Origin of the sequence: Pseudorhodoferax sp. LjRoot39, from assembly GCF_964253035.1 — a bacterium.
Lineage (GTDB): Bacteria > Pseudomonadota > Gammaproteobacteria > Burkholderiales > Burkholderiaceae_C > Pseudorhodoferax.
Genome location: NZ_CAXUQL020000001.1, coordinates 4,340,630 through 4,396,539 on the forward strand (window position 1 = coordinate 4,340,630; position 55,910 = coordinate 4,396,539).

General features: G+C 68.4%; 52 protein-coding genes and 1 other annotated feature (2 of these 53 running past the window's edge). Of the genes, 27 read left to right on the forward strand and 25 right to left on the reverse strand.

Annotation, left to right across the window (positions count from 1 at the left end; all coding sequences use genetic code 11):
• The 10 genes from ACSQ4M_RS20170 to ACSQ4M_RS20215 form a co-directional block, all read right to left on the reverse strand.
• Positions 1–326, reverse strand: partial view of a flagellar hook-length control protein FliK gene (locus ACSQ4M_RS20170; protein WP_436191204.1) — the beginning only. Its footprint begins 721 nt before the window's first position; the window shows 326 of its 1,047 coding nt (coding positions 1–326); the start codon lies at positions 324–326; its stop codon lies beyond the left edge, outside the window.
• A complete protein-coding gene (locus tag ACSQ4M_RS20175) occupies positions 323–640 on the reverse strand; it encodes a hypothetical protein (RefSeq protein WP_436191205.1) in 318 nt (105 codons plus the stop codon). The genes ACSQ4M_RS20170 and ACSQ4M_RS20175 overlap by 4 nt, the downstream gene beginning before the upstream one ends.
• Positions 633–1,049, reverse strand: coding sequence for a flagellar export chaperone FliS (gene fliS / locus ACSQ4M_RS20180; protein ID WP_436191206.1), 417 nt, complete (start codon positions 1,047–1,049; stop codon positions 633–635). Before fliS ends, ACSQ4M_RS20175 begins: the two co-directional genes overlap by 8 nt.
• Before the next feature lie 19 nt (positions 1,050–1,068).
• Positions 1,069–2,436 carry a flagellar filament capping protein FliD gene (gene fliD / locus ACSQ4M_RS20185; protein ID WP_436191207.1) on the reverse strand — a complete coding sequence of 456 codons (1,368 nt, stop codon included), beginning with the start codon at positions 2,434–2,436 and terminating at the stop codon, positions 1,069–1,071.
• A 75-nt stretch (positions 2,437–2,511) separates the two neighbouring features.
• Positions 2,512–2,946 (reverse strand): flagellar FliJ family protein, encoded by a 435-nt coding sequence (locus ACSQ4M_RS20190; protein ID WP_056668703.1) that lies wholly within the window; start codon positions 2,944–2,946, stop codon positions 2,512–2,514.
• Entirely contained in the window at positions 2,943–4,256 is a 1,314-nt protein-coding gene (gene fliI, locus ACSQ4M_RS20195) for a flagellar protein export ATPase FliI (RefSeq protein WP_436191208.1), read from the reverse strand. Before fliI ends, ACSQ4M_RS20190 begins: the two co-directional genes overlap by 4 nt.
• On the reverse strand, positions 4,253–4,987 hold the full coding sequence (gene fliH, locus ACSQ4M_RS20200; protein WP_436191209.1) for a flagellar assembly protein FliH: 735 nt from the start codon (positions 4,985–4,987) through the stop codon (positions 4,253–4,255). Before fliH ends, fliI begins: the two co-directional genes overlap by 4 nt.
• Before the next feature lie 5 nt (positions 4,988–4,992).
• Positions 4,993–6,030 (reverse strand): FliG C-terminal domain-containing protein, encoded by a 1,038-nt coding sequence (locus ACSQ4M_RS20205; RefSeq protein WP_436191210.1) that lies wholly within the window; start codon positions 6,028–6,030, stop codon positions 4,993–4,995.
• On the reverse strand, positions 6,014–7,702 hold the full coding sequence (fliF, locus tag ACSQ4M_RS20210) for a flagellar basal-body MS-ring/collar protein FliF (RefSeq protein WP_436191211.1): 1,689 nt from the start codon (positions 7,700–7,702) through the stop codon (positions 6,014–6,016). The genes ACSQ4M_RS20205 and fliF overlap by 17 nt, the downstream gene beginning before the upstream one ends.
• Before the next feature lie 16 nt (positions 7,703–7,718).
• A complete protein-coding gene (locus ACSQ4M_RS20215) occupies positions 7,719–8,045 on the reverse strand; it encodes a flagellar hook-basal body complex protein FliE (protein ID WP_235581011.1) in 327 nt (108 codons plus the stop codon).
• Positions 8,046–8,299: 254 nt separating this feature from the next.
• Between ACSQ4M_RS20215 and ACSQ4M_RS20220 the strand changes: the two genes are divergently transcribed.
• Entirely contained in the window at positions 8,300–9,574 is a 1,275-nt protein-coding gene (locus ACSQ4M_RS20220) for a hybrid sensor histidine kinase/response regulator (RefSeq protein WP_436191212.1), read from the forward strand.
• Here ACSQ4M_RS20220 and ACSQ4M_RS20225 read toward each other — a convergent pair.
• Complete coding sequence (locus ACSQ4M_RS20225) at positions 9,495–10,379, reverse strand: helix-turn-helix domain-containing protein (RefSeq protein ID WP_436191213.1); 885 nt, start codon at positions 10,377–10,379, stop codon at positions 9,495–9,497. The genes ACSQ4M_RS20220 and ACSQ4M_RS20225 overlap by 80 nt on opposite strands.
• Positions 10,380–10,640: 261 nt before the next feature.
• Between ACSQ4M_RS20225 and ACSQ4M_RS20230 the strand changes: the two genes are divergently transcribed.
• The 14 genes from ACSQ4M_RS20230 (at position 10,641) to ACSQ4M_RS20295 (ending at position 25,210) form a co-directional block, all read left to right on the forward strand.
• Positions 10,641–11,510, forward strand: coding sequence for a FliM/FliN family flagellar motor switch protein (locus ACSQ4M_RS20230; RefSeq protein WP_436191214.1), 870 nt, complete (start codon positions 10,641–10,643; stop codon positions 11,508–11,510).
• Positions 11,511–11,525: 15 nt separating this feature from the next.
• Positions 11,526–11,879 (forward strand): FliM/FliN family flagellar motor switch protein, encoded by a 354-nt coding sequence (locus ACSQ4M_RS20235; protein ID WP_436191215.1) that lies wholly within the window; start codon positions 11,526–11,528, stop codon positions 11,877–11,879.
• A 17-nt stretch (positions 11,880–11,896) separates the two neighbouring features.
• A complete protein-coding gene (fliP, locus tag ACSQ4M_RS20240) occupies positions 11,897–12,658 on the forward strand; it encodes a flagellar type III secretion system pore protein FliP (protein WP_436191216.1) in 762 nt (253 codons plus the stop codon).
• 472 nt (positions 12,659–13,130) lie between these two features.
• Positions 13,131–13,403: a flagellar biosynthesis protein FliQ gene (gene fliQ, locus ACSQ4M_RS20245; protein WP_056668732.1), complete on the forward strand. Its 273-nt coding sequence runs from the start codon at positions 13,131–13,133 to the stop codon at positions 13,401–13,403.
• Between the two features lie 2 nt (positions 13,404–13,405).
• Positions 13,406–14,179 (forward strand): flagellar biosynthetic protein FliR, encoded by a 774-nt coding sequence (fliR, locus tag ACSQ4M_RS20250; protein WP_436191217.1) that lies wholly within the window; start codon positions 13,406–13,408, stop codon positions 14,177–14,179.
• Positions 14,179–15,312 carry a flagellar type III secretion system protein FlhB gene (flhB, locus tag ACSQ4M_RS20255; protein WP_436191218.1) on the forward strand — a complete coding sequence of 378 codons (1,134 nt, stop codon included), beginning with the start codon at positions 14,179–14,181 and terminating at the stop codon, positions 15,310–15,312. Before fliR ends, flhB begins: the two co-directional genes overlap by 1 nt.
• The gene (locus tag ACSQ4M_RS20260) at positions 15,309–17,408 is read left to right on the forward strand and encodes a flagellar biosynthesis protein FlhA (protein ID WP_436191219.1); all 2,100 of its coding nucleotides are present in this window, start codon (positions 15,309–15,311) and stop codon (positions 17,406–17,408) included. Before flhB ends, ACSQ4M_RS20260 begins: the two co-directional genes overlap by 4 nt.
• Positions 17,409–18,237: 829 nt before the next feature.
• Entirely contained in the window at positions 18,238–18,873 is a 636-nt protein-coding gene (locus ACSQ4M_RS20265; RefSeq protein WP_436191220.1) for a hypothetical protein, read from the forward strand.
• A 134-nt stretch (positions 18,874–19,007) separates the two neighbouring features.
• A complete protein-coding gene (locus ACSQ4M_RS20270; protein ID WP_436191221.1) occupies positions 19,008–20,321 on the forward strand; it encodes an ATP-dependent nuclease in 1,314 nt (437 codons plus the stop codon).
• A gap of 112 nt (positions 20,322–20,433) precedes the next feature.
• Entirely contained in the window at positions 20,434–21,372 is a 939-nt protein-coding gene (locus ACSQ4M_RS20275) for a hypothetical protein (protein ID WP_436191222.1), read from the forward strand.
• Between the two features lie 153 nt (positions 21,373–21,525).
• Positions 21,526–22,751, forward strand: a protein-coding gene (locus tag ACSQ4M_RS20280) for an IS3 family transposase (protein ID WP_157086564.1) whose coding sequence is annotated in 2 segments (ribosomal slippage) — positions 21,526–21,814 and positions 21,814–22,751 — 1,227 coding nt in all. Because the reading frame shifts where the segments join, the coding sequence is not laid out codon by codon here.
• Positions 21,804–21,920, forward strand: a sequence feature (AL1L pseudoknot). Its footprint overlaps the gene before it by 117 nt.
• 217 nt (positions 22,752–22,968) lie before the next feature.
• Positions 22,969–23,355 (forward strand): VOC family protein, encoded by a 387-nt coding sequence (locus ACSQ4M_RS20285; RefSeq protein WP_436191223.1) that lies wholly within the window; start codon positions 22,969–22,971, stop codon positions 23,353–23,355.
• A 426-nt stretch (positions 23,356–23,781) separates the two neighbouring features.
• A complete protein-coding gene (locus ACSQ4M_RS20290) occupies positions 23,782–24,471 on the forward strand; it encodes a VIT1/CCC1 transporter family protein (RefSeq protein ID WP_436191224.1) in 690 nt (229 codons plus the stop codon).
• Positions 24,472–24,499: 28 nt separating this feature from the next.
• Positions 24,500–25,210: an Asp/Glu/hydantoin racemase gene (locus tag ACSQ4M_RS20295; protein WP_436191225.1), complete on the forward strand. Its 711-nt coding sequence runs from the start codon at positions 24,500–24,502 to the stop codon at positions 25,208–25,210.
• A gap of 15 nt (positions 25,211–25,225) precedes the next feature.
• On the opposite strand, the gene ACSQ4M_RS20300 is transcribed toward ACSQ4M_RS20295, so the two are convergent.
• The 6 genes from ACSQ4M_RS20300 to ACSQ4M_RS20325 all read right to left on the reverse strand — a co-directional run bounded on the left by ACSQ4M_RS20300 (position 25,226) and on the right by ACSQ4M_RS20325 (position 32,938).
• Positions 25,226–27,808, reverse strand: coding sequence for a sensor domain-containing protein (locus ACSQ4M_RS20300; RefSeq protein WP_436191226.1), 2,583 nt, complete (start codon positions 27,806–27,808; stop codon positions 25,226–25,228).
• Between the two features lie 134 nt (positions 27,809–27,942).
• On the reverse strand, positions 27,943–28,899 hold the full coding sequence (locus ACSQ4M_RS20305) for a hypothetical protein (protein WP_436191227.1): 957 nt from the start codon (positions 28,897–28,899) through the stop codon (positions 27,943–27,945).
• 77 nt (positions 28,900–28,976) lie between these two features.
• Entirely contained in the window at positions 28,977–29,798 is an 822-nt protein-coding gene (locus ACSQ4M_RS20310) for a flagellin (RefSeq protein ID WP_056666928.1), read from the reverse strand.
• A 126-nt stretch (positions 29,799–29,924) separates the two neighbouring features.
• Positions 29,925–30,773 (reverse strand): tRNA glutamyl-Q(34) synthetase GluQRS, encoded by an 849-nt coding sequence (gluQRS, locus tag ACSQ4M_RS20315; RefSeq protein WP_436191228.1) that lies wholly within the window; start codon positions 30,771–30,773, stop codon positions 29,925–29,927.
• A gap of 73 nt (positions 30,774–30,846) precedes the next feature.
• Positions 30,847–31,932 (reverse strand): NAD(P)/FAD-dependent oxidoreductase, encoded by a 1,086-nt coding sequence (locus tag ACSQ4M_RS20320; protein ID WP_436191229.1) that lies wholly within the window; start codon positions 31,930–31,932, stop codon positions 30,847–30,849.
• Between the two features lie 52 nt (positions 31,933–31,984).
• Positions 31,985–32,938 carry a LysR substrate-binding domain-containing protein gene (locus tag ACSQ4M_RS20325; protein WP_436191230.1) on the reverse strand — a complete coding sequence of 318 codons (954 nt, stop codon included), beginning with the start codon at positions 32,936–32,938 and terminating at the stop codon, positions 31,985–31,987.
• A 122-nt stretch (positions 32,939–33,060) separates the two neighbouring features.
• Between ACSQ4M_RS20325 and ACSQ4M_RS20330 the strand changes: the two genes are divergently transcribed.
• From ACSQ4M_RS20330 to ACSQ4M_RS20340, 3 genes are all read left to right on the forward strand, one after another.
• Complete coding sequence (locus ACSQ4M_RS20330; RefSeq protein WP_436191231.1) at positions 33,061–33,762, forward strand: pirin family protein; 702 nt, start codon at positions 33,061–33,063, stop codon at positions 33,760–33,762.
• A 69-nt stretch (positions 33,763–33,831) separates the two neighbouring features.
• Positions 33,832–34,251: a DoxX family protein gene (locus ACSQ4M_RS20335; protein ID WP_436191232.1), complete on the forward strand. Its 420-nt coding sequence runs from the start codon at positions 33,832–33,834 to the stop codon at positions 34,249–34,251.
• A 37-nt stretch (positions 34,252–34,288) separates the two neighbouring features.
• Positions 34,289–35,167: a pirin family protein gene (locus tag ACSQ4M_RS20340; RefSeq protein WP_436191233.1), complete on the forward strand. Its 879-nt coding sequence runs from the start codon at positions 34,289–34,291 to the stop codon at positions 35,165–35,167.
• 28 nt (positions 35,168–35,195) lie between these two features.
• On the opposite strand, the gene ACSQ4M_RS20345 is transcribed toward ACSQ4M_RS20340, so the two are convergent.
• Both ACSQ4M_RS20345 and ACSQ4M_RS20350 read right to left on the reverse strand, forming a co-directional pair.
• On the reverse strand, positions 35,196–36,038 hold the full coding sequence (locus ACSQ4M_RS20345; RefSeq protein ID WP_436191234.1) for a PhzF family phenazine biosynthesis protein: 843 nt from the start codon (positions 36,036–36,038) through the stop codon (positions 35,196–35,198).
• A 51-nt stretch (positions 36,039–36,089) separates the two neighbouring features.
• A complete protein-coding gene (locus ACSQ4M_RS20350) occupies positions 36,090–36,719 on the reverse strand; it encodes a LysE family translocator (protein ID WP_436191235.1) in 630 nt (209 codons plus the stop codon).
• A gap of 122 nt (positions 36,720–36,841) precedes the next feature.
• On the opposite strand from ACSQ4M_RS20350, the gene ACSQ4M_RS20355 reads away from it, so the two are divergent.
• Positions 36,842–38,188: a PLP-dependent aminotransferase family protein gene (locus ACSQ4M_RS20355; protein WP_436191236.1), complete on the forward strand. Its 1,347-nt coding sequence runs from the start codon at positions 36,842–36,844 to the stop codon at positions 38,186–38,188.
• Positions 38,189–38,251: 63 nt separating this feature from the next.
• On the opposite strand, the gene ACSQ4M_RS20360 is transcribed toward ACSQ4M_RS20355, so the two are convergent.
• Together ACSQ4M_RS20360 and ACSQ4M_RS20365 are read right to left on the reverse strand one after the other, a co-directional pair.
• The gene (locus ACSQ4M_RS20360) at positions 38,252–39,763 is read right to left on the reverse strand and encodes a tripartite tricarboxylate transporter permease (protein WP_436191237.1); all 1,512 of its coding nucleotides are present in this window, start codon (positions 39,761–39,763) and stop codon (positions 38,252–38,254) included.
• A 25-nt stretch (positions 39,764–39,788) separates the two neighbouring features.
• The gene (locus ACSQ4M_RS20365; protein ID WP_436191238.1) at positions 39,789–40,274 is read right to left on the reverse strand and encodes a tripartite tricarboxylate transporter TctB family protein; all 486 of its coding nucleotides are present in this window, start codon (positions 40,272–40,274) and stop codon (positions 39,789–39,791) included.
• A gap of 245 nt (positions 40,275–40,519) precedes the next feature.
• Here ACSQ4M_RS20365 and ACSQ4M_RS20370 point away from each other — a divergent pair, with 245 nt between their 5' ends.
• From ACSQ4M_RS20370 to ACSQ4M_RS20385, 4 genes are all read left to right on the forward strand, one after another.
• Positions 40,520–41,023, forward strand: a complete 504-nt coding sequence (locus ACSQ4M_RS20370) for a sigma-70 family RNA polymerase sigma factor (protein ID WP_436191239.1) — start codon at positions 40,520–40,522, stop codon at positions 41,021–41,023.
• Positions 41,020–42,018, forward strand: a complete 999-nt coding sequence (locus tag ACSQ4M_RS20375) for a FecR family protein (RefSeq protein WP_436191240.1) — start codon at positions 41,020–41,022, stop codon at positions 42,016–42,018. Before ACSQ4M_RS20370 ends, ACSQ4M_RS20375 begins: the two co-directional genes overlap by 4 nt.
• A 92-nt stretch (positions 42,019–42,110) precedes the next feature.
• On the forward strand, positions 42,111–44,525 hold the full coding sequence (locus tag ACSQ4M_RS20380; protein ID WP_436191241.1) for a TonB-dependent siderophore receptor: 2,415 nt from the start codon (positions 42,111–42,113) through the stop codon (positions 44,523–44,525).
• A 2-nt stretch (positions 44,526–44,527) separates the two neighbouring features.
• Positions 44,528–45,412: an alpha/beta hydrolase gene (locus ACSQ4M_RS20385; RefSeq protein WP_436191242.1), complete on the forward strand. Its 885-nt coding sequence runs from the start codon at positions 44,528–44,530 to the stop codon at positions 45,410–45,412.
• A 4-nt stretch (positions 45,413–45,416) separates the two neighbouring features.
• Here ACSQ4M_RS20385 and ACSQ4M_RS20390 read toward each other — a convergent pair whose 3' ends face one another.
• The 3 genes from ACSQ4M_RS20390 to ACSQ4M_RS20400 are packed head-to-tail and all read right to left on the reverse strand — an operon-like array spanning position 45,417 to position 48,228.
• Positions 45,417–46,784, reverse strand: coding sequence for an ATP-binding protein (locus tag ACSQ4M_RS20390; protein ID WP_436191243.1), 1,368 nt, complete (start codon positions 46,782–46,784; stop codon positions 45,417–45,419).
• Positions 46,781–47,470 carry a response regulator transcription factor gene (locus tag ACSQ4M_RS20395; protein ID WP_436191244.1) on the reverse strand — a complete coding sequence of 230 codons (690 nt, stop codon included), beginning with the start codon at positions 47,468–47,470 and terminating at the stop codon, positions 46,781–46,783. The genes ACSQ4M_RS20390 and ACSQ4M_RS20395 overlap by 4 nt, the downstream gene beginning before the upstream one ends.
• The gene (locus tag ACSQ4M_RS20400) at positions 47,470–48,228 is read right to left on the reverse strand and encodes a sulfurtransferase (protein WP_436191245.1); all 759 of its coding nucleotides are present in this window, start codon (positions 48,226–48,228) and stop codon (positions 47,470–47,472) included. Before ACSQ4M_RS20400 ends, ACSQ4M_RS20395 begins: the two co-directional genes overlap by 1 nt.
• Before the next feature lie 33 nt (positions 48,229–48,261).
• On the opposite strand from ACSQ4M_RS20400, the gene ACSQ4M_RS20405 reads away from it, so the two are divergent.
• Positions 48,262–48,939 (forward strand): DUF599 domain-containing protein, encoded by a 678-nt coding sequence (locus ACSQ4M_RS20405; RefSeq protein WP_436191246.1) that lies wholly within the window; start codon positions 48,262–48,264, stop codon positions 48,937–48,939.
• Here the strand turns inward: ACSQ4M_RS20405 and ACSQ4M_RS20410 are convergent, their stop codons facing one another.
• Positions 48,940–49,326, reverse strand: coding sequence for a MarR family winged helix-turn-helix transcriptional regulator (locus ACSQ4M_RS20410; RefSeq protein WP_436191247.1), 387 nt, complete (start codon positions 49,324–49,326; stop codon positions 48,940–48,942).
• 119 nt (positions 49,327–49,445) lie between these two features.
• Between ACSQ4M_RS20410 and ACSQ4M_RS20415 the strand changes: the two genes are divergently transcribed.
• The 3 genes from ACSQ4M_RS20415 to ppk1 form a co-directional block, all read left to right on the forward strand.
• A complete protein-coding gene (locus tag ACSQ4M_RS20415; RefSeq protein WP_436191248.1) occupies positions 49,446–50,189 on the forward strand; it encodes a siderophore-interacting protein in 744 nt (247 codons plus the stop codon).
• 10 nt (positions 50,190–50,199) lie between these two features.
• Positions 50,200–53,721, forward strand: coding sequence for a DNA polymerase III subunit alpha (gene dnaE / locus ACSQ4M_RS20420; protein ID WP_436191249.1), 3,522 nt, complete (start codon positions 50,200–50,202; stop codon positions 53,719–53,721).
• Between the two features lie 97 nt (positions 53,722–53,818).
• Positions 53,819–55,910 carry the 5' portion of a polyphosphate kinase 1 gene (gene ppk1 / locus ACSQ4M_RS20425; protein ID WP_436191250.1) on the forward strand. 8 nt of this gene lie beyond the right edge of the window, so the window shows 2,092 of its 2,100 coding nt (coding positions 1–2,092); its start codon is at positions 53,819–53,821; its stop codon lies off the right edge, out of view.

Genomic DNA, 55,910 nt, shown 5'->3' on the forward strand with positions numbered 1-55,910 from the left:
ACGGCGATGGCGGGCGGCGGCTGCAGGCTGGCCAGCGCCGGATCGAACTGCAGGGCGGTGCCGGCGTCGGCAGCGCTGGTGTCGGTGTCGTCCTGCGCCGGCGCGGCCAGGGCAGGGGCGGCGGAGCCGGGCGTCGGCAGCGCGGCGGCGGCGTTCAGCAGCAGCTGCAGCGTGCGGTCGAAGCTGCCGGGCTGGGCTGGCGCAGGGGCGGCGGCTGCCGCGCCCAGGGCGGTGATGGGAACGCTGGGCGCGAGCACGGCCAGCAGCGCCGCAGCGGGCTGTGCGGCTTGCTGCGGCAGCAGGGCTGGCAGGGGCAGGGTGTTCATGGGCGGGCCTCGAGCGGGGATGCACTGTCCTGCAGTGCGTAGGCGAGCCAGCCGTCGCGGCCCTCGCGCCACTGGGCGATCTGCTGCTCCAGTGCTTCGCTGGCTTCGCGGCACAGGCCGCGCGCCATGGCGTGGGCCGTGCCGAGCCGCTCCAGCGCCTCGAGTTCGGCGCCGCTCCAGGGGCCGAGCGCCGCCAGCTGCGGCAACTCGCGCGCGAGTGCGCGGTCGGCCAGCTGCACGGCCTGCCAGTCCTGCGCGCGGGCCGCGCCCAGCACCTGGGCGGCCAGCTGGGTCAGCTGCTGCTGTCTAGACATGGGCGGCCCCCGCGGTGCTGCGGCGCAGGTCCTGCGCCTGCACGTCCTGCCAGCCGGCGCGCAGCGTGCGCAGCAGGCCGGCGACCTCGTCGACCATGGCCGGCTCCAGGTCGCTGCCGGCACGGTACAGCCGCCAGCTGCAGTAGTCGTACAGCCGGGCCAGGTTGTCGACGACCTCGCCGCCGCGGTCGGTGTCCAGCGCGCTGGACAGGCCGTTCAGGATGTCCACGCACTTGTCCAGGCTCTGGGCCTTCTCGGTGAAGCGGCGCGCGGCGATGTGGGCGCGGGTGCGCGCCAACTCCTCGAGCAGCCCGTCCAGCAGGATCAGCACCAGCTGGACCGGCGAGGCATTGGCCGTCTGCGCGTGCAGGTTCACGGCGTGGTAGTGGTGGTAGGCGTCGTGGTCCAAGGTCGGTCTCGGCGGTGGTTCAGGTGGTGGTCGACAGCGAGCTGAACAGGTTGGAGGTCTCGCTCATCTGCGACTGCAGGTTCTGCAACTGGGTGAACTGCGCCAGGTAGCGCTGGTAGGCGTTCTCGTACTGCAGTTCCAGGCGGTCCTGGCGCTGCGTGATGCGCTTTTGCGTGACCTGCACGCTGTCCTGGCGGCGCTTGATCTGGCCCTGGCTGGTGTCGGTCCAGCTGTCGCTCACGGACTGCAGCGCGCCCAGCACGCCCGAGGCGGTGGTCAGGCCGGTGTTGCCGAACAGCGCGTCGAGCTTGTCGGGGTTGGCGGCCAGCGCCTTGTCGAGCTTGGCGCTGTCCAGCGAGATGCTGCCGTCGCGGCTGGTCTTGATGCCGAAATCCATGAGCCGCACGCCGTCCACGTCCATGCGCAGCGCATTCGCCAGGCGCGAACGCAGGTTGCGCACGCCGGTGTCGGAAGCGAACGCGGCCGAAGCGGTGCCGTCCTTGCCGTAGGCGGTGAGCTCGTCCAGCGCCTTCTCCAGCGCGTTGTAGGCGGTCACGAAGCTCTGCAGCTTCTCGGTCGTGGCACTGTTGTCATTGGCCACCGTCACCGTGGCGGGAGCGCTGCCGCTGGCCATGGGCTGGGCCAGCGTCAGCGTCACGCCCTCGATGGCCGTGAAGGTGTTGGAGGCCTGCTGCAGCCGGATGCCGGTGCCCTGGGCACCCAGCCAGACCACCGCATCCTGGGCTGCCACCAGCTGGCGGCCGCCGGACAGTGCGGTCTTCAGCGCGCCGTCGGGCAGGCCGCTGGCGTCCAGCGTGAACGCACCGGCGGCGCCGCTGCTGCCGGCGCCCAGCACCAGGTGGGTCTGGCTGCCGCTGGTGACGGTGCTCGCCACCACCTTGCCGCCATTGTCCTCGGCCATGTTGATGGCGCGGGCGATCTCGGCATGCGAGATGGTGCCGTCGCTGTTCTGGTCGGCCATGGTCAGGTCGACCGAAAAGCTGGTGCCGTCGCCCAACTGCACCACGAGCGGGCCGCCGAGCGCCACCGGCACGGCCGGCAGGTCCTCGAACGCGACCTGGTGCACGGTGGCGACCTGCTCGACGAAGAGCTGGTAGCTGCCCGGTGCGGCCTGGGCCGTGGCCTTGGCTGCGGTGATGGCGGTGCCGGCGCCGCTCAACGTGGCGCTGCGCTGCACCACGCCGGTGCTGCGGCTGGCCAGGCCGCCGAGCGCGGTCTCGAATGCGCTCAGCGCCGACTGCAGCTTGGTCAGCGCGGTCGATGTGCTCTGCGCAGCCTGGCTCTGGGTGGTCAGCTGCTTCTGGGCGCTGGCCACGTACAGGTTGGCCAGTTGCGAGGCCATGGATGTGGGATCGATTTCGGCCATTTCAGACTCCTTGACGGGGGTTACCCGTGGAGAAGGCGACCGTTGCCCGGCGGCCATGAAGTGCAGATGCAGGGCTCATGGCGTCCTCCGCAGCCAGCTCTGGCGGGCGATCTCGTCCTGGCCCTTCTGCTCGGCGCTGCGCAGCGCGCGGCCATGCTCCTGCAGGCGCTGCGCCAGCACCTGGTCGATGGCGCCCTGGCGGCGCGCGGCGGCCAGCAGCGCCAGCCGGGCCCGGTCCACGGCCTGCTCCTGGCGCGACAGGTCGCCGCGGTGGCGCTCGGCCAGCTCCATCACGTTCTGCTTGTAGTTGGCGCAGTTCAGCGAGGCCAGCGGCGACAGGGTGCCGCTGGTGGTGCTGGTGCGCCACAGGCTGTCCAGCCGCTCCTGGTTGCGGCGGCGCCGCTCGGCGTCGGCCAGCTGCTGCGCCAGCTCGGTCTGGCGGCGCTCGACCTCGCGTTCGCGCAGGTCGGCCAGGCGGCTCAGGGACGGGGCAGGGTGGTTCGCGTTCATTGGACCAGGCTTTCCAGTTGCGCCACCGTGGCGGCCATGGGCGCGGCGTCGTGCGTACCCTGTTGCAGGAAGGCTTCCATGCGCGGGAAGGCGGCCACGGCGCGGTCGGTGGCCGGGTCGGCGCCGGCCACGTAGGCGCCCAGCGGCAGCAGTTCGCGCACCTGGGCGTAGCGGCCCAGCAGCTCCTTGACCTGCAGCGCGGCGCGCTGCTGGGCGGGACTGGCCACCAGGTTCATGCAGCGGCTGATGGAGGCGCCGATGTCGATGGCCGGGTAGTGGCCGCGCTCGGCCAGCGCGCGCGACAGCACGATGTGGCCGTCCAGCACGGCGCGCGCGGTGTCCACCACCGGGTCCTGCTGGTCGTCGCCCTCGGCCAGCACGGTGTAGATGGCGCTCATGCTGCCTTCGGCGCGCTCGCCGTTGCCGGCGCTTTCCACGAGCTGCGGCAGCTGGCTGAACACCGAGGGCGGGTAGCCGCGCGTGGCCGGCGGCTCGCCCAGGGCCAGCGCCACCTCGCGCTTGGCCATCGCATAGCGCGTGAGCGAGTCGACCAGCAGCAGCACATGCTGGCCCTGGTCGCGGTAATGGGCGGCGACGGCGTGCGCCAGTTCGGTGGCGCGCAGGCGCATCAGCGGCGATTCGTCGGCCGGCGCCACGACCAGCACGGCGCGCGCCAGGCCCTCGGGGCCGAGCGAGCGCTCGATGAACTCGCGCACCTCGCGGCCGCGCTCGCCGATCAGGCCCACGACCACCACGTCGGCCACGGTCTGGCGCGTGATCAGCCCCAGCAGCACGCTCTTGCCCACGCCGCTGCCGGCCATGAGGCCCACGCGCTGGCCCTTGCCGAGCGTGAGCAGGCCGTTGATGGCGCGCACGCCCACGTCCAGCGGCTCGTGCACGGGTTGCTTGCGCAGCGGGTGCACGCGCGGCGGCTGGGCCGCCAGCGGGTGCTCGCCGCCGAGCGGGCCGCGGCCGTCCATGGGCTCGCCCAGACCGTCGACGATGCGGCCCAGCCAGCTCGGGCCGATCAGCGGCTGGCGGCGTTCGGCCAGCGGCATCACACGCGCGCCGGTGGCCAGGCCCTCGATGGCGCGGAACGGCATCAGGTACGCGATCTCCTCGCGGAACCCGACGACCTGGGCTTCGACCCAGTCGCCGGCCGCGGTCTCGACACGGCAGCGCTGGCCGGTGTGCAGCGTGCAGCCCGCGCTTTCCAGCAGCAGCCCGGAGGCGCCGACCAGCCGGCCGGTCGGCCGCGCCACGGGCACCTGGCCGAGCTCCACATCGCGCAGGGCGGCACGCAGGGTCATCGCACCACCTGCAGGGCCGGCGCCGCCGGCAGGTCTTCGTCATCGTCCAGCGCGTGCTGGGCCTCGGGCCGGCCCTTGCCCTTGAGCTGGGCGCGCACCTGGTCCATCACGGCGGCCTGGCGCTGGCGGCAGCCGGCGTCGGCCTCGTGGCGGCCGGCGCGCACATGGCATTCGCCGGGCTCCAGCCGCGTGTCGGGCAGGAGCTTCCACTTCTTGGCGCGCTCGGGGTCCAGGTCGGTGATGCGCTGCAGGTCTTCCGGGTGCAGGAAGACCTCGACCTCGCGGGCACGCACGCGCGGCAGCGTGGCCAGCGTCTCGTCCACCATGGTCAGCAGCTGCAGCGGCTGCAGCGCCAGTTCGCAGCGGATCACCTGGCGCGCAACCTTGCCGACCAGCTCGACGACCTCGTCGCGCAGCGCCTCCTGGTACTCGGCCTGCAGCTTGTTGAGGGCTTCCAGGATGGCGTCGACCGGGCCAGCCTTCTCGTCGAAGCTCTCCATGATCTCGCGGCGCGCCTGCTCGGAGCCTTGGCGCAGGCCTTCGGCATGGCCGCTCTTGTGGCCCAGCGCCTCGCCGGCTTCCTTGCCGCTGCGCAGGCCTTCGGCGTAGCCCTGGTCCATGGCCTGCTGGAAGGCCTGGCTGGCGTCGCCGCCGTCGGGCCCGCTCACACGGGCCTGCACCTGGGCCAGGGGCGGGAAGCGGTGGGGGCGGGCGTTGCGCAGTTGCTGCATGGCGGTCACTCGACGGTCGCCTCGGCGAACAGCTGGATCTCGATCTCGCCGGCATCGGCGAGCGCCTTGACCTGGGCCATGATCTCCTTGCGGGTCTGCTCCACGCGCGACATCGGCACCGGGCCGGCGCGGCGCAGGATGTCCTGGAAGCTCTGCGCCTGGCGCTTGGGCATGGTCTGCAGGATGGCGTCGCGGATGCTGGGCTCGGCACCCTTGAGCGCGATGGCCCATTGCTCCAGCGGCACTTCCTCCAGCAGCCGCGTGAGCACCACCTCGGTCTGGTTGGAGAGGATGAAGAAGTCGTACATGCTGGCCTCGATCCTGGAGACCAGTTCGGCGTCGTGCACGCGCAGCGCCTCGATCATCTGGCGCTTGTCGCCCGGCAGGCGGTTCAGGATCTCGGCCACCTGGCGCGTGCCCTCGACGGCGGCGCTCTGCGTGCCCATCTCGTCCAGGCAGCGGCTGACGATCTCGTCCAGTTCGGTCAGCAGCTCGCTGTCGATCTCCTGCAGCCGGGCCATGGCGATCAGCAGGTGGTCGCGGTCCTGTGCGGGCAGGTTCTCGATCACGCTGCCGGCCTGCGGCGGCGGCAGGAAGGACAGGAACACGGCCTGCATGCGCACATGCTCGTGCGCGATGCGCTCGGCCAGCCACTTGGGCGCGGCCCATTGCAGGCGCTGCATCTTGGGCCGGATGGCGTCGCCGTAGATGCTGTTGAGCACGCTGCCGGCGATCTGGCTGCCCAGGGCCAGGTCGAGCGATCGCTTGAGGTAGCTGCGCGAGGCGCCGTGCACGCCGCTCTGCTCGCGGTAGTTGTCGAAGAAGCGCGTCATGGCGTGCTTGACTGCCTCGACCTTGATGCCCGACAGGCGCGACATCACCTGCGTGACCTCCAGCAGCTCCTCGCGCGAGAGGTGGCGCAGCACGGCCGCGGCCGGCTCCTCGCCCATGCACAGCAGCACGATGGCGGCCTGCTCGATCGGGCTGGAAGGGGCGGGCGCCGGCACTTCGGCCAGCGCAGTGGACTCATTCGGCTCGGCCATGCTTTTGCACCCACTGTTTGACGACTTCGGCGACGCGTTCGGGCTCCTTGGCGGCCAGCACGCGCAGGTGGTTGACCATCACGTCCACCGGCGAGCCGGGCGGCGGCAGGTCGTAGTCCTCCAGCAGCGGGACCACTGGGATCTGGGTGCCGGCCGCAGGCGGCAGCGCCGCCATGGCGGAGGGCGCGGCCTGCGGGCCGGCCAGCGCGGCCAGCGGCGGCACGTCGGCGTCTTCGCTGCGCCGGCGTGGCGTGGCCGGCTTCGGTGCCAGGTGCTGTTGCACGCTGCGCAGCAGCGGGCGCGCCAGCAGGAAGTAGGCGAGCAGGCCACCCAGCAGCCACGCCACGGGCGTGGCGTACTCGTAGACGCGGTCGGGCTGCTTCCACCACGGCGCCATCTCGGGCGGTGCGGTGAAGGCCAGGGCCGACACGGCGAGCTTGTCGCCACGCTCGGCATTGATGCCCAGGCCATTGCGCAGCACGCCCTCGATGCGCGTGAGGTCTTCTGCGGTCCAGCCATTGCCGCCGGGCGCCGCGGCGTTGTTCAGCACCACCGCCACGTTCAGGCGGGCCAACTGGCCGCGGGCGTGGCGGATCTGGCGGATCTGGCGGTCGTAGGCGTATTGGCGCGTGGTGGCGTTGCGGCGCGCGGTGGCGTCGTTGCCGGCGTTCTGGGCGTTGCCCTGGGCCTGCGCGTTCGGGTTGGCCGGCGGGGGCGGGCGGTTGGACAGTGAACCCGGCACGCCCAGCGCGGACTGGCTGCGGTCCTGCTCGTCGCGCACGGCTTCGGAGGTGATGCGCGGGTTGTCGCCCAGCTTCTCCACGGTCTCGTCGATGCGGTCCTCGCTGACCTCGGCGGTCACGCTGGCCTTGAAGTTGTCCAGCCCGACCACGGGGCCCAGCAGCTCGCGCACATTGGCCAGCGTGGCGTCCTGGTGGCGGCGCGCGGCGTCGCCACCGCCCACGGCGTCGAAGCCCTGGCTCAGGTCCACGCGCGAGGACAGCAGGTTGCCGGCCTGGTCGACCAGGCTCACGCGCTGCACGTCCAGGCTGGAGACGCTGCCGGCCACCATGTTGACGATGGCGGCGATCTGCTCGGGCGCCAGCTTGCGGCCGGGCTTGAGCGCCAGCACCACCGAGGCCGAGGCTTTCTCGCCGTCGCCCAGCACGAAGGAGGTCGAGCGCGGCATCGACAGGTGCACGCGCGCCGATTCCACGGCGTCCAGCGTGCGGATGCTCTGCGCCAGCTCGCCCTCCAGCCCGCGGCGGAAACGTACGTCCTGCACGAACTGGCTCACGCCCAGCGGGTCGCTCTTGTCCATGAGCTCCAGGCCGGCGGGCAGCTGGGCCGTGACGCCTCTGGCCGCCAGCAGCATGCGCACGCGGCCCAGCTGGCTGCCCGGCACCAGCACCTGGCCGCTGTCGGGGTGCAGGCGGTAGGGCACGCCCTCGGCGTCGAGCACGGCCATCATGTCGGAGGCCGCGATGCGCTCGCGCGCGCCGAACACGGGCTTGTAGCCGGCCTCGTCGCGCCACAGCAGCATCATCACCACGGCCGTCAGGCCGACGGCCAGCAGCAGGATGGGCAAGAGCGAACGGGACAGCCCAACCGGCAAGGCCGGCATGCCGACGTTGCGCAGGTTCTGGACTCCGGCCTTCAGGGTGGCGATCACGTGGCGGTCCCGGACATCAGATCGGCAGCTTGACCAGGTCTTCGACCGCGGTCACGACCTTGTTGCGCACCTGCATGAGCATGGAGAAGGACAGGCTGGCCTGCTGGCTGGAGAGCATGGCGCCGACCAGGTCGTCGCTCTGGCCGCTGTCCACGGCCGCCATCTGCTGGCCGGCCGCATGGTCCTGCGTGTTCACGCTGTTCACCGCGTCGCGCATGCGCTGCGCGAAACCGCCCGCGGCGGCGGGTTCGGGGCCATCGTCGGGCGCCTGGGGCAGAACATTTTGGAGGTCTGCGGCCTGCGCTTTGATGTGTGCCAGATTCGCAGCAATTGCGTTGTTCATGTTGTTTGTCATGACGCATTCCCTCAGCGTTGCGTTGAACTCAATCCCTGAGTGTTGAGTATTTCGCACCATCATAAATCCATTTTTTGCACTTTCGTGATTTTTACGCACCTCGCGTCTCAAAGTGCTACGAAACGCTGCCCCCGCGTTAGTAAATTCAAACACTTGCTGCCGTTTCTTGAAGCGGCGCTAGGATGGTGGCCTCGTCGTGTTTCATGAGCTTCTGTGGAACAGCGCGCAACAGGGAGTGATGCTTGGACTGGAGCAAGTGGATGGGCGGGGCGCTGCTGGTGCTGGCGGCCGGGGTGCTGCTGGTGATCGCGGTGCTGCGCGTGCGCGAAGCGCGCAAGGCGCTGCAGGAGGCCCGCTCGGCGCTGACGGCGCGCAACCAGTTCCTGGGCATGATGGCCCACGAGATGCTGACGCCGTTGCAGACCATCGTGAGCTCGGTGGAGCTGATCGAGCTGGGCGGCAAGGTGCCCCACGGCGACGAAACCTTCCGCCGCCTGCGCCGCAGCGCGCAGCAGCTGGAGGCGCAGATGAACGACACGGTGGAGTTCGCGCGGCTGTCTGGCGGGCGGTTGAAGGTCTCGCCCACCTTGTTCCAGCCCGACCTCATGATGGAGCTGATCGCCGCCGAGTTCGACGAGGCGGCGCGCGAGCGTGGCGTGGTGCTCAGGGTGCAGATCGATCCGCAGCCCTGCCCACGGGTGGTGACCGACCCCGCGCGGCTGCGTCAGATCGTGGCCAACCTGGTGTCCAACGCCGTCAAGTACGCCAGCCCGGGCGAGGTGGTGTGCTCGATCCAGGTGCGCGAGGCGCAGCGCGAGGTGACGGTGGCCGTGATCGACCAGGGCCCGGGTTTCGACACCTCGGTCAACATCTGGGAGCCGTTCACGCGCGGGCGCGACCATGTGCAGATGGGCAGCGGCCTGGGCCTGGCGGTGGTCAAGCTGATGGCCGAGCTGCTGGGCGGGCGTGCCTTCGCGGTGAGCCGGCCGGGCGAGGGCTCGGCCTTCACGGTGCGGGTGCCGGCCGAGGTGGAGGCGCGCACGCGCAGCGCCGTGGCGCAGGGCGGCGGCCGGCATCTGCGCGTGCTGGTGGTGGAAGACGATCCCGACGTGCGGGCCAGCCTGCATGCCATGCTGCTGGCCCTGGGCGCGCAGGCCGACCTGGCCGACTCGGTGCGCGAGGCCCGGCTGCTGCTGGACACCGACCGCTACGACGGCGTGCTGCTGGACCTGCGCCTGCCCGATGGCTCGGGCTACACCGTGGCCGAGCACGCGCGCCGGCACGGTGCACTGAATGCGGAGACGCCGCTGGTGGCCTTGTCGGCCTACCACGAGGCCGATGCCACCGGCGATGCGCTGTTCGCGGCCAAGTTCGACAAGCCGATCAGCGCGGGCCGCCTGCGCTCGGCGCTGGCCCTGTTCGGCGGCGGCCCCGGTACTAGCGGCTGGCCTGTGCTTGCTCCAGCAGCTGACGCAGCTGGGAAATCACCAGCGCCAGGCGGAACGGCTTCTCGATGACGGGAATGCGCAGCGTGGTGGCGACCTGCACGATGTCGGCCTCGCCGGCATGGCCGGCGGCGATGGCGCCGGTGGTCAGCAGCATGGGCACCGAGGGTTGGGCACGGCGGATGGCCTGCAGCACCTGGTTGGCGGTCTGGCCGTTGAGCCACCAGTCCATGAGGTAGCCGTCGAACGGCGCCTCGTCCGCGCGGCGGGCGAGCTCGGCGGCCGAGCCGAACAGCTCGACGCGGTAGCCCGACGCCTCGAAGGCGTCCTTCATGTTGGCGGCCAGGTCGCGCGAATCCTCCAGCACCGCGATGCGGGGCAGCGCCCGCTGCGAAGGCGTGACCACCAGCTGCAGCACGCGCCGGCGTTCGGCGTTGTGGCTGGCGCCGCCGTAGGGCTGGATCAGCCATTCCGCACCCTGCTGGGTGGCCACCAGTTCGCAATGCTCGCCAGGCTGCAACGGGGCGCCCAGGATGACCTTGCAGTTCAGCGCCAGCGTGCCGATCAGTACGCGCGCATCCTGCACGTCGCCCTCGACACGCGGCGCCGCCAGCGCGGGCTCGGCGCTCAGCAGGGCGCTGATGTCGACCTGGAAATGCTGGGCCAGCGTCTGCAGATCGCTCGCGGAGAACGATGCGTCCTGGAACTTGCGGAAGGCCCCGGAGCGCGAGAGCCCCAGGATCAGCGCCAGCTGCGACGCGTGCTTGTGCCGCGGCAGCCCCTGTTCCGAGAAGAAGTCGTGCAGCCGGCGCGCGACCACGCTGTCCTCGCCCTCGTCGGTGCTGTCGTCTTCGGACGCGAGGGGGACGCCGGGCAAAGGTTTGCTCACATGCATGGTGGGGCGACGAAAGGGCTTGTCTCTGGATTAGGCGGCAAAAGCGCGCGTTAAATTAATGTGCCACGAAAAGTGATTAGAAATAGTGGACAATTTCCCAGTCGGTGGTAAAAAATGTGAGAAAAGCGCATCTAACTTGTCTCGCCTGCAGCAACAGCAGCGCGACCGCGGGCCATGCGCAGTTGATTCAGGCAATGCCGATTGTGCACATGGTTGCATCCGATCTAAGTGGGAACCCGAGCCATGTCCGTGTCAGACGCTAGTCCTTCCGTGCCGCACCGCGTACTGGATCCGCGCACGCTGGGGCGTCCGATGCACCTGCTGGGCGCGTTTGCCGAGCGCTTCGGCGCCGACGTGTCGGAACTGTTGCGCCAGGGGCTCAACCGGCGCTATGCCATTGGCCTGCAGGTGGACGGCACCGCCATGGGCCAGCGCCAGCACAACGAGGAGCCGGTGCGCTGGAACGTCTACGCCTGTCCGTCCGGCCGCATCGGCATGGCGGTGCCGCGTGCGCTGGTGCTCAAGCTGCTGCTGTACCGCTATGGCGGCGGCGAGGCGGCGCCGGTCGAGCCCGGCGCGGTGGCGGTGACGGCCAGCGAGGAGCGCCTGGCCACCCGGCTCGGCCAGCAGCTCGCCCTGGCGCTGGCGCGCCGCATCGATGCCGGGCTGCCGCCCGTGGGCGTCGCGGCGGAGCCGGCCCTGGCCGATCCGGCCGTGCCCTTCCATTCCGAATCCGCGCTGCCCACCGGCCTGTGGCAGCTGAACCTGACGCTGGTCGAAGCCGACAGCGGGCAGCGCCACGAATTGCGCTTCAGCCTGGACGATGGCTGCATGCACCGGCTGCTGGACCGGCTGGGCCGCGGCCGCACGCTGGTACGCGAGGGCGCCGCCACGCCGGGGCTGCCGCTGTCGTCGCGGCTCAAGCTGCGCCTGACGGCGCGCCTGGTGCAGCAGCGGCTGCCGCTGGGCGCGATCCTGGACCTGCAGCCGGGCAGCGTGCTGCCGATTCCGCAACCCACCGCCGTGGTGCTGGTCAAGGACTCGCCCTTGTTCAGCGCCAGCGTGGCCGAACACAAGGGGCGCCTTTGGCTGACCGCGTTCCAGGACCTTTGAAGTGAAAGACAGACCATGACCGACAAGCCAGACACCAACGACGTGGACGCGCTGCTGGGCGACCTGACCGTGGATGCCGGCGCCGCCGATGTACCCGCCAAACCGCGCCGCGACCTCTCGCTGATGCTGCGCAAGATCCCCGTCACGCTGACGCTGGAGGTCGGCTCGGCCGATGTCTCGCTGGACCAGCTCATGGGGCTGGAGCACGGCAGCGTGGTCGAGCTCGACGCACTGGCCGGCTCGCCGCTGGTGATCAAGGTCAACGGCACGGCCATCGGCCGCGCCGAGGTGGTGGTCTCGGGCGAGAACTACGGCCTGAAGGTGCTGGAGCTGTCGGACCTGGACCTGCTCTCGCTGGACACGCCCTGAAGCGCAGGGCACACCCCATGACGATGCCGAGCGCGTGGCGCCTGTGGCGGAACCGGGCGCTGGCGCCGATGCTGCTGGCCCTGGCCGGCGCCGCGCATGCGGCCGAGATCCCGCTGCTGTCCGCCGTGACGGGCAGCGCGCAGACCGACTACACGGTCAAGATGCAGGTGCTGGTCATCATGACCCTGCTCGGGCTGCTGCCCGTGCTGGTGCTCATGTGCACGAGCTTCGTGCGCTTCGTGATCGTGCTGTCGCTGCTGCGCCAGGCCCTGGGCCTGCAGCAGGGCCTGCCCAACCGCATCGTGACCGGCGTGGCGCTGATCCTGACCATCCTCGTGATGCGCCCGGTCGGCGAGCAGCTCTGGGAGCGCGCCTTCGTGCCCTACGACGAGGACCGCATCGGCCTGCAGCAGGCGCTGGTGGAGGCCAAGGAGCCGCTGTCGCGCTTCATGCTCGCGCAGACCAGCAAGGCCGCGCTGCAGCAGGTCAGCCAGCTGGCGCGCGAGCCGGCCGTGGCCGAGCCGTCGCAGCACGCCTTCGCGGTGCAGCTGGCGGCCTTCGTTCTGTCCGAGCTCAAGACCGCGTTCCAGATCGGCTGCATGCTGTTCATCCCGTTCATGGTGATCGACCTCGTCGTCTCCTCGGTGCTGATGGCCATGGGCATGATGATGCTGTCGCCGCTGGTGATCTCGCTGCCGCTCAAGCTGCTGCTGTTCGTGCTGGTGGACGGATGGACGCTGACCGTCAACACGCTGGTGACCAGCGTCAGGGCGTTCTAGCGATGGCGTCCGCGCACACCGTTCTCAGCCGCTGCGCATGCATGGGCCGAGCGCAGCGACGGCCCTTACCCCAGGCCGAGCGCAGCGATGGCCCGTCTGGGACTTCCCCCTGTGCCCCTGCCGAGGTGCGCAGTGCCATGGGCTGCGCGGGGAACCTCGCGCTTCAACATCTGACTCATTGCGCTTGTTCGAGCGTAGTGAGCGAAGCGAACGGTGCGAGTTGCGCAATGCAGCCCATGGCGCGAGCACCGCAGGTTGCCCGGAGCCTGGGCGCATTGCACAACTCGCACCACTCACTGCGTTCGTTCAGCTCGAACAAGTGCAATGAGTCAGTCAACAAGGCGCGAGGTTCCCCGCGCCGCCCAGGCCACTGCGCTCCTCGGCGTGGGCACAGGGGTGGGAGCGGGGTCACAGCCGGGCCATCGCTGCGCTCGGCACCAGGACCTCTTGCGCAGTGCCTTGGAGCATGCGCATGCTGACCCCCGATGTCGCCGTCGACCTCGTCAGCGCCAGCCTGAAGCTGGTGATGCTGCTGGTGGCCGTGCTGGTGCTGCCGGGCCTGATCGTGGGCTTCGTCGTCGGCATCTTCCAGGCCGCCACGCAGATCAACGAGCAGACGCTGAGCTTCCTGCCGCGCCTGTTGGTCACGCTCCTGGCCATCATCCTGACGGGCGGCTGGATGGCCTCGCAGCTCATGGATTTCTGCGTCGAGGTGTTCCGCCGGGCGGCGGCCCTGGTGGGGTAGGGATGGAAGGCGTCTTCACCACGCTGCTGGCCGAGTTGTCGGCATGGTGGTGGCCCTTCGTGCGGGTGCTGGCCATGCTCAGCGCAGCGCCCATCGTCGGCGACACCGCCGTGCCGCTCACGGTGCGCGTGCTGCTATCCATGGTGCTGGCCACCATCCTGCTGCCGGTGGCGGCGCCGGCCGTGCCGATCGAAGCGTTCTCGCTGCACGCGCTGGCGGCCACGGCCGAGCAGGTGGCCATCGGCGTGGTGCTGGGCCTGGCACTGCACTTCGTGATGTCGGTGCTGCTGGTGCTGGGCTACATGGTGTCCTCGCAGATGGGGCTGGCCATGGCGCTCATGAACGACCCGCTGTCGGGCGTGTCGTCCGACGTGGTGTCCAGCCTGCTGTCCATCCTCGGCATCCTGGTGTTCTTCTCCATCGACGGCCACCTGGTGCTGGTGCAGGTGATCGGCAAGAGCTTCACGCTGTGGCCCGTGGGCGGCGGGCTGCGCATGGGTGCGCTGCGGGCCGTGGCCTTCAACGTGTCGTGGGTGTTCTCGGCGGCGCTGCTGCTGGCCTTGCCCATCGCGTTCGCGACCATGGTGGTACAGCTGGGCTTCGGCTTCCTCGCGCGTGTGGCGCCGCAGCTGAATCTGTTCGCGCTGGGCTTCTCGGTCATCACCATCTTCGGCCTGTTCATGCTGGCCATGCTGGTGCGCTTCATCCCCGAGCACTACCTGCGCATGACGCGGCAGGTCTTGCTCATGCTCGAACAAACGTTTGGGGCACGCTGATGGAGCAGGGCGCATCGTCGGCCGACAAGAGCGAGAAGGCCACACCGCACAAGCTGCGCAAGGTGCGCCAGCAGGGCCAGGCCGCGCGCTCCAAGGACGCGGTGATGGCCGTGGGCATCGTGGCCAGCCTGACGCTTGCCTACTGGCTGGCACCGGGCTGGCTGCAGGACATGCGCCGGCTGTTCAGCGGCGGCCTGGCGGACCTGGCCGCCACCGGCGCGCTGGAGGACACCTGGTCCACGCTGTTCCGCGAAGCCGGCTGGCTCACGGTGCGCATGGTGGCGCCGCTGCTGCTGGTGCCCGTGCTGCTGCTCGTGGCCTCGCTGCTGCCGGGCGGCTGGGCGATGTCGGTGGAGAACCTGCAGCCCAAGCTGGAGCGGCTGAACCCGGTCAGCAACCTGGGCCGGTTGTTCACCGGCAAGCACATGGCCGGCGTGGCTGCCTCCATCGCCAAGTCGGTGCTGCTGTGCGTGGTGCTGTGGTTCGTGTGCACCGGCAGCGCACCGCAGTTCCTGCGGCTGCAGGCGTTGCCGCTGCCCGAGGCCATCGCCCAGGGCGTGGGCCTGCTGCTGTCGGGCGTGACGGCCATGGTGCTGGTGTTCGTGCTGTTCGCGTTCATCGACCTGCCGGTGCAGGTGTTCTTCTTCCTGCGCGGCCAGCGCATGAGCAAGCAGGATGTGAAGGAAGAGCACAAGAGCACCGAGGGGCGGCCCGAGGTGAAGAGCCGCATCCGCCAGCTGCAGCTGCAGATGGCGCGGCGCAGCTTGAACAAGACCGTGCCGCAGGCCGACGTGGTGATCGTCAACCCCGAGCACTACGCCGTGGCGCTCAAGTACGACGAGCAGCGCGCCCAGGCGCCCTTCGTGCTGGCCAAGGGCGTGGACGAGATGGCGCTGTACATCCGCCAGCTGGCACGCACCCACAAGGTGGAGGTGGTGAGCCAGCCGCCGCTGGCCCGCGCCATCTACAAGACCAGCCAGGTGCAGCAGCAGATCCCGATCGCACTGTACGGCGCCGTGGCGCTGGTGCTGAACTACGTGCTGCAGCTCAAGGCCTTCCAGGCCGGGCGGCGGCCGCATCCCCCGGGCTTGCCTGCCAGGCTGCCCATCCCTGATTCGCTCGACACGCCATGAAGTTGACCCTCGCCGACCTGCTCGCCGCGCTGCGCCGCACCCGTGCCATGGCACCCGTGCTGGTGCTGGCCCTGCTGGCCATGATCATCCTGCCGATGCCGCCGCTGGCGCTGGACGTGCTGTTCACGTTCAACATCGTGCTGTCGGTGATCGTGATCCTGGTGGCGGTGTCGGTGCAGCGGCCGCTGGATTTCTCGGTCTTCCCGACCATCATCCTGGCGACCACGCTGCTGCGGCTGGCACTGAACGTGGCCTCCACGCGCGTGGTGCTGCTGCACGGCCACGAAGGCACGCATGCGGCCGGCCAGGTGATCGAATCCTTCGGCAACGTGGTGATCGGCGGCAACTTCGTGGTCGGGCTGGTGGTGTTCATCATCCTCATGATCATCAACTTCATCGTGGTGACCAAGGGCGCGGAACGCATCTCCGAGGTGTCGGCCCGCTTCACGCTGGACGCGCTGCCCGGCAAGCAGATGGCCATCGACGCCGACCTCAACGCGGGTTTGATCAACCAGGAGAAGGCGCAGCTGCGCCGGCGCGAGGTGGCGTCGGAGGCCGATTTCTACGGCGCCATGGACGGTGCCAGCAAGTTCGTGCGCGGCGACGCCATCGCCGGCATCCTGATCCTTTTGATCAACATGGTCGGCGGGGTCGCCATCGGCGCGGTGATGCACGACCTCTCGTTCGGCGAGGCCTTCCGCACCTATGCGCTGCTGACCATCGGCGACGGCCTGGTGGCGCAGATCCCGGCGCTGCTGCTGTCGTCCGCCGCGGCCATCGTGGTCACGCGCGTGAGCGACGCGGGCGATCTGCAGAACCAGATCGGCCAGCAGTTGCTGGCCTCGCCGCAGGCCCTGTACAGCGCGGCCGCCCTGATGCTGGTGCTGGGCCTGATCCCGGGCATGCCCTGGGCCAGCTTCATCGGTTTTGCCGCGGTGCTGACCTATGTGGCCTGGCGCCTGGCCAAGCGCCAGGCCCTGCCAAAGGAGGGCACCGACGCCGGTGCGCTGGGCGCCGCGCTGCTGACGGCCGAGCCGCCCGCCGAACTGGACTGGCGCAGCCTGCCGCGCGTGGACGCGCTGACCGTGGCGCTGGGCTACCGGCTGGTGGCCATGATGGACCAGGGGCAGGGTGCGCCGCTGGTCAAGCGCCTGCAGGGCCTGCGCCAGACCATGAGCGAGAGCCTGGGCGTGCTGCTGCCGCCCGTGGGCGTGCGCGACGACCTGGGCCTCAAGCCCACGCAGTACACGGTGCTGCTGCGCGGCAGTGTGCTGGCCCGCGCCGAGCTGCAGGCCGACAGGCTCATGGCCGTGCCCTCGCCGCAGCTGTACGGCCAGGTGGACGGGGCGCCGGGCGTGGACCCGGCCTATGGCCTGGCGGTGGTCTGGATCGATCCCGACCAGAAGGCCCATGCGCTGGGCCTGGGCTACCAGGTGGTGGACGGCCCCAGCGTGATCGCCACGCACGTGAGCAAGCTGCTGCGCGAGAACCTGCCCGAACTCTTCAACCACGAGGACGCCGGCGAGATCATGGAACGCCTGGCCGGCCAGGCGCCGCGCCTGGCCGAGGCGCTGGGCAAGGCCATGACGCACGTGCAGCTGCTCAAGGTGTTCCGCACGCTGCTGGCCGAGAACGTCTCGCTCAAGGACATCGTGCCCATTGCCACCAGCCTGCTGGAGACCGCGGAGACGACCAAGGACCCGATCCTGCTGGCGGCCGAAGTGCGCTGCGCCGTGCGCCGCCAGATCGTCGAGCAGCTGGCCGGCCAGCGCAGCGAGCTGCAGGTGTTCAGCCTCACGGGCGACCTGGAGAACATGCTGCTGGGGGCGCTGAACCAGGCAAGGCAGGGTGGGGCGAAGGTGGCGCTGGACAACTTCCCGGTGGACCCGAATCTGCTGTCGCAACTGCAGACGCACATGCCGCTGGCGCGGGACCAGATGAAGCAGCAGGCCACGCCGCCGCTGCTGCTGGTGATGCCGCAGATCCGGCCGCTGCTGGCGCGTTATGCGCGGCTGTTTGCGCCGGGGCTGGCGGTGCTCTCGTACAACGAGATTCCGGAGCAGCGGGAGGTGAGCATTGTGGGGACGGTGGGGTAGGGAGAAGGGCGGCTCTTGGCGTCCGCAATGCTGAGGAAAATCTGATGGCGAAATTTGTAACCGCTGCGGGTTTTGTCCCATTTTTTTGTAGGGTGTTGGCCAGTGCTTTACAGCTGAAATGGCCTAGATTCAAAGACTTGCAGCAGCCGATGTGTACTGTGTTATCCCGCATGCGAGGTGTTATCCGGTGGTGGGTTGCGTGATATATCAAATTAGACAGCGCAGGGAGTCCTATGCAGCTGAGATTTCCTGAGTCTGAGATTGCCGATTGGGCCAGCCAATACGCCTATCCACGCAAGGAGTCGGAGCTTTTGTCATTGTGCGGAGCCATCCAGCAACAGGGTCACCTTACAAAATCTCAACTCGCACTACTCGCGCAATGGAAATCTCCCCGTAGTGCACCTCGGGTAGCAAGCAACTCCGATCAGTACGTGCAGGAGATTACGGGTTTTGCTCTGCGTGCCAAAGATGAGCGTTCGCGCATCGAGGCTCTGACGCTACTGGACGGAGTTCTTTGGCCAACTGCGTCAGTAGTTCTTCACCTTTTTCACGCGGAGCCATATCCTATATTGGATTACCGGGCCGTCTGGTCTGTCCAAGCGAGAAAGCCGCAGTTCTACACCTTCCCGTTCTGGTGGCAGTACGTCAAATTCTGCCGTAGCGTGGCAGCCAACTCAGACACGGACATGCGCACACTTGACCGTGCGTTATGGCAGTTCTCAAAGATCAACCAGCCCAAGAGCGCGGTCTAAAAAATTCATTCAAGCCGAAGCCGCTTCGCGGATCGGCTTAATTCAGGCATTCGGCTCTCTTTTAACGGCTTCTCATGATGAGTCCTGAAGAACTAGTCCAGCAAAAAAATGTTGAGTTCTACGCGGCAGGAGTGAACGCCTGGTATAACACTTCACTCGAGCACGACAAAAGTATTTTCTCCCTTTCGGCAGGGGGGATCGGCCTGCTCATTACGCTAATCACCACAATTGGTTTGTCTTCAGCTTGGCTTAAGTTTCTTTATATAGCTGCCATTGTTTGCTTTCTATCCAGCCTCATCTCTGTTCTTGTAATATTTCGTCGCAACCGAAAGCATATTGAGAACGTCTTCGTAAATACGCAACCGGCTGAAGACGCTTTGCTCAAAGCACTGGACCTCACAGCAATAGTCGCATTTGGCACAGGTGCAGCTTTTGCATCTGCCATAGGTGTTTCAGTAGCCTTTATGCCAACCAAGGAAGCAGATATGTCCTCAGATCAGAAGAAGCAGTCATCACAACCTAGTCCCGCACTTGAGAGCTTCAACGGGATTAAGAATCTTCAACCGCGTCAAGACTTCACCAAGAGCTTCAATGGCATTGGGAATTTGCAGCCACAACCCACTGCCAGTGCACCCGTCACGCAATCAGCTCCTGCCCCCGCACCCGTAGCGCCATCCCCCGCTTCGTCCGGTACAGCACCAAATCTAAAGTAGGTCACTTTTTCGCATCGCCTGCGACTTCGATCACCAGCCTAATTGGTTGTTTAATAAAACGTCTACAGCTTCGCTGGTAGCAGCCTGTTAACGCGGGCGCTAGTCACCCTTGACACGCACGTCCATCTCGCCCTATGTACCAATACGACCAACGCCCTGGCACCCGTATCTCAGATGCTAGCGCAACGCTGATGCAGTCCATTCGTGACTCCGAATACGTCGTGCTTGTTGGGCGAAATAACTGCGGCAAGTCATGGTTACTGAAAACTTTAACTCAGTCGTGGGGACAAAATGCATCTTATTTGGGCCCTGCGCGCTACCAGAACTTCAATCTGCTGGGCTACTACACGCCGAACCGAAATCGGCTTAGCGAACGGTGGCGGCAATTCAACCAGCAATGGAGCGCGCAACACGAAAATCTGGACAACTCACCGGTCAACCTTCAGCAAGCGATCTCCGAACTGTCAGACCCACAACGAGAGCACCTTGTTGAGATCATTCGCCTGCTGCTGGGAGTTACGCTTGAGATCAAAAGCACCGTCGAGAACAACTCAATGGCGCAGAAGTACATCTCAGTTGGCGGCCACAACATCTCGTACACAAGCTCCGGCTTCCGTCTGATCGCGACTTTGGTGACGAGTCTGCTAGGAACAGATTACGACACGTTCCTGATTGACGAGCCAGAGCTTGGAATTAGCCCAGAAGCTCAAGGTCAACTCGCTGACTTTCTTTTCGATAGGGAGCACCGTCGGCGCTACTTCTCGCATATTAAGACAATCGTCTTTGCCACGCACTCCACCGTTTTCCTAGACAGAAGAAGACTGCAGAGCAACTACACAGTAACGAAAGCTGGCGACGAGATTTTCCTTGCACGTGTCGAAACGCAAGCCGAGTTCAATCGGGTGCATTTTTTCCTACTCGGGAACCGGTTCGAAACACTGTACTTGCCTTCGATAATTGTCTTGGTAGAAGGTAAGACGGACGACAAGTTCATCTCCAAGGCCCTCGCACTTCGGTACCCGTATGCACAAGTAAGCGTTATCCCTGCAAACTCAGACGATCGCATCAAGGAAGTACTGTCCGTCGCGAAGGGCCTGTTCACGGATTTACAGCGAAGCCCATACAGAGATCGAATTTTCGTTGTCCTTGACTCTGTGCACTCGGCAACCCTTCCGGATCAACTCGTGCGCATGGGCTTGCCTGCCGAAAATATAGTCAAGTGGCCAAAGAACGGGATTGAACACTACTATCCTCCCGAGATCATCGACTCTATCTACGGAGCTGGCGAGGAACTTGCTATTGACGCCGACAGAATTTCACGAAACGCAATCACTTATACAAAAAACGAACTAGCCGAGAGGGTTCTGCTGCAAATGACTCCGGGAACAGAAATGCATATGGTGTTTGAGGAGAAACTACTCGCACTCATTGATGCGAAAGCCGCCTAAACCTTTAGTCAAGTAGGCCGTTTGTACGCATCTCGTCACCCCGGCCTTTTTGGCCGCCGCAGATGATACCTGAAGTAGACCTCGAAAAATGGCGTACCCGTGGAAGAACACCATGAATATAACTGCATCATTCAAAGCTGCATGGAGATGGCTCGACAGGAAGGTGCGATTATCCACTCGATGGAAATGGGCTGTCCGCCATTCGTGCAAGAAGTGCATTCTGTTTGGCGTCTTGTTTCCCGTGGCTTTCATAGTTCTGTGGGCGCTCGTATGGATCATCATCGGCCCGCATGGCGACGCAGGCTCACGAAGTGGCGAAGGCGCAAAGCATCAGTTAAATTTCATCTCGGCCCGAGTCGGTATTTCTCTTATAGTCATCATTTCGGCAATATACTTTGTCAGTATCATGGCAGCTGCCGCGCGAGTCGATCAGAGCCAAACAAATATGCTAGTTTGCCTATTTGGCTTTGCGTTCTTCCTCACGCTAACTCTCGGGGTCTATGCAGTTACGAGCGGAGACCTGGTCGCCGGTGTTTTCTCGGATGCACCTGTGGGAAGGCTGCTGAAGTTTTTGGTGACGGAGGTCCTGAATCTGAAGGCGAGCTTCGGCATAGCCGTCGCGCCCTTCTTCTTGCTCGTTGCTCCTCAACTCCTTTCATTCGCCATTCTCGGTCCGATGGGCTACGCCACTCCCCTTCGCTTGGGGCGTGGAATTGTTAAGTTCATGTTGGGGGCCATTACTAAGGGTTTGCTCACATGTGCCGCCGTGGTGCTCGCCGTCCAACTTCTTGTGGTGAGCAACGATTGGCCCGGGAGCCAAGCGTCGTCCACGATGGGAGTTATTGGAGTTGCAGCCTTAATGATGGTCGGAGCCGCGGCGATTTGTTGGGTTTGGGCGGAAGTCAACGCAGGCTTGGCTACATCAGAGCTTGGTGCCGTGACAGCTTGCGTTGGCCGGAATTCCAGGCGACGAAAGATTCTCAATGGGAACGCGAAGCTGGAAAACTCGGCTTCGGTGATGACGTCTTCTAAGCCCGAACCTTTGATTTGAGCGGCAAAGCAAACCAGGCAGCTTTGCTTTCCTTGCGGGCTAAACGTTAGACCTCCAAGAGACGGGAAAATCCGAAGATAACGAAGTACCTATAGCTCGGCGATGAACCGCCCCGTATTTTGAGGAGGCTCCAACTTTTGAGAGGATGGAGCCATGAGGAAGTCAGTGAAGTTTTCGCCCGAGGTACGCGAGCGCGCCGTGCGCATGGTGTTCGAGCACCGCGGTGAGTACGAGTCGCAGTGGGCGGCGGTGGTGTCGATTGCCGGCAAGATCGGCAGCACGCCGCAGACGCTGCTGAACTGGGTGCGCCAACAAGAGCGTGACACGGGCCAGCGCGAGGGCGTGACCACGACGCAGACGCAGCGCATGAAGGAGCTTGAAAGGGAGAACCGCGAGCTGCGCAAGGCCAACGAGATCCTGAAGCTGGCCAGCGCGTTTTTCGCCCAGGCGGAGCTCGACCGCCGGCTGAAGTCGTGAAGGCGTTCATCGACGCGCATCGCGCCGCGCACGGGGTCGAGCCGATCTGCAGGGCACTGCAGGTCGCCCCGTCGGCGTACCGGCGCCATGCGGCCCGCCAGCGCCACCCCGAGCTGCTGTGCGCCCGCGCGAAACGCGATGCGGTGCTGATGCCGCAGATCGAGCGCGTGTGGCAATCGAACCTGCGGGTCTACGGCGCCGACAAGGTCTGGCACCAGTTGCAGCGCGAGGGCGTCACGGTGGCCCGCTGCACCGTGGAACGACTCATGCGCCACATGGGTCTGCGCGGCGTGATGCGTGGCAAGGCCGCACGCACCACGATCAGCGACGCCAAAGCGCCTTGCCCGCTGGACCGGGTCAATCGCCAGTTCAACGCGCAGCGGCCCAACCAGCTTTGGGTGTCGGACTTCACGTACGTGTCCACCTGGCAAGGCTGGCTGTACGTGGCCTTCGTCGTGGACGTGTTTGCGCGGCGCATCGTGGGCTGGCGCACGAGCAGCTCCATGCGGACGGACTTCGTGTTGGGCGCACTGGAGCAGGCGCTGTACGACCGTCGTCCGCAGCGCGAAGATGCCCTTGTGTGCCACTCCGACCGCGGATCGCAGTACGTCAGCATCCGCTACACCGAACGGCTTGCCGAGGCCGGCATCGAGCCCTCCGTGGGCAGCAAGGGCGACTCCTACGACAACGCGCTGGCCGAGACCATCAATGGGCTGTACAAGGCCGAAGTCATCCATCGGCGCAGTGCGTGGAAGACCAAGGAATCGGTAGAGCTGGCGACGCTGCAATGGGTGGCCTGGTTCAACCACCAGCGCCTGCTCGAACCCATCGGGTACGTGCCACCGGCCGAGTTCGAGGCCAACTACTATCGAACTCTTGAGCAGCAGGCCATGTCGGCCTGACTCAAGCCAACGGGCCTCCGCGAATTCCGGGGCGGTTCAGCGGCCTCAAATCGGAAGTGCAACACCCCTTGAAGGGTGATCGCACAACGACGCAGAACCCATCGTTCCGGCGGACTGCCTTCGGCAGCTGCTGAATTCAAACTGAATCGCTTCTAGGTCTGAGCTGCCCAGTTAGGACGGCCACGTTGCCGACCAACCTCAACCCCCACCAGACCCCATGATCGACCACACCGGCATCACCGTCAGCGACTTCCCCCGAAGCAAGTCCTTCTACACATCCGCATTGGCCCCGCTGGGCTATGCCATGGTCATGGAACTCTCCGCGGCCAAAACGGGGCGCACCGACACGGCGGGCTTCGGCGAGCCGCCGAAGCCGGATTTCTGGATCAGCGCGGGCCGCCCGAACCAGCCGCCGATCCACATCGCTTTCCGCGCCCCGTCGCGTGCCGTGGTCGATGCCTTCTACGCGGCTGCCATGGCCGCGGGCGGCCGCGACAACGGCGCGCCGGGCGTGCGGCCGCACTACCACCCGAACTACTACGGCGCCTTCGTGCTCGACCCGGATGGCCATAACATCGAAGCCGTCTGCCACGCCCCCGGGTAGGCGCGTGGCCATCGGCCAGGCACGCGCAGGCGCGGCGTGGCCCGGATGGCGGCTTGGCCGGCATCCGCCCTGTGCCGAGCCTGCCAGCCAGCGGTCGAGCGCATCGCCCGGCATCGGCTCGGTCACCAGGTTGCCCTGCGCCAGCGCATAGCCCTGCGCCCGCAGCAGCACGTCCTGCGCCAGGGTCTCCACCCTCGGCCAGGACCGGCAGCTGGAGGCTGCGCCCGTGTAATCTCTGCGATGGATCTGCCCTTTCCTGTTTCAGATCGAGCTTCCGCGCGTCGATCGTGGTGCCTGGACACCGTGCCGGGATTGGGGAAGTCCCTTCGTGTTCCACCGAGGGGGACCTCCAAGAGCCATCGCTCTGTTTCGCCCCTGATGCCGAACGCGAGGCATCGCCAACCCACGCATCCACCCGCTACCCACATGAGACACAGAGAACACCACCGCACGCACCGAACCGGATGGCTCCGCGCATCGGTGCTCGGCGCGAATGACGGCATCATCTCCACGGCAAGCCTGCTCGTCGGTGTCGCTGCCACGGGCGCCGACGCCAAGACGATCCTGATCACGGGTGTTGCCAGCCTGGTGGCGGGTTCCATGTCGATGGCAGCGGGCGAGTACGTGTCCGTGAGTTCGCAGGCGGATACCGAAAACGCCGATCTGGCGCGCGAAAAGTCCGAGCTGGCCGAGAATCCAAAGCAGGAGCACGCTGAACTGACAGCGATCTACGTCAAGCGGGGCCTGGAAAAGAGTCTGGCGGCAAGCGTGGCGACCCAACTCATGGCGCACGACGCGCTGGCCGCGCATGCGCGAGACGAGCTCGGCATCTCCGACACGCTGGCGGCCAACCCCGTGCAGGCTGCCCTCGCGTCCGCCGCCACATTTGCAGTCGGTTCTGCATTGCCGTTGATCGTGGCCTTGCTTCTTCCGGCGTCTGTGCGGCTATGGGGCATTGCCGCTGGTTCGCTGCTGGCGCTCGCGATTCTCGGCTTCGTTGCCTCTCGCGTGGGTGGCTCCTCTGCGCTGGTGCCGGTCGCGCGGGTGACGTTCTGGGGCGCCTTGGCCATGGGAACCACCGCCTTGGTCGGGGCTCTTTTCGGCGTGGCCGCCTGAGTTGCCGCAACCGCAACCGCGATCACCCATGCGCCGCCACATCGCCTTTCTTCACACGTCGCCTGTGCACGTCGAGACCTTCGAGCACCTCGCCAAGGCCATCGATCCGGCGCTCGACGTGGAGCACGTCGTCGCCGAAGACCTCCTGGTGCAGGCCCAGCGCGTCGGAGCGGACGACCCGGCGCTCATCGCGCGCGTCCAGTCGGCGATGGCCGATGCCGCCGCCCGCGGTGCAGCGCTGGTGGTCTGTACCTGTTCCACCATCGGTGGCGCAGCCGAGCGGACGCCCACGGGGGCCGGTTTCACCGCCACCCGGATCGACCGGGCCATGGCCGACCGCGCCGTTGCGTTGGGGCCCCGCGTGCTGCTCGTCGCAGCGCTCGACAGCACGCTGGCTCCCACGGCGGCGCTCATCCGCACCTCTGCGGCCGCAGCGCGGACGCGGGTCGCGCTGCAGCCCTTGCTGGTTGCCGGTGCGTGGTCGCACTTCCTGCAGGGTGATCGCGCAGCGTATGTCGCAGCGGTCGCGCAGGCCGTCCGCGCGGCGGCTTCGGGGGCCGATGTGGTCGTTCTGGCGCAAGCCTCCATGGCGCCGGCTGCGGAACTGTTGAGCGATCTCGGCGTGGAGGTGCTCGCCAGCCCCAAGCTCGGTGTCCAGGCCGCCGTGGCGTACCTGCAAGGACGGGCGCTCGCGCGCGCGCCGGCGGTGTTCGGGGAGCAGCCCTTCTTCGGCGGCTGAACGCCTCCCGCAGCCTCAGGCCCCGGCCGGCGGCACCACGCCGTGCGCCAGCCAGGCCGCCAGGGCGTCCCCGGCCATCGGCCGCGCCACCAGATAGCCCTGCGCCACCGCGTACCCCTGCGCCCGCAGCAGCGAGTCCTGCGCCATGGTCTCCACGCCCTCGGCCACCACCGTCAGCTTGAGGCTGCGCCCGATCTCCAGCACCGCATTGCTCAGCGCGCGTGCCGCGCCGTCGCTCTCCAGGTCGGCCACGAAGCTCCGGTCCAGCTTGATCTCGTCCACCGGCAGGCGGCGCAGGTAGCTCAGGCTGGAGTAGCCAGTGCCGAAGTCGTCCATCGACATGCGCACGCCCAGCGCGCGCACCTCGGTGATGGTCTGCATGGTGCTGGGGTTGGTGTCCAGCAGCACGCTCTCGGTCAGCTCCAGCATGAGGTCTTGCGGCGCCAGCGCGTGCTGCGCCAGCATCTGCGCGATGGTGCGCGTGAGTTCGCGGTCGTGGAAGCTGGTGGGCGAGAGGTTGACCGAGACCGAGGGCACGGTCAGCCCTTCGCTGCGCCACTGCGCCAGCTGGCGGCAGGCTTGGTGCAGCGCCCAGCGGCCCAGCTCGGCGATGAGGCCGCAGTCCTCGGCCAGCGGGATGAAGCGCGCCGGCTCGATCTCGCCCAGTGTGGGGTGGGTCCAGCGCGCCAGCGCCTCCACGCCGTGCAGCCGGCCGCTGGCCATGTCGATCTGGGGCTGGTAGTGCAGCTGCATCTGCGCGGTGCCCATGGCCTGGCGCAGCGCCGTTTCCAGCGCCAGCCGCTGTTGCACCACGTCGTTCATGCCGGCGCTGAAGAAGCAGAAGCGCCCGCGGCCGCCGGTCTTGGCCTGGTACATGGCCATGTCGGCGCGCTGCAGCAGTGCGTCCATGGTGCGGCCGTCCTCCGGGAACATGGCCACGCCCACGCTGGCGGTGACCGACAGCGTGGAGCCGCCCACGGCCAGCGGCGCGGCCAGCAGCGCCTGCAGCCGCGCGGCGATCTCGGCCGCGTGCCCGGCGTCGCATTGCGGCAGCACGACGACGAACTCGTCGCCCGACAGGCGGCCCGCGATGTCCGAGGCGCGCAGTTCCAGCTGCAGCTGGGCCGCGGCATGGCGCAGCACGGCGTCGCCGGCCGGGTGGCCCAGCGAGTCGTTGACCTGCTTGAAGCGGTCCAGGTCGACGAACAGCACGGCCAGCGTCTCGCGGCTGCGCGCGGCCGCGGCGATGGCCTGGTCGGCCCGGGCGTGCAGCAGGCTGCGGTTGGGCAGGCCGGTCAGGCTGTCGTAGAAGGCGAGTTGGCGGATGTGCTGGCGCGTGCGTTCGCGCTGCAGCGCCAGCGCGCACAAATGGGTGCAGCTGTCCACCAGGCGCTGGTGAAAGGCCGCGCTGGCCGGGTTGCGCGGCTTGCGGAAGTAGAAGGCAAAGGTGCCCAGCACACCGCCCTGGCTGTTGCGGATGGGGGTGGACCAGCAGCCGGTGTAGCCCAGCGGCAGGATCAGTTCGCGGTAGGGCGCCCAGAGCGGGTCGGTGGCGATGTCGTCGACCATCACGGGCGCGTTGCGCCAGGCGGCCGTGCCGCAGGAGCCGGTGGCCGGGCCGATGGGCAGGCCGTCGAGCTGCTGCGAGTAGCTAGCCGGCAGGCTGGGCGCGGCCAGCGGGTGCAGCAGGCCTTGCTCGTCCACCTCCAGGATGCTGGCGCAGACCTCGGGCGCCAGGTGCTCCACCTGCCGGCAGATCAGCTCCAGCACCTCGGCCAGCGGCCGTTCGCGGGCCATGGCCTCCAGCACGCGGTGCTGCAGCGCGGCGTGCACCTTGGCCTGCGTGATGTCGGTGTAGACGGAGACGGTGTAGCGCCGGCCGTCGAGCTCGTCGAAGATCGGGTGGCTGATGACCTTGACCCAGTGGCTTTGCCCGTCCTTGCCCAGCGCGATGCGCTCGCGTTCGACTGGCCGTCCGCTGCGCAGCGTGGCCCGGAAGGCCTCGATGGCCACGGCGTCCTGGTTGGACAGCAGCCAGGCCACCGCATCCTGGCCCGCCACCTCGTCGGCGCGCCAGCCCAGCAGCCGCGTGAAGCTGGCGTTGACGTAGAGGATGCGGGCCTGCGCGTCCGTCACGACGACGGCCGCATCGCTCGTGTCCGACGCCAGCGACAGGCGCCGCAGGTGGGCCGCGTCGGCGCGCTCGCGCAGCAGGCGCTCGGTCACGTCGGCGGCCACCTCCAGCACCTCGGTGACCTCACCGCTGGCGTCCAGCACGGGGGCGTAGGTGGATTGCAGCCAGCAGCTGCTGCCGTCCATGCGCTCGCGTTCGATGGGGCCGGCCTGGGCCTGGCCGCGCCGCAGCGCCTCCCACAGACCGGCGTAGTCGGTGCTGGCGGCCGCGCCCGGCGTGCACCAGCGGCTGTGGTGACTGCCCACGGCCACGTCGGCCGTGCAGCCCAGCAGCGCCAGGTAATGGGCGTTGGCGCGGCGCAGCGTGCCGTCGGGGGCGAACTCTGCGATCGCCATCACATCGTCCAGGGCACGCAGCTGCGCCAGCTGTTGCGCAGTCGGGTTGTGGCCTGCCCTGTGGTTCATCGCGCCTCCCGCTGGTGCCGGCACCGCCGCCAGGCGATGCCAGAGGGGCGGCCGTGACGACAATTTTTGTGTCGCCATGTTATGCGATGCCACCTCGACGCTGTGCTGTGCCGGGCCCGGCGTGGGTTGCGCGCTCATCTGGCGCCGCGGCCGACATGGCGGCGCAGGGCTTCCAGCGCCTCGGTGCTGGCGCGGAACAGGGCCAGCGGCAATTCATGGCTGCCGATGGCGGGCAGGGTGGTAGCGGCCGCGGGCACGGCGAAGTCGGGGTCGTGGCGCACATGGCAGCGCATGAGGCGCAGGCCGGCACGGCCCATGCGCGCGGCGATGGCGCCGACCTGGGCACGCAGTGGCGCAACGCTGGCGGCGTCGGTCACGGTGAGCGTGAGACCGACCTGCACGTCCAGCACATCCAGCATGAGGCCCACCTGGCCCAAGGGCGCCAGCACCACCGACATGCACAGCCTGGTGCCGGCGCGGCGGCGTGCGCGGCGGTTGGGGCCGCCGGTCCAGCGCCGCTGCTCCAGCCACAGCGTGAGCGGCCAGCCGTGCCAGGGCAGCACGCGCAGCAGCAGGCCGGCTTCGGCACTGGGCGGGGCGGGGGCTTCGGTGCTGGCGACGCTGGAATGCGCGGGCGCCAGCGTGGCGGCCTGCTGCAGTGCGGCCAGGGTGCGCTGGCGCCAGTGGGCCGCCAGCGCCATGGTGTCGTTGGCGGCCGCGGCCAGGCGCAGGATGGCCGCCTGGTCGGGCCGCAGCGCGGGCGGTTCGGGGTCCGGGCCCTCATGCAGGCCGGCCCCGACGCCGCCCTCGGGCGCCAGCACGCCGAGCACGCGCACTTCCATCGGCGGGCCGGCGCGCAGCACCTGCACCAGCACGGTCTGGCCCTCGCGCCACTGCGGCAGGGCGTCGCCGCCGCCGAGGCGGTAGACCTGGCCGTGCTCGCCGCGTGCCAGCTTCTCGCCTGCGGCGCCGGCACCCAGCACCAGGCGCAGCGTCAGCGCCGGGTCCGGCGGGGCGCGCTCCTGCAGGCCCGGCACGGTGGCGCGCACCACGGCGACGCGGCTGGCGGCGGAGATCGGCTCCAGGCTCATGGATGGGACGGGCGGGCGCGTTCGGGCATGAAAAAGCCAACCGGATCGCGGTTGGCTTCAAAGGAGAGCGTGGCCGCTTACTGCAGCAGCGACAGCGCCAGCTGCGACATCGAGTTGGACTGCTTGAGCATGGAGGTGCCGGCCTGCATCAGCATCTGCTTGGTGGTCATGTTGGCCGACTCGGAGGCGTAGTCGACGTCCATGATGCGGCCACGGGCAGCTTCGGTGTTGGTGCTCATGTTGCCCAGGTTGTTGAACACATGGTCCAGGCGGTTGGCGATGGCGCCCAGGCCGGAGCGGAAGGTGCTCAGCTCGGTGATCTTGGTGTCGATCGTCGTGATCGCGGCGGTACCCGTGGCCGCGTCGGTCACGGCCGTGACGGTGCTCGCGAACGTGGTCGGGATGGTCAGGCCGGCCAGCGTCATGGTTTCGGCAGCGGAGGCGCCGATCTGGAACTGGGTCGCGGTGGTCAGGGCGTTGGCGCCCGTGAACAGCGTGCGGCCACCGAACGAGGTGTTGGTGAAGATGTTGGTCAGCTCGGCTTCCAGGGCCGTCAGTTCGGCGCTGATCGCGGTGCGGTCGTCGGTGCTGGCGGTGTCGGAGGCGGCTTCGGTCGCCAGATCCTTCATGCGCAGCAGGATGTTGGTGGACTCTTCCAGTGCGCCTTCAGCGGTCTGCAGCATGGAGATGCCGTTCTGCGTGTTGCGCTGGGCCACGGCCATGCCACGCGTCTGCGCGTTCAGGCGGGTGGCGATCTGCAGGCCGGCGGCGTCGTCCATGGCGGAGTTGACGCGGTAGCCAGTCGACAGGCGCGTCAGCGAAGTGGTCAGTGCCTTGTTGGTCGAGGTCAGCGTGTTCTGACCGGTCAGCGATGCCGCGTTGGTGTGCAGGCTCAGCATGGTGGTTTACTCCTTGCGGTTGATGGGGTACAGGCCACTGTTGCGCCCGTACCTGGACAAGGCGGTCAAGCGCAGCAAAAAACTAAATGAAGTTTTTGCGGCCCATCGCATCGACCGTGAAATTCGTCACAGGAACGGCCAGGCGGCGGTCCACCGGGCCAGCCGTTCGGCCGGGCTGCCGGCGGCCTGCGGCAGGCCCAGCCTGCTGGCGGCGGCCTGCAGTGCGGCTGCGGGGTTGTCCAGCGCCAGGGCCTGGGCGCCGTTCTGCTTGGAGAGCTTTTCGCCGTTGGCCCCCAGCACCAGCGGGGTGTGCAGGTAGCGCGGCGTGGGCAGGCCCAGCGCACGCTGCAGCAGCAACTGGCGCGGCGTGTTGTCGGCCAGGTCCTCGCCGCGCACCACGTCGGTGATGCCCTGGTCCGCGTCGTCCACCACCACGGCGAGCTGGTAGGCCCACAGCCCGTCGGCACGGCGCAGCACGAAATCGCCCACGGCGCGCTCCACATCCTGTTGCTGCGGGCCGAGCCGGCGGTCCGTCCAGGCCACGGGGCCGGACTGGTCGGTCCGCAAACGCCAGGCGCGTGCCGGCCGGCCGTGCAGGCCCTGGCGGCAGGTTCCGGGGTAGATCAGTTCGCCGTGGCGCCGGGCCGGCTGCGCCTGTGCGATCTCGCTGCGCGAGCAGGCGCACGGGTAGGCATGGCCGCTGTCCACCAGCCGGTCGAGCGCGGCCTGGTAGAGCGCGCCGCGGCGCGATTGCCAGAGGGGTTCTTCGTCGGGCAGCAGCTGGCAGGCGGCGAGCTGCGACAGGATCAGCGTGTCAAGGCCGGGCGGGCAGCGCGGCGCGTCCACGTCCTCGATGCGCACCAGCCAGCGGCCGCCATGGGCGCGCGCGTCGAGCCAACTGGCCAGCGCGGCGACCAGCGATCCGGCATGCAGCGGACCGGTGGGCGAGGGCGCGAAGCGGCCGGTGTAGCTCATTGGTGCACCCTTCGGCCTGCGGCCTGTTCCGCCGAGCGGGAGCGAGCTTGCTTGGGGCGGCCCGGCGCGGCGCTCACGCCATCCGCAGCGCCAGCTCCAGGCCCGAGACGAACGCGTCCTCGACCCGGTGGCCCAGGCACCAGTCGCCGGCCACGCCGATGCGCAGCGCCTCGTCCCAGACGTGGCTCTCGCCCAGCGGCACCAGGGTCTGGGCCTGGTGCCACAGATGGGCCGTGGCGAAGGCCGGCTCGGCGCGGATGCCGGTGACTTCGGCGAACGCGCGCTGCAGCTTGGCCTGCACGCGCGCGGGCTCGTCCTGCAGGTGCTCGGCCGACCAGGCGGTGGAGGCCTGCACGGTCCAGCGCTCGATGGCGCCGCGGCCGGGCTTGGAGTTCTCGCGCGCCAACCAGGCGATGCGGTGGTGCGTGCTGCGCGCCGCGTTCCACTGCGGCCCCAGGTGCGGCAGGCCGGCCTGCTGGGCCTGCGGGAAGGCCAGCAGCAGCGTCCAGCATGGGCCGACGCTGACGGCGGCGATGCGCTGCTGCAGCGCGGGCGCCAAGCCGCTGGCGCGCAGCAGCTGCAGCGCCTGCGCGCTGGGGACGGCCAGCACCACATCGTCGAAGCCGCCGAACACGCGCTGCGCGTCGGGCGTGCCGAGCATGCCCTCGGTGGTCAGCTGCCATTGGGCGGGCTGCAGGCGGTCGGGCGCGATGCCGGTCACGCGCGTGCCGCATTCGATGGAGGCGAGCGGGGCGGCCCAGTGGGCCGGCAGCGCCTGCATGCCGGGCGCAGGCACCCAGTGCCGCTCGCCGGTGGGCAGCGCGGCCGCGGCCACGCGGCCATAGGGGTCGAGCACGTGCACCGTGTTGGCGCTCCAGGGCTTGCACAGGGGCTTGGCGGTCTGTTCCAGCGCCTGGGCGAAGCGGCCATCGCGCACCGTGAAGTACTGGGCGCCGTGGTCGAAGCCGCCGAAGGCCGTGTCGGCCGTGGCCATGCGGCCACCGACGAGGCCATTGGCCTCGAAGACCTGGACCGCGTGGCCGGCCTGCGCCAGCGTGCGGGCACAGGCGATGCCGGCCATGCCGGCGCCGATGACGGCGATGCGCCGCGCAGGCGCGGCCGGTGTTGTGGATCTTGTGGGCCGGGTGCGCGTGTTCATGGCCTGACTCTACACGGTGGGCAGCAGGCTTCGCCCGCGCGGCACACCCGCATCAACCCGCATGCGGTGCATTGAGCAGGGCTGCACGCGTGGCCGGGCTCTCCAGCTGCTGCAGCCACCACTGCACGGCGCGGCCCAGGCCCAGCCCGCTGGAGGCCGCATGCCAGGCATAGCCCACGTCGACCACGCGCTCGGGCTGCTGCACCCGGCGCGCCACCAGGCGGCCGGTGTCGATGTAGGGACGGGCCAGGTTCTCTGGCAGGAAGCCGCAGCCCAGGCCGCGCAGCTGGGCCTCGAGCTTGGCGCGCATGGTGGGAACGGTCAGCACGTCCTGCCCGCCCAAGAGGCCCAGCGTGACGTTGGCGCGCTGGGCCGAATCGGCCACGGCCACGGCACGGTGCTGCTGCACCAGCGCGTCGGGCAGCGGTTCGGCGGCCTGCGCCAGCGGGTGGTGCGGAGCCATGGCGTAGACGAAGCGCATCTTGCCGAGCGGCTTGACCTGCAGGTCGCGGATCGCGCCGCCCTGGGTCACGACGCCGATGGCCAGGTCGGCCTGGCCCGTGACGAGCGCCTCCAGCGTGCCGGACAGCACCTCCTCGCGGATCTTCAGCCGCGTGGGCGGCGCGATGGCGTAGAAGGCCTCGCACAGGTCCAGCATGGTGGTGCGCGAGATCACGCTGTCCACGGCCAGCGTGAGCTGCGGCTCCCAGCCCGTGGCCACGCGGCGCACGCGGTTGGCCACGGCGTCGATCTCGTGCAGCAGGCGCTGGCCTTCGCGCATGAGCTCGGCGCCGGCCTCGGTCAGCCGGGCCTGGCGCGAGCTGCGGTCGAACAGCAGCACGTCCAGCGCGTCCTCGATCTGGCGCACGCGGTAGGTCAGCGCGCTGGGCACCAGGCCGAGCGCACGGGCGGCCGCAGCGAAGCTGCCGGAGATGGAGATGGCCTGCAGCATGGCCAGGGCATCGGGCGTCAACACGTCGCGGGGGCTGGGGGGCTGGCTGGGCATGAATGATTCAGTTGGTTTGAATGATGACGCGAATTCACGTGCATTGTCTTTGAATGGCCGACACCTAAAGTTCTGTCCATGCGCTGCTTGTGGCGCACGTCGAGATACCAAAGGAGTCCACCATGCTGACACTGCGCAAATCCGCCGACCGGGGCCACGCCGACCACGGCTGGCTCAAGTCCCACCACAGCTTCTCGTTCGCCGGCTACTACGACCCGGCGCACATGGGCTGGGGCAATCTGCGCGTGATCAACGAAGACCGCGTCGCCCCGGGCAAGGGCTTCGGCACGCACGGCCACCGTGACATGGAGATCATCAGCTACGTGCTGGAGGGCAACCTCGCGCACAAGGACACGCTGGGCAACGTCAAGGGCATCCCGCCCGGCGACGTGCAGCGCATGAGCGCCGGCACCGGCGTGATGCACAGCGAGTTCAACCACGCGCCGGACCAGACCACGCACTTCCTGCAGATCTGGATCGAGCCGGCGAAGAACGGCATCGCGCCGAGCTACGAGCAAAAGCACTTCGACGCCGCCGACAAGCGCGGCCGGCTGCGGCTGGTGGCCTCGCCCGATGGTGCCGACGGCTCGGTCACGGTGCATGCCGATGCCGCGCTGTACGCCGGCCTGTTCGACGGCGCCGAGGCCGCCACGCTGGCGCTGGACCCGGCCCGCAAGGGCTATGTGCACCTGGTGCGCGGCGAGCTGACCGTCAACGGCCAGCGCCTGTCCGGCGGCGACGCGGCGCTGCTGACCGGCGAGTCGGAGTTGCGGCTGGCCGACGGCAAGGATGCCGAGGTGCTGGTGTTCGACCTGGCGGCCTGATACTGCGCAGGCCTGCGCGCCATGGGGGCGCGCGGGCCGTCTTCCCGACCATTCCACAAGGAGTACGACATGAACACCCATTCCATCCCCCCGAGCCCGGCGCAGGACGCGCTGGCCCTGGTCGGCCGCATCCTCGTCGCCGTGCTGTTTATCCCGGCCGGCTTCGGCAAGCTGACCGGCTTCGCCGGCACCGTGGGCTACATCGGCTCGGTCGGCCTGCCGCTGCCGCAGGTGGGCGCGGCGCTGGCCATCGTGGTCGAGCTGGGCCTGGGGCTGGCGCTGCTGGTCGGCTTCAAGACGCGCCTCGCGGCGCTGGTGCTGGCGGTGTTCACGCTGGCAGCCTCGTTCTTCTTCCACAATTACTGGGCGGTGCCGGCCGACAAGGCCATGGTGCAGCAGCTGATGTTCATGAAGAACGTGGCGATCGCGGGTGGCCTGCTGGCGTTCGTGGCCTTCGGTGCCGGGCGCTTCAGCGTGGACCGGCGCTGACTACACTGGCGCGATCCACGATCCAGGGAGCGAACACATGGCCATCGAACTGCTGTTGAACGGACACGACAAGGACCTGGGCGGTGGTTTCGCCGTGCGCCGGCTGCTGCCGGCGGCCAAGCGCCAGGCCGTCGGCCCCTTCCTGTTCTTCGACCACTTCGGCCCGGCCGAGCAGCGGCCCGAGGACAACCACGATGTGCGGCCGCACCCGCACATCGGCCTGGCCACCGTGACCTACCTGTTCGAAGGCGCGATCTTCCACCGCGACAGCCTGGGCTCGGAGCAGGAGATCCAGCCCGGCGCCATCAACTGGATGACGGCCGGGCGCGGCATCGCGCATTCCGAGCGCCGGCCGGCGCGGCTGGCGCAGCAGCCCTATGTGAACCATGGCCTGCAGCTGTGGGCGGCGCTGCCGGAGGAGCATGAGCGCACCGAGCCCAGCTTCGAGCACACGCCGGCCGCGAGCATCCCGGCGCTGGAGGTGGACGGCGTGCAGGTGCGCGTGCTGATCGGCCATGCCTTCGGCAAGGTCTCGCCCGTGACCACGTTTTCCGAGACCGTGTACCTGGACGTGGCGCTCAAGGGCGGCACCAGCTTCGTGCTGCCGCCGCTGGCGCCCGAGCTCGCGGTCTACGCCGTCGACCATGCGCTGACCGTGGACGGCGAGGCGGTGGCACCGCGCCAGCTGGCCGTGCTGCGGCCGGGTGCCGGCGTGGCCATCCACAGCACGGCGCCAGCGCGCGTGGCCGTGATCGGCGGCGCGCCACTGGGCCACCGCCACATGTGGTGGAACTTCGTGGCCAGCCGCAAGGAGAGCATCGTGCAGGCCGCCGACGACTGGGAGGCGGGTCGCTTCGGCCGCGTGCCGGGCGAAAGCGAGTTCATTCCCTTGCCCGAGCGCCGCTTCACGGCCTGAAGGCAGCTGCCGCACGGCCAGCGTGCCGTCAGAGCTGCAACACGCCCTGGACGTGGCTGCGTGTCGCGCCGCCGACCCAGACCTGGCCGGCCTGGTCGCGGCCCAGGTGGATGCGGCCCTGGCGGCCCAGCCGCGTGCCCTGCGCCGCGACGTAGTCGCGCTGTGCCGCGCCGCTGGCGAACAGCCACTGCGCCAGCGAGGCGTTGAGGCTGCCCGTCACGGGGTCCTCGACGATGGCCCCGAGGTGGTCCGAGAAGAAGGCGCGCACCTCGAAGGCCGCGTCTGCGCCCGCGCGGTGCGGGCCGACCACGCCGACGTCGATGCGGTTGGGCCAGCGCCGCGCCGGTTCGAGGGCCAGCACCTGCTCGGCCGAGGCCAGCCGGATGCCCAGCCAGCCGGGCCCGTTGTCGACCCAAGCCGCGTCCAGGACATCGCCGGCACCGATGCCGAGCATCCGCAGGGCCGCGTCGAGCGCCTCCGGCGCGGGCGTGCCGCTGCGGATCAGCGGCGGTGCGGCGAATGCAAGACGGCCGTGGTCGCGCCGGATCGGCACCAGGCCCGCACCGCACTCCTGGATGAAGGGCGCAGCGCCCGCGGACGCGCCCTGCGTGGCCAGCCAGGCGTGGCAGCTGCCGAGCGTGGGGTGGCCGGCAAAAGGCATTTCCCGGTCCAGCGTGAAGATCCGGACCCGGTAGTGCGCCTGCGGCTGCGTGGGCGCCAGCAGGAAGGCGGTCTCCGAGAGGTTGAACCAGCGCGTCAGGCGCTGCATCTCATCGGTGCTGAAGGCATCGGCGCCGGTGACGACGGCCAGCGGATTGCCTGTCAGCGGGCCGGTGCCGAAGACGTCCACGAAATGGATGGTCTGGGTCATGGTGTCGTTCCTTGGGAAGTGGTGCAGGGTGACGATCCGGGAGCCGGCGCCTCAGCTGCGCCAGAACAGCAGTTTCAGCCCGGCAAGCGCGAACACCGCCGAGAGCGTGCCTTCGATCCGGCGCCGCCACCGCGCGTGCAGGGCGGTCATCGAGGCCGTCGAGAAGGCGAGGGCGTAGCCGCCGAACACCAGGATGCCGAGGCCCACACAACCACCCACGATCGCCGGCAAGCCGCCCGACGGGGCATCTGCCTGGACGCCGAGCGAGATGATCGCGGTCCAGGACAGGATGGCCTTGGGGTTGCCGATGTGCATGAGCATGCCCTGGCGGTAGAGCATGCCGTAGCGCAACGGCCCTCTGCCCGTGCGCAGCACCGGCATGGCGCTGGCCGGGCCCACGGCCGACCTGCCCGCGCGAACGGCCAGGTACAGCAGATACGCGCCGCCGGCCATCTTGACGAGCCAGAGCGCCTGGGCATGCGCGGCCAGCAGCGCGGAGACGCCGCTTGCGGCCAGGACCGCCCAGAACAGGGAGCCGCTGACCACGCCGGCCGCCAGCGCGAGCGCGGGGCGGCGGCCGTCACGCATCGCCGTGCCCATGATGGCCATGTTGCTGGGCCCCGGGCTGGCGGTGGCGATGAAGTAGGTTCCGTAGACGACTGCGATCTGGCTGACGGCCATGTTGCTGTGCTCCCTCGACAAGCGCTGCACCCGCACCAGGATTGCAGGCATCGGCGCCGAAGATACACTATTCAATAATTCAAATAGTGTCTCGTGACGCTTGTTTTTCGAGGTTCGCGAACATGCTGCTGCGCTCCCCCTGGACGCCCCGTCTTGCCAGCACTGGCGCGAGCGCCGGCGAGCGGCTGGCGTTGGCGTTGGCCGACGACATCGTCGAAGGGCGCCTCGCCGGTGGCGACCGCCTGCCTGCCCACCGGGAGCTTGCGAAGTCGCTGCAGATCGGCCTGGGCACGGTGACCAAGGCCTATGCCGTCCTCGAACGCAGAGGCCTGACACGCAGCGTCAAAGGCCGCGGGACCTTCGTCGCGATCGACCGGTCGCACCGCGACCGACAGATCGACCTCTCCACCAACGCACCACCGGCCGCGCTCCACGCCCGCGTCCTGGCGCGCACCCTGGCGGCCATCGCCCGCCGGGTCGACGTGGACCACGTCACGCTGTATGCCCCGCCCGGCGGCCACCTGGAACACCGCCGCGTTCTCGCCCGCTGGCTGGAGGCGATCGGGCTGGCCGTCGATCCCGCGCAACTGGTGCTGACCAGCGGCGCACGCCAGGCGCTGTCGGTGGCCTTCGATCTGGCGTGCGGCCGTGCAGGCCTGCTGCTGACCGAGCGGATCACCTACCCCGGCGCGATCGCGCTGGCGCGACGCGCGGGCTACCGGATGCAGGGCGTGGAGATCGATGCCGAGGGAATGGTGCCGCAGGCGCTCGCACAGGCGCTGCGCGCAGCCGGGCCCGCCGGCCCCAGTGCGGTCTACCTCACGCCCACGCTGCACAACCCGACGACGGCCACCATGTCCGCGCCGCGCCGGCAGGCCATCGTGGACATCTGCCGCCGGGCGGGCGCATGGATCGTCGAAGACGCTGTGTATGCGGCCGCGTTCCCCGGCTTGCCCCAGCTGGCAGCGCTGGCACCCGACATCGCACTGCACGTGAATGGGCTGTCCAAATCGCTGGGGCCGGGCCTGCAGATCGGCGTGCTGGCGTTGCCGGCCGGACTGCGCGATGCCGCGCAAGCGCTGTTGCAGGACCTGCCCATGGCCCCTTCGGCGCTCTCCTGCGCCGTGGTCGACGAATGGCTGGCCACCGGTGTGATCGCCACCATCCAGCGGGACCTGCGCCATGAGGCCCAGCGGCGCGCCAGGCTGGCCGCCGCGCTGCTCGGCGCAGACGGTCTCGTCTGGCACCCCGAGGCCTACAACGCCTGGCTGGCCATGCCACGCGATGCCGCCGATGGTGTCGTCTCCGCGGCGGCGGCCATCGGCCTGAAGCTGACGCCGCCACAGGCCATGATGGTGTGCGAGGACGACAGGGCCAGCGGTCTTCGGATCTGCCTGGGCGGCCCCCGCTTCGAAGAACTGACCGAGGCCCTGGGGCACCTGGCGGCGCTGCTGGCGCGGCGCGCCTGAGGCCCGGCCGCGTGGGCGCCGCGCGGTGCGGCATGCGCGGGCTCGGCGCCCAGGGCAGGTCCGTCAGTCCTCGACGAAGGCCTCCTCGCGCTTGGACTTGACCGAGGGCAGCAGCACCACGATCAGCAGCACGGCAGCAATGGCCAGCAGCGAGGCCGACAACGGGCGCGTGACGAACACGCCCCAGTCGCCGCGCGACAGCAGCAGCGCGCGGCGCAGGTTCTCTTCCATCATCGGCCCCAGGATCAGGCCCAGCAGCAGCGGCGCGGGTTCGCAGCCGAGCTTGTGGAACAGGTAGCCGACGATGCCGAAGATGGCGACCATCCAGATCTCGAAGCTGTTGTTGTTCTCCGAGTACACGCCGACCGCGCAGAACAGCACGATGGCCGGGAACAGCCACTTGTACGGAATCGTCAGCAGCTTGATCCAGACGCCGATCAGCGGCAGGTTCAGGATGATCAGCATGGCGTTGCCGATCCACATCGAGGCGATCAGTCCCCAGAACAGCTCGGGGTTGCTGGTCATGACCTGCGGGCCCGGCTGGATGTTGTGGATGGTCATGGCACCGACCATCAGCGCCATCACGGCGTTGGGCGGAATGCCCAGCGTCAGCAGCGGGATGAAGGAGGTCTGCGCACCGGCGTTGTTGGCCGATTCGGGACCGGCCACGCCGCGGATGTTGCCCTGGCCGAACGGCACTTCGCCCGGCTTGAGCTTGGTGCGCTTCTCGATCGTGTAGGACGCGAAGGCCGACAGCAGCGCGCCGCCGCCCGGCAGGATGCCCAGGGCGGAACCCAGCGCGGTGCCGCGCAGCACCGCGGGCGTCATGCGCTTGAAATCTTCCTTGGTCGGCATCAGGCCCGTGACCTTGGCCGTGAAGACCTCGCGCTCAGCTTCGGACTTGCCCAGGTTGGCAATGATCTCGCCGTAGCCGAACACGCCCATGGCGATCGCGATGAAGCTGATGCCGTCGGTCAGTTCCGGGATGTCGAAGCTGTAGCGCGCCACGCCCGAGTTCACGTCGGTGCCGACCAGGCCGAAGGCCAGGCCCAGCAGGATCATGGCAATCGCCTTGAGCAGCGAGCCCGAGGCCAGCACCACGGCACCGATCAGGCCCAGCACCATCAGCGAGAAGTACTCGGCCGGACCGAACTTGAAGGCCACCTCGGTCAGCGGCGGCGCGAAGGCCGCCAGGATCAAGGTGCCCACGCAGCCCGCGAAGAACGAGCCCAGGCCGGCCGCGGCCAGCGCGGGCCCGGCCCGCCCCTTGCGCGCCATCTGGTAGCCGTCGATCACGGTCACGACGGATGAGGCTTCCCCGGGCAGGTTGACCAGGATGGCCGTTGTCGATCCGCCGTACTGCGCACCGTAGTAGATGCCGGCCAGCATGATCAGCGCCGCCACCGGGGGCAGGGCGTAGGTCGCGGGCAGCAGCATGGCGATGGTCGCCACCGGGCCGATGCCGGGCAGCACGCCGATCAGCGTGCCGAGCAGGCAGCCGACGAAGGCATAGGCGAGGTTCTGGAAGGTGAACGCGACGCCGAAGCCGATGGAAAGGTTGTCGATCAGATCCATGGAATGTTCTTGTCGTTGTGGTGGATCAGGCGATGAAGGTCGGCCAGATGGGGAAGTTGAGCTTCAGCGCGAGTTCGAAGGCGACGTAGCTGCCGATGGCCAGCACGGTGGCCAGGATGGCCACGCTCTTCTTGTTGAACTGCTCGCCCGCCATGCTGGCGATGAAGGTCAGCGCGTAGATCGCGACGATCAGGCCCATGGCCGGGATGCCGAAGGAGGGCAGGCCCGCCAGCAGCACGCCGAAGGCCAGGTTGGCGCCGATGATGTAGCACAGCGGCTTCCAGGCGATCTTGCCGATCGGGTCGCCGTCCGCGCCGCCGTGGCGCAGCGCGTTGAGCATGATCAGCGAGCCCAGGATCGCGATCAGCACGCCCACGATCAGCGGAAAGTAGCCCGGTCCCATGCGGGCGGCGTTGCCGACCGTGTAGCTCGTCGCGCCCCAGGCGAACGCGACGCCGAACGCACTGAACATGGCGCCCGAATAAAAGTCTCTCTGGCTCTTGATTCCCAAAATTGCCTCCTGCGTGTGGGGGAACGGCGCCATGGCGGCGCGCGGGGGCGATCGTAGGAATGCGGCTCCTCGCCGTGCATGACGAGAAGATGAACGTTTGGTTAGGTGCGGTGGCCGGTCAGCCGGCGGGCAGTTTCCGGCGCGCGGGATGGGGCAGTTCGATGCCGGCGTGGCGCTGTGGCGCGCGGGCAAAGGCTTGGCGGTAATAATAACGGTTCTCAACAAAACTGACCGTCCACCGTCTTATGCCTGCCGTTGTCCAGGATGTCTCTTTGGCGCAGTTCTACGATGCCCACCACGATTGGCTGCAGGGTTGGCTGCGTCAGCGCCTGGGTTGTCGGCAGGACGCTGCGGACCTGAGCCAGGACACCTTCGTGCAGATCGTCGTGGCGCGCAACGTGGCGCAGATCGAGGAGCCACGCGCCTACCTGGTCACGCTGGCCAAGCGCGTGCTGTACAACTTCTGGCGCCGCCGCGACGTCGAGCGTGCCTACCTCGAGGCGTTGGCCGGGATGCCGCAAGGCTGGGCGCCGTCGGAGGAAGAGCGCGCGCTGGTGCTGGAGGCCTTGCAGCAGGTCGATCAGGTCCTCGGTGCGCTCAAGCCGCGGGTCCGCGAGGTGTTCCTGCTGAACCAGGTGCACGAGCTGAGCTACCGCGAGATCGGCGAACGCCTGGAGATGCCCGTCATCACGGTACGGCGCTACATGACGCAGGCCATGCGGGCCTGCTGGATGGGTGCCTTGTCTTGAGAAACGCCGGTGCTGCCGCCCCGCTCGACGATGCCATCGCCGAGCAGGCCATCGCGTGGATGGTGCTGTTCCAGTCCGGTGAAGCCGGGCCGGAGGACCAGCGCAACTTTGCTGACTGGCGGGCCGGCGATGCACGCCATGCGCAGGCCTGGGAGCGCATGCAGGGCGCCGTTCAGCGCTCCGTCGCGCCGATCCTGCAGATGGAACGCAGCGTCCCGGAGCAATCCCAGGTGGTGAAGCGTGTCCTGCTGCGGCCGCTCGTAGCGACCAGCCGGCGCAGGGTGCTGCGCCAAGGCCTGGGCGTGCTGGCGGTCGGCGTCGCCACCGCTGCGCTGACGGACCGCTTCTGGCCGCTGGACCACCTCATGGCGGACCTGTCCACCGCCACCGGGGAGCGCAAGCGTTTTGAGTTGCCCGACGGCAGCAGCCTGCTGCTGAACGCGCGGTCCGCCGTGGATGTGCACTTCGGCGTTGCGCTGCGCGAGGTGCGCCTGCGCCAGGGCAGCCTTGTCGCGACGGTCGCGGCCGATGCAGCGCGTCCTTTCGTGGTCCGCACCCCGCACGGCGCCGCCCGCGCCCTGGGCACCCGCTTTCTGGTCAGCCTGGAGGACGCGCAGAGCATGGCGCTCGTGCTCGAACACAGCATCCGCATCGACAACACCAGCGGCGAGCTGGTCCTCGCGCAGGGCGAGGCAGCCGTCTACCAGGCCGGACGCATCGAGCGCGTGGCAGGTGATGCCACGGGCCGCGCGGCCTGGGCTAACGGCATGCTGGTGGCCGCCGACCAGCCCTTGGCGGAGGTGATCGCGGCGCTGCGCCCCTACCGACAGGGCATCGTCCGCGTGTCGCCCGAGGCCGCGCGGCTGCGCGTGCTGGGCTCGTTTCCGCTGGACGACACGGACAACATCCTGCGCTCGCTGGAGCAGACCATGCCGCTGCGCATCCGCCGCTTCGGCCCGCTGCTGGTCACCATCGACCTGCGTTCCAGCGCCTGATTCCGAAAAATTTCTTCGCCAAAGTGATCACTTTCGGGTCGCTCGCGTGACCCCTCTCTGGAGAACCATCCCATTCCAAAGAGGAAGTCGTCGTGAAGAAGAAATCCAAGCTGCAACCGCGCGCCCTGGTCATCGCGGTATCGGCCGCCTGTGGCCTGCTGTACATCCCCGGCGCGCTGGCGCAGTCCGGCGCGGCCGCGCCACAGGCGGCCGGCCAGGCCTTTCAGCTGCCCGCCGGGCCGCTGGGCAGCACGCTGCTGCAGATCGCGCAGGCCAGCGGGCAGGCCATCTCCGTGGACCCGGAACTGGTGCGCGGCATCCAGGCGCCGGCGATCCAGGGGAACTTGACAGCGGCCGAGGCCGTGCAGCGGGCCCTTGCCGGCACCGATTTGCAGCTGGTGCGCACCGAGAACGGCACGCTGACGCTCAAGCGCAAGGAGCGCGCCGATACCGCGGCCGCGGCAGCCGGCACCAGCCTGCCGACCGTGACGGTGTCGGGCGGCTACATCCCGCAGACCGCGACCGAAGGCTCCGAGACCTACACCGTGCGCGCCAGCAGCTCGGCGACCAAGCTGGCGCTGAGCCCGCGGGAGACGCCGCAGACCATCTCGGTGACCACGCGCGCGAAGATGGACGACTTCAAGCTCAACACCATCAACGACGTGCTGGCCAGCACCGCTGGCATCACGGCCGAGAAGGCCGAGACCGACCGGACCTACTACACGGCGCGCGGCTTCGACGTCACCAACTTCATCTTCGACGGCGTTGGCATCCCGCTGACCTACAGCGCGCAGGCCGGCGACGTCGACACCGCGATGTTCGACCGCATCGAGGTGCTGCAAGGCGCCAATGGCCTGAGCGTGTCGACCGGCAATCCGTCGGCCACCGTGAACTTTGTGCGCAAGCGGCCCACGCCCGTCTTCCAGGCGTCGGCGGGCCTGACCGTGGGCTCGTGGGACACGCGGCGCATCGACGCCGACATCTCGGCGCCGTTCAACGAGGCCGGCACGCTGGCCGGGCGCCTGGTCGTCGCGCACCAGGAGGGCAATTCCTACCTCGACCGCTACAAGCCCGCCAAGGATCTGGTCTATGGCGTGGTGGAGGCCCAGCTGAGCAACACGACCACCGCCACCGTGGGCTACAGCTACCAGAAGGTCGACGGCAAGGGTGCCCTGTGGGGCGCGCTGCCGCTGGGCAATGCCGACGGCAGCCAGGCCTCCTACCGCGTGGGCACGAGCACCTCGGCCGACTGGTCCTTCTACGACTCCAAGGAGCAGCGCGCCTTCGCCGAGTTGAACCAGCAGCTCGGCGGCGGCTGGCAGTGGAAGACCTCGCTGAACTACGACGTGATCGACAGCGACAGCTCCCTGTTCTATGTCAACGGCGCCTATGACGCCACGACGGGCACCGGCCTCTATGGCTTCCCTTCGGCCACGGTCAGCAGCAACAAGCGGGCCTTCGTCGACAGCAACCTGGTCGGCAAGTACCAACTGCTGGGCCGTGAGCACGATCTGTCGGTCGGGCTGAGCTGGTCGCGCTCCCGGCAGACCGCCTTGAGCAAGAACACCGATTCCGGCGCGGGCGGCTACTACTTCGACATTCCGGTCAGCCAGGCCTTCGGCGGGGCCTTCCCGTTCCCGATCTACGACGGCGACGTGACCACGCAGGCCTACAACGACACGCGCAAGACCGTGTACGCCGCCACGCGGCTGCACCTGCAGGAGCGCACCAAGCTGCTGCTGGGGGTCAACTACACGCAGGCCGACTCCACCGGCTACGCGGAAAGCTCTGCCCATGTGCTGAGCCAGTCGTCCGCCTCGCCCTACGTCGGCCTGGTGGTCGACCTCACGCCCGAGGTCTCTGCCTTCGGCAGCTACACCAAGATCTTCAACCCGCAGTACCAGGCGGACGCCAACCGCCAGACCCTGGCGGCGGCCAAGGGCGAAAGCTACGAACTCGGCTTCAAGGGCGAGTTCTTCGCGCGCCGGCTCAATGCCTCGGCCTCCGTGTTCAGCGCCAAGCAGAACGGGGTGGCCGACTACGCCGGCATGCTGGACGACGGCAACTATTACTACCAAAGCATCAACGCCAAGTCCGAGGGCATCGAGTTCAACCTGAATGGGCAGCTGGCCACCCACTGGCAGGCCAGCGCCGGCTATGTGGTCATGCGCATCAACGACGACGCCGGCAACGCCGTGCGCACCTATGTGCCGCGCCGGCAACTGCGCATGTCGACCACCTACCGCGTGCCGCAGCTCCAGCAGCTCAAGCTCGGCGCGAACCTGCAGGTCCAGAGCCATGTGAGCTACAACGCCGCAGGCACCGCCTACCAGGGCGGCTACGCCGTCGTGGGCCTGATGGCGCGCTACGACTTCAGCAAGAACTGGAGTGCTTCGCTGAACCTGAACAACATCTTCGACAGGAAGTACCTCAACAGCGTTTCGCAGGGTTCGGGCTACTACGCCGCGCCGGCCAACGGCAGCATCACGCTGAACTGGAAGTACTGAACGTGCAAAGAAGATGGATGACGGCGTCCCTGGCCGCCTGCGTGTGGGGCGGCCTGCTCACCAAAACGGCACTCGCGGCCGATGCGCAGAACGCAGCGCCAGTGCAGGGGCCGCGCGTGGACCTGCCGGGCACCCTCAAGCTGCGCGTGCTGGGCGGCCCGCGTGCGGACCGACCCTACGACCTGTGGATCAGCCTGCCTGCCGGAAAGAACAAACCGCAGGACGGGCACCCTGTGCTGTTCATGCTGGACGGCAATGCGCACTTCGGCAGCTTCCATGAAGCCCGCCGCGCGCAGGACGCGTTCGCGGAATACATGGTTGTGGCGGTCGGCTACCCCATCGAGGAAACCCATGATTTCCTGCGGCGCGCCTACGACTACTCGCCGCCCGCACCGCCCGGCACCCAGCCGCCGCAAGGGGGCGACGAGGAGTTCCTGGACACGCTGCAGGACGTGGTGATTCCCGCCATCGCGGGGCGCTGGCACATCGACCGCCGCGCGCTGAGCCTGTTCGGGCACTCGTTCGGTGGCATGTTCGCGCTGCGCACCCTGTACCAGCGGCCCATGCTGTTCACGCACTATGTGGCCGCCAGCCCTACGCTCTGGTGGCGCGACGACTACCTGCTGGAACCGGAGAAGAAGTTCGTGGCGGCCGTGCAGCAGGGGCAGGTCAAGCCCGTCCACCAGAGCCTGCTGCTGATCGTGGGCGACCAGGAACCGCCGCAGGAGATCCAGGACGTGCAGTCGCTGCAGCTGCGGCTGGAGCCGCTGTCGCGCCATGGCTTGCGCACGGCATACCAGCTGCAGCCGGGCGAAGACCACATGTCCTTGCCGATCGCCATCGCGACCAAGGTGCTGCGCCAGGTCTTCACGGCGCGGCGCATCTGACGGTTCAGCCGGCCGGCAGCGTCAGGCGCACGCGCAAGCCGGGCGCGGCGTCCTCGAACACCAGGCTGGCGCGGTGCAACTGGGCGATGGCGCCCACGCTGGCCAGGCCCAGGCCGGTGCCGGGCAGGCGCTCGTCGAGCCGGAAGAAGCGCTGGCCCAGCCGGGCCAATGCCGCGGCCGGCACGCCGGGGCCGTTGTCGCGCACGGTGAGCTCGACCCTGTCGTCCTTGGCGCAAACAGCCACCTCCACGCGTGCGCCCGGCGTCTGCGCGCTGTACTTGAGTGCGTTGTCCACGAGGTTGGCGACGGCGCTGGCCAGCAGGTCGCGGTCGCCCAGCACCTGGGCCGGGTCGTCGCCGACCAGGCGCAGCGTGCAGCCCTGGTCCTCGGCAACAAAGGCGTAGAGCTCGACCACGTCGGCCGCGATGGCCTGCAGCGACTGCAGCGTGAACTGCTGGCGCTGCGCGCCGGCCTCGGCCTCGGCGATCTGCAGCAGCTTGTGGAACACGGTATTGAGCTGCTCGAGCTCGCCGATGGTGGCGGCGCTGGCGGCGCGCAGCGCGGCGGCGTCGCTGCCTTCGCGCTGGGCCTCGTGCAGCCGCGCCAGTGCGCGCGTGAGCGGCGTGCGCAGGTTGTGGGCAATGGTGTCGGAGACATGGCGCACGCCCTGCATGAGGCCTTCGATGCGGTCCAGCATGCGGTTGATGTCGTGCTCCAGCAGCGCGAATTCGTCGTCGCGGTCGGAGGGCTGCACGCGCTCGGCGAGCTGACCGGCAGCGACCTGGGCGGCCGTGCGGCGCAGCGCGCCGATGCGTTGCTCCAGCAGGTCGCGGAACAGGTAGGTGCCGCCGACCACCAGCAGCAGCGCGAGGAAGGTGGCGGCCTTGATGGCATCGCCCACGAGCTCGGCCATCTGCAGCTGCTCGCTGCGGTCGTGGCCGACCACCAGGCGCGAGCCATCGGGCAGCTTGCGCGTGGTCAGGTAGCCGGGCGAGGGGTGGCCGCTGCGCAGCAGGGTCTGCTCCTCGATGTCGCTGCCCGAGGCCGGCGGGTCGGCGAAGCGGTTGCTGCCGGCGATCCGGCGCCCGTCGGCGTCCAGCAGCACCAGCAGTTCGCGGTCGGAGTCTTCGCCGTCGCCCAGCGACTCCTCGATGGCCTGGACCAGCGCTTCGCGCCCGCCCTGGTCGAAGCGCGCCTCGAGCTGCTGCGTGGTGCTGGCGATCTGGCGCAGCGTGCGCTGCTCCAGCAGCACCACGGTGCGGATGTAGAACACCGACAGCGTGATGACCATGATCAGCATGGCCATGCCGGCGAAGGCCAGCGCGAGGCGGAACGCGGCCGAGTTGCGCCAGGGGCGCAGTCCAGCCCTCATGCGCCCGGCTGGGCCGCCAGCTGGTAGCCGGCGCCGCGCACGGTGTGGATCAGCGGCTGGCCGAAGCCATGGTCGATCTTCTTGCGCAGGCGGTTGATGTGCACGTCGATGACGTTGGTTTGCGGATCGAACTGGTAGTCCCAGACCGATTCGAGCAGCATGGTGCGCGTGACGACCTGGCCGGCGTTGGACACCAGGAAGGCCAGCAGCCGGAACTCGCGCGGCTGCAGCGCGATTGGCTGGCCGGCGCGCTCGACGCCGCGCGTCATGAGGTCGATGCGCAGGTCGGCCACCTGCAGGTGGCGCACCTCGGGCGCGCTGCCGGAGCGGCGCACCAGCGCCTCGAGCCGGGCCGCGAGTTCGGAGAAGGCGAAGGGCTTGGTCAGGTAGTCGTCGCCGCCGGCCTTGAGCCCGCGGATCCGCTCGTCGACGGCGGACAGCGCGCTGAGCACGAGCACGGGCGTCTTCTTGCCCAGGCGGCGCAGCGTTGCGAGGATGGCCAGGCCGTCCACGTCACCGGGCAGCATGCGGTCGAGCACGATCACGTCCCAGTTCTCTTCCACCGCGCGGGCCAGGCCGGTCACGCCGTCGCGGCAGTGCACCACGGCATGGCCCAGTTCACGCAGGCCGGTGCCGATGTAGCGGGCGTGCTCGGGCTCGTCCTCGATGACCAGGCAGCGCCACATCAGGCCGCGGCGGAGGGATTGGCCTGCAGGGCGTTGTCCACGGCGCGGCGCTCGTCGAACACGAAGCAGTCGCCGCGGTAGTGCTTGCCGTCGGTTTCCTCGAAGTACTTGAGGATGCCGCCTTCGAGCTGGTAGACATGCGTGAGGCCCGCGGCGCGCATGAGCATGGCGGCCTTCTCGCAGCGGATGCCGCCCGTGCAGTAGCTGACCACGGTCTTGCCTTCGAGCTCGGCCTGGTGCGCGGCCAGCGCGGCCGGGAACTCGCTGAACTTGTCGATCCGCCAGTCGATCGCGTTCTCGAACGCGCCGCAGTCCACCTCGAAGGCGTTGCGCGTGTCCAGCGTGACGACCGGGCGGCCCTCGTCGTCCACGCCCGTGTCGAGCCACCGGCGCACGGTGGCGGCCGGCACGGCGGGGGCGCGGCCACCGTCGGCGCTGAAATCGGGGCGGATCTGCGGCTGGTCCATGCGGATGATCTCGCGCTTGACCTTGACCAGCATCTTGCGGAAAGGCTGGGCCTCGGACCAGCTCTCCTTGGGCGCGATGTCGGCGAAGCGCGCGTCCGCATGCAGCAGCGCCACGAAGGCGCGCACATCGGCCTCGGGGCCCGCCACGAACAGGTTGATGCCTTCCTCGGCCAGCAGCACCGTGCCTTTCAGCTGGCGCTCCGTGGCGCAGGCCAGCAGCTGCTCGCGCAGCTCGGCGGCATCGGGCAGGGGAACGAATTTGTAGGCGGAGATGTTCAGGATGGCAGGCACGGGCGCGATTATCCTTGGGCGATGACCGCGCTCATGTTTCTGCCCTGGTACGACTGGCTGGCCCTGCTGTGGTTCTTCGGCCTGTGGTTCGGCTATGCGCGGTTCTCGGGCAGCACCCAGCAGGCCACGCTGCTGCAGACCACCAACCGCTACCGCCGCTACTGGATGGAGCAGGCCACGGCGCGCGACCCGCGTGTGCTGGACGGCATCATCGTGCAGGGGCTGTCGAGCAGCCCCTCGTTCTTCGCCTCGACCACCATCATCATCATCGGCGGCCTGCTGGCGCTGCTGGGCGCGACCGACAAGGCCTCGGAGTTCGTGCGCGAGATCCCGTTCGCGGTGCGCACCTCGGTGCTGGTGTTCGATCTCAAGGTGATGCTGCTCGCAAGCATCTTCGTGTACGCCTTCTTCCGCTTCACCTGGTCGATGCGGCAGTACACCTTCGCGGCGCTCGTGATCGGCTCCATGCCCGACCCTGGGGACTTCGCGGCCGGCAAGTTCGACCGCAAGCACTTCGCCGACCGCGCCGGCAAGATGCTGGGCATGGCGGCCGAGACCTTCAACGGCGGCGTGCGCGCCTACTACATGTCGTTCGCGGCGACGGCCTGGTTCTTCTCGTCGCTGGCCTTCGCGGTGGCGACGGCCGCGGTGGTCGTGATCCTGTACAGCCGGGAGTTCCGCTCCGAGGTGCTGCACGTGCTGCGTGACTGATCACGCGTCGAGGTTGTCCTGCACGCGGCGCAGCAGCGCGAGCAGCTGGGCTTTCTCTTCCTCCGCCAGACCGACGACCGCCTGGGCTTCCAGCGCCTTGGCCTGCCCGCGCAGCGCGCGCTGGATGGCCTGGCCTTCGGCCGTGAGCTGCAGCCGCACGTTGCGCCGGTCGGCCGCGTCGGCCTCGCCGTGCAGCAGGCCGCGCTCGCGCAGGCCCTTGATGAGCCGGGCCAACTGGGCCTTGTCGCGGCCCGTGTGCTGCACGAGGTCGCTTTGCGTGGCGCCCGGGCGGTGGGCGTAGAAGCCCAGCACCTTGCTTTCCATGTGCGTGAGTTCGTGTTGCCCATGGCGCAAGGCCTGGAACAGCTGCGAGCGGAACTGGTGCATGACCCGGTGCACCAGCTCCAGAACCTCGTCGTCGGCAGGGTTATGGCGGCCTTGACGGTTGACCTTATCAACTGATTCGCGCATGATTGGGGACATTATCAACCATCAACAAGAATCCAATGACTGCTGAAGCCTCTGCACCGCGCCAGGTGCAACGTGTCCGCCACGAAATCAAGCGCCGCGAGCTGCAGGTGGCCCGCGTCGAGACCCTGAGCCCGCAGATGCGCCGCGTGGTGTTCCAGGGTGAGGCCCTGGCCGATTTCGTGAGCGCCTCCTACGACGACCACGTCAAGGTCTTCTTCCCGACGGGCGAGGGCGCCGTGGCGCGCGACTACACGCCGCGCCGTTACGACAACGCGGCACGCGAACTCGCCATCGACTTCGCGCTGCACGGCGACGGCCCGGCGGCCGACTGGGCGCGCCAGGCGCAGGCCGGCGATCCGCTGACCGTGGCCGGCCCGCGCGGCTCCTTCGTCGTGCCGCTGGACTTCGACTGGTATGTGCTGGTCGGCGACGAGACCGCCTTGCCGGCCGTGGCCCGCCGGCTGGAGGAACTGCCGGCCGGCAGCCGCGCCGTCGTGCGCCTGCATGTCGCGGCCGCCGACCGCCCGGCGTTGGCCAGCGCCGCCACGCTGGACCTGCAGTGGGCCGACAGCGACGACGCCTTGCTGGACGCCGTGCGCGCGCTGCAATTGCCTGCCGGCCATGGCTACGCCTGGTGCGCGGCCGAAGCCAGCGTGGCTGCCGCCGCCCGCCGCATCCTGGTGGACGAGAAGGGCCACGACCGCAAGGCCATCCGCGCGGCCTCGTACTGGAAGCGCGGCGCCATCGCCCACCACGAGAACCTGGAGGACGCCTCCTAGAATCCGGTGGATGTTCGTTCACCTGCGCATCCACACCGAGTTCTCCGTCGTCGACGGCACCAACCGCATCGACGAGCTGGTTCCCAAGGCCGCGGCCGACGGCCAGCCCGCACTGGCCATCACCGACCTGAACAACCTGTTCGGGGCCATCAAGTTCTACAAGGCCGCACGCGGCAAGGGCGTCAAGCCCGTCATCGGCGCCGAGGTGCAGATCGAGGGCCTGGGCCAGGACCCGGCTGCCCTCTCGCGCGTGCTGCTGCTGGTGCAGGACCGCCAGGGCTACCTGAACCTGTGCGAACTGCTGGCGCGCGCCTGGACGCAGAACGTGGTCCGCGCCCAGGCGGTCACCAAGCTGGCCTGGCTGCAGGAACTCCATGCCGGGCTGATCTGCCTGTCGGGCGCGCAGGCCGGCCCGGTGGGCCAGGCCTTGGTGCAGGGCGACGCCTCGCGCGCAGGCAGCTTGGCGCTGCAGCTGGCGGGCATCTTCCCGCACCGCTTCTACATCGAGATCCAGCGCGCGGGCCGCCCGGACGACGAGTCGCACGTGGTCGCCGCCGTGGGGCTGGCCGGCCGCTTGAAGCTGCCCGTGGTTGCCACGCACCCGGTGCAGTTCACGGCCGAGGAGGACTACGAGGCGCACGAGGCCCGGACCTGCATCGCCGAGGGCGAGATCCTGGCCAACCAGCGCCGTGTGCGGCGCTTCACGCGCGAGCAGTACTTCAAGACCTCGGCCCAGATGCAGGCGCTGTTCGCCGACGTGCCCTCGGCCCTGGCCAACACGGTGGAGATCGCCCGGCGCTGCAACCTGACGCTGGTGCTGGGCAAGCCGCAACTGCCCAACTTCCCGATTCCGCTGGTCGACGGCAAGCAGATGACGGTGGAGGAGTACTTCCGCCACGTCTCGCACGAGGGCCTGGAAGAGCGCCTGGCCCACCTGTACAAGGACCCCGCCCAACGCGATGCCGAGCGGCCGCGCTACGTGGAGCGGCTGGAGTTCGAGATCAACACCATCCTCAAGATGGGCTTCCCGGGCTACTTCCTGATCGTGGGCGACTTCATCGGCTGGGCCAAGGTCAACGGCTGCCCGGTGGGACCTGGCCGGGGCTCGGGCGCGGGCTCGCTGGTGGCCTATGCGCTGAAGATCACCGACCTGGACCCGCTGCACTACAAGCTGCTGTTCGAGCGCTTCCTGAATCCGGAGCGGGTGTCCATGCCCGACTTTGACATCGATTTCTGCCAGAGCAACCGCGACCGCGTGATCGACTACGTCAAGCAGAAGTACGGCAAGGAGGCCGTGAGCCAGATCGCCACCTTCGGCACCATGGCGGCCAAGGCCGCCATCCGCGACGTGGGCCGGGTGATGGACATGAGCTACACCTTCTGCGACGGCATCTCCAAGCTGGTGCCGGCCAAGCCGGGCATGTCCTACACGCTGGCCTATCCGCCCGAGCCCAAGAAGGACGGCGACAAGAACAACTACGCGCTGGAGCTGGAGCCGCAGCTGTACGAGCGGGTGCGCAACGAGGAGGACGTGAAGAACCTCATCGAGATGGCGCAGGCGCTGGAAGGCATGACCCGCAACATCGGCATGCACGCCGGCGGCGTGCTGATCGCGCCGGGCAAGCTCACCGATTTTTGCCCGCTGTACCAGCAGCCGGGCAGCGACTCGGCAGTGAGCCAGTACGACAAGGACGACGTGGAGGCCATCGGCCTCGTGAAATTCGACTTTCTGGGGCTGGCCACGCTGACCATCCTGGAGATCGCGCGCGAGTTCATCGTCAAGCGCCACAAGGGCCAGGAAAACTTCGACTACGCCAACATCCCGTTGGACGACAAGCCGACCTACCGCTTGTTCCAGGAGGGCAAGACCGAGGCCGTGTTCCAGTTCGAAAGCCGCGGCATGCAGGGCATGCTGCGCGACGCCAAGCCCACGCGCCTGGAAGACCTGATCGCGCTGAACGCCTTGTACCGGCCAGGCCCGATGGACCTGATCCCCAGCTTCGTGAACCGCAAGCACGGCCGTGAGGAGGTGGAGTACCCGCACCCCATGGTGGCCGAGATGCTCAGCGAGACCTACGGCATCATGGTCTACCAGGAGCAGGTGATGCAGACCGCCCAGATCCTGGGCGGCTACTCGCTGGGCGGCGCCGACATGCTGCGCCGCGCCATGGGCAAGAAGAAGGCCGAGGAGATGGCCGAGCACCGCGAGATCTTCCGCAAGGGTGCGGCCAAGAACGACATCTCGCAGGAGAAGGCCGACGAGGTCTTCGACCTGATGGAGAAGTTCGCGGGCTACGGCTTCAACAAGTCGCACGCGGCGGCCTACTCGCTGCTGGCGTACCACACGGGCTGGCTCAAGGTCCACTACACGGCCGAGTTCTTCTGCGCCAACATGACCGTGGAAATGGACGACACCGACAAGCTCAAGGTGTTGTACGAAGACGCGCTCAAGATGGGCCTGACCTTCGAGTTCCCCGATGTGAACCGCGGCCGCCACCGCTTCGAACCGGTCACCGACAAGGTCATCCGCTACGGCCTGGGCGCCATCAAGGGCACGGGCCAGCAGGCCATCGAGGCCATCGTCGCGGCGCGCGAGGAGGGCGGCGCGTTCAAGAGCCTGTACGACTTCTGCCTGCGCGTGGACCGCACCAAGCTGAACAAGCGCACGCTGGAGGCTCTGATCAAGGCCGGCGCCTTCGACAACCTGCAGCGCAACCGCGCTGCGCTGGTGGCGTCCATCGACCAGGCCTTCGCGTTCGCTGCCGTGAGCGCGGCCAATGCCAACCAGCACGGCCTGTTCGACATGGAGGATTCGCATGCGTCCAGCACGCAGGAGCCCGACCTGGTCGAGGCCACGCCCTGGGGCATCAAGGAGCAACTGGTCTACGAGAAGACGGCCATCGGCTTCTACCTCTCGGGACATCTGTTCGACGAAGTCGCGCGCGAGGTGCGCCAGTTCGTCAAGCGCGGCTTGGGCGATCTCATCGACACGCGCGAACCGCAGCTGTTCGCCGGCATCGTGACCGACCTGCGCGTGATCAACGGCCAGCGCGGCAAACTCGCGCTGTTCAAGCTGGACGACAAGTCCGGCGTGATCGATGCGCGGGCCGACGAGGCGCTGATCAACCAGCACAAGGACCAGCTCAAGGACGACGAGATGGTCGTGGTCATGGGCAAGCTGATGCCCGACCGCTTCAGTGGCGGCCTGCAGATGACGGTGCAGCAGGTCTGGGACCTGGCCGGCGCGCGCTGCCGCTTCGGCAAGTTCCTGCGCATCAAGGTGGATCGGACGAACGGCCACAAGCCGCCCGCCATCGGCCAGTTGCTGCAGGACTACCCGGCCAAGACCGAGATGTCCGAGCACGGCGAGCTGCAGCGCGGCCTGCCCCTGCGGCTGTCCATGATGTTCCCCGGTTTCGTGGCCGAAGACGTGGTGCGGCTGGAGGACAGGCGCTGCTTTCCGACCGACGCCGCCTTGGCCGGCCTGCGGGCGCAGGCGCACGAGGGGCAGGCCACCGTGGTTTACGAATGAGGCATGCGGGTGACTGTTTCATGAATGACATCAAATCGTCACGAATGGGCTAGACACTCGGGCTACATTCGCTGCCCTTTTTGAGTGCCCAAGCTCCATGCCTCCTACTTCCGATTCGAGCAAGCCTGAGGCTGCCCCAGCCCCGCTGGCCTTGCTCGACCGCGACCACAGCATCCTGGCCTTCAACGAGCGCGTGTTCGACTGGGCGCGCCGGGAGGACGTGCCGCTGCTGGAACGGCTGCGCTACCTGTGCATCGTGTCGTCCAATCTGGACGAGTTCTTCGAGGTGCGCGCCGCCGCGCACCTGGAGGCGCATGGCGCGCGCGCTGCCGGCAGCATCTACACGCCGGAGTCGTACCGCGCGCTGTCCGAGGCGGCCCACGACCTCGTGACGCGCCAGTACGCGCTGTTCAACGACGTGCTGGCGCCGGCGCTGGCGCGCGAGCAGATCCAGATCCTGTCGCACTCCGAGCGCGATTCGGCTCAGCGTGCCTGGGTGCACCAGTACTTCGAGCGCGAGGTGCGGCCGCTGCTGGTGCCGACCGGGCTGGATCCCGCGCACCCGTTCCCGCTGGTGGCCAATAAGTCGCTGAACTTCATCGTGCAGCTGACCGGCCGCGACGCTTTCGGCCGGGAGAACGACATCGCCATCGTCAAGGTGCCGCGCGTGCTGCCGCGCGTGATCCGCGTGCCCGACAAGCTCTCGGGCGGGCGCACCCTGGCTGTGCTGCTGTCCAGTGTGATCCGGGCCCACCTGTCCGAGCTGTTCCCGGGGCGCCAGGTCGGGCAGTTCTCGCAGTTCCGCGTAACGCGCCATTCCGACCTCGCGGTGGACGAGGAGGAAGTCAACAACCTGCGCACCGCGCTGCGCCAGGGCCTGGAATACCGCCACTACGGCCAGGCCGTGCGGCTGGAGGTCTCGGCCAGCTGCGATGTGCAGCTCGCCGATTTCCTGCTGCAGCAGTTCAAGCTGCCCGAACTGGCGCTGTACCGCGTGCACGGGCCCGTGAACCTGGCGCGGCTGACCCAGCTCGTCGACCTCGTCGACGAACGCCGGCTCATGTTCCCCGAGCACAAGCCGGTCTGGCCGCTGGGCTTCCCGGTCGACGGCTCGCTGTTCGAACGCCTGCGCGAGGGCGACGTGCTGGTGCACCAGCCCTTCGAGAGCTTCGACGCGGTGCTGGCGCTGCTGCGCGAGGCCGTGCACGACCCGGCCGTGCTGGCCATCCGCCAGACCATCTACCGCACCGGCAGCGACCCCGAGCTCATGGGCCTCTTGCGCGAGGCCGTGCGCCGCGGCAAGGAGGTCATGGTGGTGGTGGAGCTCAAGGCCCGCTTCGACGAGGAGGCCAACATCAACTGGGCCGAGATGCTGGAAGGTATCGGCGCACAGGTGGTGTATGGCGTGGTGGGCCTGAAGACCCACGCCAAGATGCTGCTGATCACGCGGCGCGAGGGCCGCAAGCTGCGCCGCTACGGCCATTTGTCCACCGGCAACTACAACCCGCGCACGGCGCGGCTGTACACCGACCTCAGCTACTTCACGGCCGACGACAAGCTCACGACGGACATGGAGCAGGTCTTCGTGCACATCGCCGGCCAGAGCCGGCTGGCCCACATGTCGCGGCTGCTGGTGGCGCCGTTCCACCTCCAAAAGGCCATGCTGGAGAGGGTGGCGGCCGCGGGCGAGGCGGCGGCAGCCGGACAGCCGGCGCGCATCATCGTCAAGACCAACGCGCTGACCGACGAGCAACTGGTGCGGGCCCTGCTCAAGGCCGGCCAGCAGGGCGCGCGCATCGACCTGATCGTGCGCGGCGCCTGCACCCTGCCGGCCCAACTGCCGGGCGTGTCCGACAACATCCGCGTGCGTTCTGTGGTAGGCCGTTTCCTGGAGCACACGCGCGTGTTCTATTTCCGCCAGGGTGCGGAGGAGCAGCTGTTCCTGTCCAGCGCCGACTGGATGAGCCGCAACATGCTGCGCCGCATCGAACTGGCCTGGCCCGTGACCGACCCGCAGCTGCGCCAGCGTGTCATCGACGAATGCCTGGTGCCCTACCTGCACGATGGCTGCGACGCCTGGGCGCTGGGGCCGGACGGCCGCTACACGCGCGCCGAGAACTGCGTCGGTCCCGACGGCCAGCGCCACAGTGCGCAGCTGGCCCTGGCACAACGCTTTGCCTACCCGAGGG

Bases quoted from the DNA above. Each gene is read 5' to 3' on its own strand.
- ACSQ4M_RS20175 (WP_436191205.1), bottom strand. From the start codon at position 640: ATGTCTAGACAGCAGCAGCTGACCCAGCTGGCCGCCCAGGTGCTGGGC.
- fliD (WP_436191207.1), bottom strand. From the start codon at position 2,436: ATGGCCGAAATCGATCCCACATCCATGGCCTCGCAACTGGCCAACCTG.
- ACSQ4M_RS20190 (WP_056668703.1), bottom strand. From the start codon at position 2,946: ATGAACGCGAACCACCCTGCCCCGTCCCTGAGCCGCCTGGCCGACCTG.
- fliI (WP_436191208.1), bottom strand. From the start codon at position 4,256: ATGACCCTGCGTGCCGCCCTGCGCGATGTGGAGCTCGGCCAGGTGCCC.
- fliH (WP_436191209.1), bottom strand. From the start codon at position 4,987: ATGCAGCAACTGCGCAACGCCCGCCCCCACCGCTTCCCGCCCCTGGCC.
- ACSQ4M_RS20205 (WP_436191210.1), bottom strand. From the start codon at position 6,030: ATGGCCGAGCCGAATGAGTCCACTGCGCTGGCCGAAGTGCCGGCGCCC.
- ACSQ4M_RS20215 (WP_235581011.1), bottom strand. From the start codon at position 8,045: ATGAACAACGCAATTGCTGCGAATCTGGCACACATCAAAGCGCAGGCC.
- ACSQ4M_RS20230 (WP_436191214.1), top strand. From the start codon at position 10,641: ATGTCCGTGTCAGACGCTAGTCCTTCCGTGCCGCACCGCGTACTGGAT.
- ACSQ4M_RS20235 (WP_436191215.1), top strand. From the start codon at position 11,526: ATGACCGACAAGCCAGACACCAACGACGTGGACGCGCTGCTGGGCGAC.
- fliP (WP_436191216.1), top strand. From the start codon at position 11,897: ATGACGATGCCGAGCGCGTGGCGCCTGTGGCGGAACCGGGCGCTGGCG.
- fliQ (WP_056668732.1), top strand. From the start codon at position 13,131: ATGCTGACCCCCGATGTCGCCGTCGACCTCGTCAGCGCCAGCCTGAAG.
- fliR (WP_436191217.1), top strand. From the start codon at position 13,406: ATGGAAGGCGTCTTCACCACGCTGCTGGCCGAGTTGTCGGCATGGTGG.
- flhB (WP_436191218.1), top strand. From the start codon at position 14,179: ATGGAGCAGGGCGCATCGTCGGCCGACAAGAGCGAGAAGGCCACACCG.
- ACSQ4M_RS20260 (WP_436191219.1), top strand. From the start codon at position 15,309: ATGAAGTTGACCCTCGCCGACCTGCTCGCCGCGCTGCGCCGCACCCGT.
- ACSQ4M_RS20265 (WP_436191220.1), top strand. From the start codon at position 18,238: ATGAGTCCTGAAGAACTAGTCCAGCAAAAAAATGTTGAGTTCTACGCG.
- ACSQ4M_RS20270 (WP_436191221.1), top strand. From the start codon at position 19,008: ATGTACCAATACGACCAACGCCCTGGCACCCGTATCTCAGATGCTAGC.
- ACSQ4M_RS20275 (WP_436191222.1), top strand. From the start codon at position 20,434: ATGAATATAACTGCATCATTCAAAGCTGCATGGAGATGGCTCGACAGG.
- ACSQ4M_RS20285 (WP_436191223.1), top strand. From the start codon at position 22,969: ATGATCGACCACACCGGCATCACCGTCAGCGACTTCCCCCGAAGCAAG.
- ACSQ4M_RS20290 (WP_436191224.1), top strand. From the start codon at position 23,782: ATGAGACACAGAGAACACCACCGCACGCACCGAACCGGATGGCTCCGC.
- ACSQ4M_RS20295 (WP_436191225.1), top strand. From the start codon at position 24,500: ATGCGCCGCCACATCGCCTTTCTTCACACGTCGCCTGTGCACGTCGAG.
- ACSQ4M_RS20300 (WP_436191226.1), bottom strand. From the start codon at position 27,808: ATGAACCACAGGGCAGGCCACAACCCGACTGCGCAACAGCTGGCGCAG.
- ACSQ4M_RS20305 (WP_436191227.1), bottom strand. From the start codon at position 28,899: ATGAGCCTGGAGCCGATCTCCGCCGCCAGCCGCGTCGCCGTGGTGCGC.
- ACSQ4M_RS20310 (WP_056666928.1), bottom strand. From the start codon at position 29,798: ATGCTGAGCCTGCACACCAACGCGGCATCGCTGACCGGTCAGAACACG.
- gluQRS (WP_436191228.1), bottom strand. From the start codon at position 30,773: ATGAGCTACACCGGCCGCTTCGCGCCCTCGCCCACCGGTCCGCTGCAT.
- ACSQ4M_RS20320 (WP_436191229.1), bottom strand. From the start codon at position 31,932: ATGAACACGCGCACCCGGCCCACAAGATCCACAACACCGGCCGCGCCT.
- ACSQ4M_RS20325 (WP_436191230.1), bottom strand. From the start codon at position 32,938: ATGCCCAGCCAGCCCCCCAGCCCCCGCGACGTGTTGACGCCCGATGCC.
- ACSQ4M_RS20330 (WP_436191231.1), top strand. From the start codon at position 33,061: ATGCTGACACTGCGCAAATCCGCCGACCGGGGCCACGCCGACCACGGC.
- ACSQ4M_RS20335 (WP_436191232.1), top strand. From the start codon at position 33,832: ATGAACACCCATTCCATCCCCCCGAGCCCGGCGCAGGACGCGCTGGCC.
- ACSQ4M_RS20340 (WP_436191233.1), top strand. From the start codon at position 34,289: ATGGCCATCGAACTGCTGTTGAACGGACACGACAAGGACCTGGGCGGT.
- ACSQ4M_RS20345 (WP_436191234.1), bottom strand. From the start codon at position 36,038: ATGACCCAGACCATCCATTTCGTGGACGTCTTCGGCACCGGCCCGCTG.
- ACSQ4M_RS20350 (WP_436191235.1), bottom strand. From the start codon at position 36,719: ATGGCCGTCAGCCAGATCGCAGTCGTCTACGGAACCTACTTCATCGCC.
- ACSQ4M_RS20355 (WP_436191236.1), top strand. From the start codon at position 36,842: ATGCTGCTGCGCTCCCCCTGGACGCCCCGTCTTGCCAGCACTGGCGCG.
- ACSQ4M_RS20360 (WP_436191237.1), bottom strand. From the start codon at position 39,763: ATGGATCTGATCGACAACCTTTCCATCGGCTTCGGCGTCGCGTTCACC.
- ACSQ4M_RS20370 (WP_436191239.1), top strand. From the start codon at position 40,520: ATGCCTGCCGTTGTCCAGGATGTCTCTTTGGCGCAGTTCTACGATGCC.
- ACSQ4M_RS20390 (WP_436191243.1), bottom strand. From the start codon at position 46,784: ATGAGGGCTGGACTGCGCCCCTGGCGCAACTCGGCCGCGTTCCGCCTC.
- ACSQ4M_RS20395 (WP_436191244.1), bottom strand. From the start codon at position 47,470: ATGTGGCGCTGCCTGGTCATCGAGGACGAGCCCGAGCACGCCCGCTAC.
- ACSQ4M_RS20405 (WP_436191246.1), top strand. From the start codon at position 48,262: ATGTTTCTGCCCTGGTACGACTGGCTGGCCCTGCTGTGGTTCTTCGGC.
- ACSQ4M_RS20410 (WP_436191247.1), bottom strand. From the start codon at position 49,326: ATGCACCAGTTCCGCTCGCAGCTGTTCCAGGCCTTGCGCCATGGGCAA.
- ACSQ4M_RS20415 (WP_436191248.1), top strand. From the start codon at position 49,446: ATGACTGCTGAAGCCTCTGCACCGCGCCAGGTGCAACGTGTCCGCCAC.
- dnaE (WP_436191249.1), top strand. From the start codon at position 50,200: ATGTTCGTTCACCTGCGCATCCACACCGAGTTCTCCGTCGTCGACGGC.